The sequence below is a fragment of the Flavobacterium sp. MMLR14_040 genome (genome assembly GCF_033657265.1).
Taxonomy (GTDB): domain Bacteria; phylum Bacteroidota; class Bacteroidia; order Flavobacteriales; family Flavobacteriaceae; genus Flavobacterium.
This window is the reverse complement of the sequence record NZ_JAWVWO010000014.1, coordinates 1-57671: the sequence shown is the minus strand read 5'-3', so window position 1 is coordinate 57671 and position 57671 is coordinate 1. Positions and strand designations below refer to the sequence as shown.

Annotated in this window: 37 protein-coding genes and 1 tRNA gene (1 of these 38 running past the window's edge); 28 read left to right on the top strand and 10 right to left on the bottom strand. The window is 35.1% G+C overall.

Going from position 1 to position 57671, the window contains the following annotated elements:
* From SD960_RS17255 to SD960_RS17235, 5 genes are all read left to right on the top strand, one after another.
* On the top strand, positions 1–1161 hold the 3' portion of the coding sequence (locus tag SD960_RS17255; protein ID WP_318804998.1) for a sodium/sugar symporter. It extends 477 nt beyond the left edge of the window; the window shows 1161 of its 1638 coding nt (coding positions 478–1638); its start codon lies beyond the left edge, outside the window; the stop codon is at positions 1159–1161.
* A gap of 160 nt (positions 1162–1321) precedes the next feature.
* Positions 1322–2851: a glycoside hydrolase family 28 protein gene (locus tag SD960_RS17250; protein WP_318804997.1), complete on the top strand. Its 1530-nt coding sequence runs from the start codon at positions 1322–1324 to the stop codon at positions 2849–2851.
* Positions 2852–3106: 255 nt separating this feature from the next.
* Complete coding sequence (locus SD960_RS17245) at positions 3107–4546, top strand: glycoside hydrolase family 28 protein (RefSeq protein WP_318804996.1); 1440 nt, start codon at positions 3107–3109, stop codon at positions 4544–4546.
* Between the two features lie 21 nt (positions 4547–4567).
* Positions 4568–6544, top strand: a complete 1977-nt coding sequence (locus SD960_RS17240; RefSeq protein ID WP_318804995.1) for an alpha-L-arabinofuranosidase C-terminal domain-containing protein — start codon at positions 4568–4570, stop codon at positions 6542–6544.
* A 39-nt stretch (positions 6545–6583) separates the two neighbouring features.
* Entirely contained in the window at positions 6584–9052 is a 2469-nt protein-coding gene (locus SD960_RS17235) for a glycoside hydrolase family 95 protein (RefSeq protein ID WP_318804994.1), read from the top strand.
* A 319-nt stretch (positions 9053–9371) separates the two neighbouring features.
* Here the strand turns inward: SD960_RS17235 and SD960_RS17230 are convergent, their stop codons facing one another.
* Positions 9372–13442 (bottom strand): two-component regulator propeller domain-containing protein, encoded by a 4071-nt coding sequence (locus SD960_RS17230; RefSeq protein ID WP_318804993.1) that lies wholly within the window; start codon positions 13440–13442, stop codon positions 9372–9374.
* Positions 13443–14532: 1090 nt separating this feature from the next.
* Here SD960_RS17230 and SD960_RS17225 point away from each other — a divergent pair.
* The 6 genes from SD960_RS17225 (at position 14533) to SD960_RS17200 (ending at position 25148) form a co-directional block, all read left to right on the top strand.
* Positions 14533–17475, top strand: coding sequence for a SusC/RagA family TonB-linked outer membrane protein (locus tag SD960_RS17225; protein WP_318804992.1), 2943 nt, complete (start codon positions 14533–14535; stop codon positions 17473–17475).
* A 5-nt stretch (positions 17476–17480) separates the two neighbouring features.
* Complete coding sequence (locus tag SD960_RS17220; RefSeq protein WP_318804991.1) at positions 17481–19088, top strand: RagB/SusD family nutrient uptake outer membrane protein; 1608 nt, start codon at positions 17481–17483, stop codon at positions 19086–19088.
* A 31-nt stretch (positions 19089–19119) separates the two neighbouring features.
* A complete protein-coding gene (locus tag SD960_RS17215) occupies positions 19120–20187 on the top strand; it encodes a SusE domain-containing protein (protein WP_318804990.1) in 1068 nt (355 codons plus the stop codon).
* 107 nt (positions 20188–20294) lie between these two features.
* Positions 20295–21392: an arabinogalactan endo-beta-1,4-galactanase gene (locus SD960_RS17210; RefSeq protein WP_318804989.1), complete on the top strand. Its 1098-nt coding sequence runs from the start codon at positions 20295–20297 to the stop codon at positions 21390–21392.
* Between the two features lie 3 nt (positions 21393–21395).
* Positions 21396–22427, top strand: coding sequence for an arabinogalactan endo-beta-1,4-galactanase (locus SD960_RS17205; RefSeq protein WP_318804988.1), 1032 nt, complete (start codon positions 21396–21398; stop codon positions 22425–22427).
* Between the two features lie 282 nt (positions 22428–22709).
* Positions 22710–25148, top strand: a complete 2439-nt coding sequence (locus tag SD960_RS17200; RefSeq protein WP_318804987.1) for a DUF4982 domain-containing protein — start codon at positions 22710–22712, stop codon at positions 25146–25148.
* A gap of 339 nt (positions 25149–25487) precedes the next feature.
* On the opposite strand, the gene SD960_RS17195 is transcribed toward SD960_RS17200, so the two are convergent.
* Complete coding sequence (locus tag SD960_RS17195; protein WP_318804986.1) at positions 25488–26009, bottom strand: hypothetical protein; 522 nt, start codon at positions 26007–26009, stop codon at positions 25488–25490.
* 360 nt (positions 26010–26369) lie between these two features.
* On the opposite strand from SD960_RS17195, the gene SD960_RS17190 reads away from it, so the two are divergent.
* The 9 genes from SD960_RS17190 (at position 26370) to SD960_RS17150 (ending at position 46863) form a co-directional block, all read left to right on the top strand.
* A complete protein-coding gene (locus tag SD960_RS17190; protein ID WP_318804985.1) occupies positions 26370–26846 on the top strand; it encodes a GNAT family N-acetyltransferase in 477 nt (158 codons plus the stop codon).
* A gap of 266 nt (positions 26847–27112) precedes the next feature.
* On the top strand, positions 27113–31162 hold the full coding sequence (locus SD960_RS17185; RefSeq protein WP_318804984.1) for a two-component regulator propeller domain-containing protein: 4050 nt from the start codon (positions 27113–27115) through the stop codon (positions 31160–31162).
* 461 nt (positions 31163–31623) lie between these two features.
* On the top strand, positions 31624–33021 hold the full coding sequence (locus tag SD960_RS17180) for a hypothetical protein (RefSeq protein WP_318804983.1): 1398 nt from the start codon (positions 31624–31626) through the stop codon (positions 33019–33021).
* A gap of 45 nt (positions 33022–33066) precedes the next feature.
* Complete coding sequence (locus tag SD960_RS17175; RefSeq protein WP_318804982.1) at positions 33067–36099, top strand: TonB-dependent receptor; 3033 nt, start codon at positions 33067–33069, stop codon at positions 36097–36099.
* Between the two features lie 11 nt (positions 36100–36110).
* Complete coding sequence (locus tag SD960_RS17170) at positions 36111–37712, top strand: RagB/SusD family nutrient uptake outer membrane protein (protein WP_318804981.1); 1602 nt, start codon at positions 36111–36113, stop codon at positions 37710–37712.
* Positions 37712–39349, top strand: a complete 1638-nt coding sequence (locus tag SD960_RS17165; RefSeq protein WP_318804980.1) for a glycoside hydrolase — start codon at positions 37712–37714, stop codon at positions 39347–39349. Before SD960_RS17170 ends, SD960_RS17165 begins: the two co-directional genes overlap by 1 nt.
* 362 nt (positions 39350–39711) lie before the next feature.
* Positions 39712–42135: a sugar-binding domain-containing protein gene (locus tag SD960_RS17160; protein WP_318804979.1), complete on the top strand. Its 2424-nt coding sequence runs from the start codon at positions 39712–39714 to the stop codon at positions 42133–42135.
* A 1420-nt stretch (positions 42136–43555) separates the two neighbouring features.
* Positions 43556–44926, top strand: coding sequence for a glycoside hydrolase family 27 protein (locus SD960_RS17155; protein WP_318804978.1), 1371 nt, complete (start codon positions 43556–43558; stop codon positions 44924–44926).
* Positions 44926–46863: a family 43 glycosylhydrolase gene (locus tag SD960_RS17150; protein WP_318804977.1), complete on the top strand. Its 1938-nt coding sequence runs from the start codon at positions 44926–44928 to the stop codon at positions 46861–46863. Before SD960_RS17155 ends, SD960_RS17150 begins: the two co-directional genes overlap by 1 nt.
* Positions 46864–46943: 80 nt before the next feature.
* Here the strand turns inward: SD960_RS17150 and SD960_RS17145 are convergent, their stop codons facing one another.
* The gene (locus SD960_RS17145; RefSeq protein WP_318804976.1) at positions 46944–47537 is read right to left on the bottom strand and encodes a hypothetical protein; all 594 of its coding nucleotides are present in this window, start codon (positions 47535–47537) and stop codon (positions 46944–46946) included.
* 274 nt (positions 47538–47811) lie between these two features.
* On the opposite strand from SD960_RS17145, the gene SD960_RS17140 reads away from it, so the two are divergent.
* A complete protein-coding gene (locus tag SD960_RS17140; RefSeq protein WP_318804975.1) occupies positions 47812–48189 on the top strand; it encodes a nuclear transport factor 2 family protein in 378 nt (125 codons plus the stop codon).
* A 121-nt stretch (positions 48190–48310) separates the two neighbouring features.
* Here SD960_RS17140 and SD960_RS17135 read toward each other — a convergent pair whose 3' ends face one another.
* The 7 genes from SD960_RS17135 to SD960_RS17105 all read right to left on the bottom strand — a co-directional run bounded on the left by SD960_RS17135 (position 48311) and on the right by SD960_RS17105 (position 52927).
* Positions 48311–48877 (bottom strand): DUF417 family protein, encoded by a 567-nt coding sequence (locus SD960_RS17135; RefSeq protein WP_318804974.1) that lies wholly within the window; start codon positions 48875–48877, stop codon positions 48311–48313.
* Between the two features lie 84 nt (positions 48878–48961).
* Positions 48962–49813, bottom strand: a complete 852-nt coding sequence (locus SD960_RS17130; RefSeq protein WP_318804973.1) for an AraC family transcriptional regulator — start codon at positions 49811–49813, stop codon at positions 48962–48964.
* A 370-nt stretch (positions 49814–50183) separates the two neighbouring features.
* Positions 50184–50267 (bottom strand) — tRNA-Tyr (locus SD960_RS17125).
* A gap of 185 nt (positions 50268–50452) precedes the next feature.
* Positions 50453–50818, bottom strand: a complete 366-nt coding sequence (locus SD960_RS23715) for a TlpA family protein disulfide reductase (RefSeq protein WP_082036966.1) — start codon at positions 50816–50818, stop codon at positions 50453–50455.
* A gap of 39 nt (positions 50819–50857) precedes the next feature.
* Positions 50858–51619: a DUF4369 domain-containing protein gene (locus SD960_RS17115; RefSeq protein WP_042565396.1), complete on the bottom strand. Its 762-nt coding sequence runs from the start codon at positions 51617–51619 to the stop codon at positions 50858–50860.
* 259 nt (positions 51620–51878) lie between these two features.
* Complete coding sequence (locus tag SD960_RS17110) at positions 51879–52319, bottom strand: KTSC domain-containing protein (RefSeq protein WP_115845979.1); 441 nt, start codon at positions 52317–52319, stop codon at positions 51879–51881.
* Positions 52320–52675: 356 nt separating this feature from the next.
* The gene (locus SD960_RS17105) at positions 52676–52927 is read right to left on the bottom strand and encodes a hypothetical protein (RefSeq protein ID WP_318804971.1); all 252 of its coding nucleotides are present in this window, start codon (positions 52925–52927) and stop codon (positions 52676–52678) included.
* Between the two features lie 86 nt (positions 52928–53013).
* Between SD960_RS17105 and SD960_RS17100 the strand changes: the two genes are divergently transcribed.
* From SD960_RS17100 to SD960_RS17070, 7 genes are all read left to right on the top strand, one after another.
* Complete coding sequence (locus SD960_RS17100; RefSeq protein WP_318804970.1) at positions 53014–53556, top strand: hypothetical protein; 543 nt, start codon at positions 53014–53016, stop codon at positions 53554–53556.
* The gene (locus SD960_RS17095) at positions 53556–53702 is read left to right on the top strand and encodes a hypothetical protein (protein ID WP_089069566.1); all 147 of its coding nucleotides are present in this window, start codon (positions 53556–53558) and stop codon (positions 53700–53702) included. Before SD960_RS17100 ends, SD960_RS17095 begins: the two co-directional genes overlap by 1 nt.
* 93 nt (positions 53703–53795) lie before the next feature.
* Positions 53796–54026 carry a hypothetical protein gene (locus tag SD960_RS17090; RefSeq protein ID WP_318804969.1) on the top strand — a complete coding sequence of 77 codons (231 nt, stop codon included), beginning with the start codon at positions 53796–53798 and terminating at the stop codon, positions 54024–54026.
* Positions 54016–54393 (top strand): YchJ family protein, encoded by a 378-nt coding sequence (locus SD960_RS17085; protein ID WP_318804968.1) that lies wholly within the window; start codon positions 54016–54018, stop codon positions 54391–54393. Before SD960_RS17090 ends, SD960_RS17085 begins: the two co-directional genes overlap by 11 nt.
* Positions 54394–54499: 106 nt before the next feature.
* Positions 54500–55618, top strand: coding sequence for a vWA domain-containing protein (locus SD960_RS17080; RefSeq protein ID WP_042565401.1), 1119 nt, complete (start codon positions 54500–54502; stop codon positions 55616–55618).
* Positions 55619–55771: 153 nt separating this feature from the next.
* Positions 55772–57235 carry an AAA family ATPase gene (locus tag SD960_RS17075; protein WP_318804967.1) on the top strand — a complete coding sequence of 488 codons (1464 nt, stop codon included), beginning with the start codon at positions 55772–55774 and terminating at the stop codon, positions 57233–57235.
* Between the two features lie 125 nt (positions 57236–57360).
* On the top strand, positions 57361–57671 hold a 311-nt coding region (locus SD960_RS17070; protein ID WP_413230383.1), incomplete at its 3' end, for a transposase.

The window sequence follows — 57671 nt, the reverse complement described above, 5'->3', positions numbered from 1 at the left end:
TTTTGTGTTATTGCGCTGAGTTTATTTTCGGTTATTGTTACTTTAGGCGGAATGAAAGTAATCGGATACACCGATATGTTTCAGGTTATAGTATTAATTCTGGGCGGATTAGTAACAACTTATTTGGCATTGACCTTACTTTCAGATCAGTTTGGTTTTGGAAAAGATATTTTAAAAGGACTAGCAATTATTGCTGATGAAGCGCCCGGACATTTGCATATGATCTTAGAAAAATCAAATCCGCATTATACTGAACTGCCGGGAATGTCAGTTTTAATCGGAGGTATGTTAATCAATAATCTGGCGTATTGGGGATGCAACCAATATATTGTTCAGAGAGCTTTAGGAGCCGATTTAAAAACAGCCCGTAAAGGAATTTTATTTGCCGCTTTTCTAAAATTATTGGTTCCAATTATTGCCGTTTTACCGGGTATCGCGATGTTTGTAATGCATTCGAACGGAATGTTTCAACAGGAAATGGTTGATGCTTCAGGAGTTTTAAAACCGGATCAGGCGTATCCAACTTTAATGAATTTACTTCCTGCGGGATTAAAAGGCGTGGCTTTAGCCGCTTTGACTGCGGCAATCGTAGCTTCTTTGGCAGGAAAAGCCAATAGTATTTCGACTATTTTTTCTTTAGATATTTATAAAAAATATTTCAATTCGCAGGCATCAGAAAAAAAACTGGTACGTACCGGAAGATGGTGTGTGGTTGTTTGTATGATCATTGCTGCCATTGTAGCGCCTGCATTAAAATCATTAGATCAGGCTTATCAGTTTATACAAGAATATGTGGGCTTCTTTTCACCTGGTGTTTTAGCGGTTTTTTTATTGGGAATGTTCTGGAAAAAAACAACGCCATCAGCAGGACTTGCGGGTGCATTGTTAACAGTGCCGCTTGCTGCTATATTGAAATTTCTGCCAATGTGGACAGATGGGGCTTTTCCTGATTATCCTTTCTTAGACCGAATGACTATTGTTTTCTTTTTAATTGTGTTTATAATGGTAGGTATAAGTCTGGCAAATCCGGCGTCTGAAGAAGAAGCTGAAATACATAAAATTGAAGTCGATAATTCAATGTTTAAAGTGTCTTCAGAGTTTATTGTAGGATCCTTTATTATCTGCGGAATATTGGTGGCTTTGTACACAGTTTTCTGGTAATTTGTATTTGGCCACAAAGACACAAAGGCTCAAAGTTTATTTAAAAAGAATAAATTGAAAATTGCTTGCAAAGAATTGAAGGCGCAAAGTTTATTGAAAGAAACTGTAGAGAAAAAAGCTTAGCGACTTAGTGTCTTTGTGGCATAAAAAACAAAAAGAAATGAAAAAGAAATCTATAATCGCGATCCTAATTTTTTGTCTTTCCTTAACCGTTTCGGCGCAAAAGATATTTGACATAAAAAAATATGGCGCTGTCGGAGATGGTAAAACTTTAAATACAAAAGCAATTCAAAAAGCGATTGATGCGGCGAACAAAAATAAAGGCGGAAAAGTTGTTTTTTCTAAAGGTGAATATTTATCAGGAAGTATAGTCTTGAAAAGCAGCGTGGAATTGTTTTTTGAAGAAGGAGCAATTTTATTAGGAAGTACCAATCCGGATGATTACCCGAAATATGAAGGAATAAGAGCTTTGATTGTAGCGAATCAATCAAAAAATATTGCGGTAAACGGAAAAGGAATTATAGACGGACAAGGAAGAGAATTGGCATTAGCAATTGATAGTCTGCATCATACAGGAGTTCGAATTGATCCAAAATACAATTACAGAAGAATGCGCCCTGAAGACGGAAGAGGAAAGCTGATTTCATTTGTAAAATGCGATTCTATAACGATGATTAACATCACATTAAAAGATAGTCCAGGTTGGGTGCAATGTTTTACCGAATGCAAAAATATTGTAATTGATGCTATGAAAGTCAATAGTACCGCGTATTGGAACAATGACGGAATTGATGTTAACGGATGTGAAAATGTTCGAATAACAAACTGCAATGTAAATGCAGCAGATGATGGAATTTGTATAAAATCGGAGTCGCCAGGATTGCAGAATAATAATATTTACATTGCCAACTGCAGAATTAGATCAAGTGCCAATGCAGTTAAATTTGGTACAGGATCTTATGGCAGTTTCAAAAACGTAACCGTTGAAAACATCGAGGTTTATGATACTTTTAGATCGGCAATCGCGATTGAATCTGTAGATGGAGCTGAAATTGAGAATATTAAGGTTTCAAATATTACGGCCGTAAATACAGGAAATGCCATATTGATTCGTCTAGGTCACAGAAATGGAGACAAGCCGGGTTATATTAAAAATGTATCTATTAAAAATGTAAAAGTACAAGTTCCTTTTGGTCGCCCTGATATTGATTATGATTTGCGCGGCCCAGAAGTTGATTATTTTCATAATCCGTTTCCGGCTTCTATTGCGGGAATTCCGGGGCATTTGATAGAAAATGTAACTTTAGAAAATATTGAAATTACCTATCCGGGAAGAGCTTCAAAAGGAATGGCTTATCATCCTTTAAGCCGATTAAAAGATGTAAAAGAAAACATAAACGGTTATCCCGAATTTAGCATGTTTGGAGAATTGCCTTCCTGGGGATTTTATGTGCGTCATGTAAACGGAATCGAAATGAAGAATATAAAATTGATTTTAGAGAAAGAAGATTTTCGTCCAGCTTTTGTTTTTGATGATGTAAAAAATCTTACGATGAAAGCTATTGATATCCCTTCAGATAAAATCAATCAAATTATTTTTAAAGATGTTTCATCCAGCAATTTAGACAGTGAATCTTTAAAAAGAAAAATAGAGCCAGAACAAAATAAGTTTGAATTGCCTGTGCATTGAAATTTTGCCACAAAGACGCAAAGGCGCAAAGTTTTTTTGCCACAGATTGTAAATTTTGTTTCACGCAGATTAAAAAAAGATTTAAGCAGATTCTAATGATATTTCAAAAAAAAATCTAACTAAATCTGCCAAAATCTGCAATATCTGCGTGAAACAAAAAAAACTTAGCGACTCTGCGACTTTGCGAGATTAAAAAAATAAACCAAAAACTTTGCGTAGACTATCTTAAACAAGGTTTTTAATAAATTAAATGAAATGAAAAAGAAATCTATAATCGCGATCCTAATTTTTTGTCTTTCGTTAACCGTTTCGGCGCAGAATATTTATGACGTTAAAAAATACGGAGCCAAAGGAGACGGAAAAACAAACGATGCAGCCGCTATTCAAAAAGCAATTGACGCCTGTACGAAAACAGGCGGAAGAGTTTTAATTCCCGCACCGTTTACATTTTTGGCGGGACCAATTGATGTAAAATCCAAAGTGGATCTTCATATCGAAGCCGGAGCGAAATTATTGGCAAGTCCAGATGAGAAATTATACACAAAAAGCGCTTTCAGAACCAATCCGGGCGAAGGAACCATCTGGATTGGAGGAGAAAATGTAGAGGATTTTACCATTAGCGGAAGCGGAAAAATAGATGGAAACGGAATTTCTTTTATGGGTGATGAACTGGAGGATTCTTATGTTTTAAAACCTTTTAATGTTTTAGATCCAAGACCGCATGTGTTGACCATTATTGGAGGAAAAAATATCAGAATCAAAGATGTTCATATCGGAAATTCGGCGTATTGGACGATTCATTTGGTTGGCTGTAATGATGTTGTAATCAGCGGTATCACATTGTTAAACAGCTTAAAAGTGCGTAATAGTGACGGTATCGATTTGGATCATTCAAAGAATGTGAGAATCAGCGATTGTTATATCGAAAGCGGCGATGATTGCATTTGTTTAAAAAACAGAAGAGAATTTGAAGAATTTGGCGCTTGCGAAAATATTACGGTGACCAATTGCACGATGACGAGCAGCAGCTGCGCCATCAAAATTGGTTCAGAAAATATGGATGCCATCCGACAAGTGGTTTTCAATAATTGTATCATTAAAAACAGCAATCGTGCTTTGGGAATCCAAAATCGAGATGAAGGAACGGTAAGCGATGTTATTTTTTCTAATATCATTATCGAAGGTAAATTGACGACAGATACGTGGTGGGGAAAAGCAGAACCCATTTATGTAACGGCTTTTAGCAGGGCAAAAGGAAATCATAAAGATGCCAACTGGCGTTTTCCAAAAGGCGCTACAGAAGGAAAAGTAGGCGAAATAAAGAATATTTATTTCTCTAATATTCAGTGTACAGGAGAAAACGGTGTGTTTGTAAGTGGCGAATCAAAAGATAAAATCAAGAACATTGTTTTTGATAATGTGAGTGTTTTTATTGATAAAACAACTGCTTTTCCTGGCGGAGTTTATGACAGACGTCCTTCTAATCTAGAAGGTTTTGTAAAAGGAAGTACTTCGGGATTCTATTTTGATTCGGCAGAACGCATCAAAGTGCAGAATTGTGCGGTACAATGGGGAAAAAACAAACCGGAATATTTTAAATATGCGATCGAAAGTAAAAATGTAGATGATTTAATTGTAACAAATTTAGACGGACAATCAGCTTTTCCTGCTAAATTAGAGGCAGTAAAAAAATAATTCCTTCCATTCCAAAAAACTATGAAAAATAATATCCTTAGAACATTCACCATTGGTATGCTTTTAAGCAGTTTTTATGTAAATGCTCAAAAAACAATTTTAGAAGTTGATGCCGCAGAAACCATCACCAAAATTCAGCCTACAATGTTCGGTTTGTTTTTTGAAGACATTAATTTTGCTGCAGATGGAGGATTATATGCCGAATTGATTAAAAACAGGTCTTTTGAATTTGATAAACCTTTGATGGGATGGGAGCAGCCCAATACAAAAAGATCTTCTTTGAATAAGGAATCCGGAAGTGCAGCGCCAATTAAACTTGAGGCAAGCAATACAGTTTTTTGCAGAGTCGAAATTAATAATGCAAAAGGTTATGCTTTAATAAATGAAGGCTTCAGAGGAATGGGAGTCAAAAAGGATGCAAAATACAACCTTTCATTAAAAGCAGCCAATCATAATTCGGCAATTCAAAAAATTATCATTCAGCTTATTGACAAAGACCAAAAAGTGATTGGAGAAACGAGCATTGTTCCAAAATCAGAGCAATGGACGAATTATAAATCGCAAATTACAGCAACTCAAACTGAGGCAAAAGCAAAGCTCAAAATAACTTTTGAAGGAACAGGAACGATAGATTTAGATATGATTTCGCTTTTTCCGGAAGATACCTGGAAGAACAGAAAAAACGGACTTCGTAAAGATTTGGTACAGCTTTTATATGATATGAAACCTGGATTTTTACGTTTTCCCGGAGGTTGTATTGTTGAGGGAAGAACATTGTCTGATCGTTATCAATGGAAAAAATCGGTTGGAAATGTAGACAATAGAGAGACAAAGATGAACCGCTGGAATGTAGAATTCAACCACAAACAAACTCCCGATTATTTTCAAAGTTTTGGTTTAGGTTTTTTTGAATATTTTCAGCTTTCAGAAGATATTGGAGCAGAACCGCTTCCAATTTTAAGCTGTGGAATGGCTTGTCAGTACAATACAGGCGAGTTGGCTCCCATAAACGAACTCGATCCTTATGTACAGGACGCTTTAGATTTAATCGAATTTGCCAATGGTGCTGTTACTACAACTTGGGGAAAAATCCGTTCCGATATGGGACATCCAAAACCATTTAATCTAAAATATATTGGAGTTGGAAACGAGCAATGGGGACCAGATTACATTGACAGATACAAAGTTTTTGAAAAAGCAATTAAGGCAAAATATCCAAATATCATAATTGTATCGGGAAGCGGTCCTTCGCCTGCAGGCGAACATTTTGATTTTGCTATGCAGGAACTTAAAAAACTCAATGCAGAATTGGTAGACGAACATTATTACGAAAGCCCGAAATGGTTTAGGGAAAACGCAGGTCGTTATGATAAATACGATAGAAAAGGTCCTAAAATATTTGCAGGAGAATATGCCGCGCAAAGTGTTTCGGGCGCGAATCCGAATAACAGAAATAATTGGGAATGTGCTTTTTCTGAAGCCGCTTTTATGACTGGGTTAGAAAGAAATGCAGAAGTAGTTCATTTAACATCTTACGCACCTTTGATGGCGCACGAAGATGCATGGCAATGGACTCCTGATATGATTTGGTTCAATAATTTAGAATCTTACGGTTCAGCCAATTATTATGTACAGCAATTATTTTCAACCAATAAAGGCACAGATTTGTTAAGTATTACCAAAGAAGGAAAAGCTTTAACGGGGCAAAATAATTTATACGCATCGGCAGTAAAAGATGCAAACAGCAAAGAAATAATTGTGAAATTGGTCAATACAGCTACATCAGCACAAGATATCAGCATCGATTTAAAAGGAGCAAAATTAGGATCAAAAGGCACGATTATAAGACTTGCAAGTGCAAATACACAAGATGAAAATACTTTTGCTGATCCCAAAAAAATCACTCCGAAACAAGCTGAGTACAAAATAACAAAAGGAAACCAGCAATTAAGTCTTCCTGCTTACTCTGTAACCGTTTTAAAACTGAAAATCAATTAATTGTGAATTGTTAATTATAAATTATTAATTAAAAGTACCATGCTTCATCATTTTTTTAAAAAGTCTTTTGTACTTATTGCTGTAATTACTGGGTTTTCCGGATATGCGCAGGATTTAAAATTGCAATACAAACAACCCGCTGTTGAATGGACAGAAGCGTTGCCAATTGGCAATGGTACTTTGGGAGCAATGGTTTTTGGAAGGGTAGATTCTGAATTAATTCAGTTGAATGAAGCCACTTTATGGAGCGGCGGTCCTGTGCAGAAAAATGTGAATCCGGATGCTTTTAAGAATCTGGCGTCGGTTAGAGAAGCACTTGCAAATGAAGATTTTGAAAAAGCATACAATTTGACTAAAAACATGCAGGGTGCTTACAGCGAAAGTTTTATGCCGTTGGGAGATCTAATTTTAACACAAGATTTTGGCGAACAAAAGCCTGATCTTTACCATAGAAGCCTTGATTTGCAAACCGGATTGGCAGTTACCAATTTTAGCGTTAGCGGAGTAAATTATAAAAGAGAAATATTTGCTTCGGCGCCAGCGCAATGCATCGTAATTAAACTTTCGGCAGATCAGTTGAAAAAACTTTCTCTTACCATTGATGCTTCAAGTCTTTTAAAAAATCAAAAATCTGTACAAAATCAGTCGTTGGTTTTAAACGGAAAAGCACCATCGCATTCAGACCCAAATTATATTGATTACAATAAAGAACCTGTTATTTACGATGATGTAACAGGCTGTAGAGGAATGCGTTTTGAATTAATTATAAAACCAATTATAAAAGATGGTGAGATAAGTTCTGATGGAAACAAATTGGTGATCAAAAATGCATCTGAAGTATTACTTTTCGTTTCAGCAGCAACCAGTTTCAACGGCTTTGATAAATGTCCGGATAGTCAGGGAAAAGACGAACATAAATGGGCAGAAAGTCCAATTAAAAAAGCTATTGCAAAGAAATATGATAGTTTGCTAAAAGAACATATTTCAGATTTTCAACATTTTTTTAATAGAGTTTCATTACAACTTAATCAAAAAGAAACCAATAAATCTAATTTGCCTACAGATACAAGATTAGAACAATATGCAAAAGGAGAAAAAGATGCCGGACTTGAAGCTTTATTTTTTCAATACGGTCGTTATCTATTAATTTCCTCTTCCCGCACGCACAATACGCCAGCCAATTTACAAGGCATTTGGAACAATAAACTCCGCGCGCCCTGGAGCAGTAATTACACAACAAACATTAATTTACAGATGAATTACTGGCCAGTAGAATCAGGAAGTTTGTCTGAATTGTTTTTTCCGCTTGACGAATTCATTAAAAACGTTTCTGTAACCGGAGCTGAAACCGCCAAAAGTTATTATCATGCTTACGGATGGGTATTGCATCATAACTCGGATATATGGGCAACAACAAATCCTGTGGGTGATTTTGGCAAAGGAGATCCGATGTGGGCGAATTGGTACATGGGAGCCAATTGGTTAAGCAGACATTTATGGGAACATTACCAGTATACAGGCGATGTAGTCTATCTTAAAAAAGTATATCCAATAATAAAAGGTGCGGCAGAATTTAGTTTAGACTGGCTTCAAAAAGACAAAAATGGTTATCTGGTAACAATGCCCTCGACATCACCGGAAAACAAATATTTTTATGATGGAAAAAAAGGAGGTGTTGTCACAACTGCTTCGACTATGGATATTGGAATCATAAAAGATGTATTTGAAAATACTATCGAAGCCTCTAAAGTGCTCAATACCGATTTAGAATTCAGACAAACGGTAAGCCAGGCGGCAGACAAATTACTTCCTTTTCAAATTGGCAGCAAAGGACAGCTTCAGGAATGGTATAAAGATTTTGAAGATGAAGATCCGCATCACAGACATACTTCTCATTTATATGCTTTACATCCTGCTAATTTAATTTCGCCGTTAAAAACTCCGGAATTGGCTGCTGCTGCAAAGAAGACACTAGAACTTCGCGGCGATGATGGTACTGGCTGGAGTCTGGCGTGGAAAGTAAATATGTGGGCAAGACTTTTAGACGGGAATCATGCTTATAAATTATTCAAAAACCAATTGAGGTTAACAAAAGACAATGATCCAAAGTACAGCAGACATGGAGGTTGTTATCCGAATCTTTTTGATGCTCATCCACCTTTTCAGATAGATGGAAATTTTGCCGGAACCGCAGGCGTTATAGAGATGTTAATGCAAAGTCAGAATAAAGAAATTCATCTGTTACCCGCTCTTCCTGATGAATGGACAGACGGCGAAATAAAAGGCATTACGGCAAAAGGTAATTTTACCGTAGCTATAAAATGGAATGATGGTAAAATGACCCAGGCAAACATATTATCCAATAATGGTAGTACATGCTCTGTAAGAGCTGCAGATCCATTTGTAGTTGAAAAGCTTAATATCAAAAGCGAGAAATCGTCTATAGGTTATGCTGCAGTATTTGAAACTAAAAAGGGAATTTCATATAGTATAGTACCTTCCAAATAGACTTTCTAGGAAAAGTATATATAGTATTATTGTGAATAAATCTCTCGCAAAGACGCAAAATCGTAAAGATTTTGTCATTTCGACGGAGGAGAAATCTCCACAAGTAACTCCGCAAAGAAAATCCAATCTTTGTCGAGCTTCTCACGGAGATTTCTCCTTCGTCAAAATGACAATATTGTGTTTAAATTTTACCAATATTTAACTCCTAACGGAGTACTAAAAAATATCTCGGAGAGATTACATATTGGTAGAAATCAATTTATTTGTGCCATTTTTTGTCCCGTAGGGACTACACTTATTAAATAGCAACCTGAATTAATTATGTAATATCTCTCTTCTGAATGATATTCAATTCCTTATTAAAAGAATTTCTATATTTTTTGATATATTCTGAAGGTTTCATACCAAACAATTTCACAAACTGTTGGCGGAAATAACGCTGATCTTCGATACCAACCTGAGGACCAACCTGAGCAATATTAATATTTTCAGTAAGCATAATTACTGCCGCCCTGCGGATTCTGATCGATCTGATAAAAACATTTACAGTTTGCCCGGAAATGGCTTTGATCTTTTTGTAAAGACTGGAATGACTCATGCCCATTGCGGCAGAAAAACTCTTTAAATTAAACTCGCTGTTTTCAAGATTGGCCTCGACGATTTCGATACATTTATCAAGAAATTCTTTGTATTCAACGGGAACTTTATTGACATTTTCACGAAGTGTAATGCTGTCTAAGAAATACTTGCGCAATTGCCCTCTGTTTCGGAGGACAGCATCTACGCGAGCCAAAAGTATCTCACTGTCAAAAGGTTTGGTTACATAATCGTCTGCGCCTTCGGTAATACTTTGTAAATGAATATCATTGCTGGTTGTAGCGGTAAGAAGAATTACGGGAATATGGCTAAAATCATCATTTTGTTTGATTTTTTTACACAAATCCAAACCATTCATGCCTTCCATAGAAATATCGCTCAGTACAATATCAGGCATATGTTTTTCGACAAGTTTCAGTCCTTCGAGTCCATTTGCTGCCGAATAAACAATATAGTTTTTGGTAAAAAGCTGTACCAGATAATGATTCATCTCAGGATTGTCTTCCACAATTAGCAATACTTTTTTGGTACTGATTAATTCCTCCTGTATACTTTCAGGATTTGAAGGTTGATTTTTTCTTTCAGATGTGTTTGGATTTTCTGCCGGCATTCCTTCCAAAAGTTCACCTACAAGAGGAGACATTTGCGGATAATTTTCATTGATGTTTATTTCTGCAAAATGACTTTTTCCTTTTGGAAGTGAAATAGTAAACGTAGTACCTTTTCCAACTTTACTTTCACATTTTATTTCGCCATGATGTTTGGTCACAAAATATTTGGCAACATAAAGACCTATTCCAAAACCATTGCTGGCTTTAGACTTAATTTGCCTGAATTCTTCAAAAATAGTATCAATATCATTCTCATTAATTCCGCTTCCTGTATCCGATATAATGATCGAAACATCAGCCGTTTTCTCGATAATTTCAATACTTATTGACCCTTTATTCGGTGTAAATTTGAAAGCATTTGAGATTAAATTAAAAAGCGTAATCTCTATTTTTTCGTAATCGCCATATATTTCAACGGGTGTTTTTTCTTCAATAAAATGATAATTTAGGCTTTTAACGGCTGCCATTTGCGTAAAGCTGTCGTAGATTTCGCGGCATAAGCTGTTTAAATTAATTTTTGAAATTTTGAGCTCATCAAGATCTGTTTCGGCTTTTCTAAACAGAAGCAATTGATCCGTAAGACTCAATAATCTTTTGGCATTTTTATAGGCGAGATTAAGGTCAAGATCATCTTCAGAACGGTTTTTTCTATCAATAGCACTTTTTAGCGGATTTATAATTAAAGAAAGGGGAGTGCGCAATTCATGCGCCATATAAGTAAACATAGAAAACTGTTTTTCAGCATGTTCCTTGTCTTTTTTATGCTCCATTCGCGCCAATTTTATTTCGTAGCGAAGTCTTTCCTTATTTTTATGATACCCTACGTAGGCATAAATGGCACCGGCAGCAGCAATAAGGTAAAAAGTATAAGCCCACCATGTTCTATACCAGGGCGGAAGGATTTTTACTGTTGCGAGGGTTACTTCATTGGTCCAATTTCCAAAAACATCGGTTGTTTTAACTTTAAAAAGATAAGTTCCTTCCGTTAATCTGGAATAATTTGCCCGGTTATTTTTTGAAGTATAATTCCAGTCTTTGTCCCAGCCTTCGAGAAAGTAAGCGGTATTAATTTTTTCAGAATTGACATAATCAAGATAAACATAATCAAAACTCAATGCCGATTTTTCATAAGGAAGTTCGGCGCCGCTTATCATTTCGAGTTTCTTTTCTGTAATATAAGGACTGTCTAATTTTAAAGACTGATTGTTGACCAGCAGATCATTCAATAAAAATTTGCCCGTATTTTTTTTGTCTTTTATATTATCGGGATCAAAAACATTGAATCCGTTTATACCGCCAAAAATAAATTCTCCTGTCGAAAGTTTTGTGCCTGCATTCCAGCTAAATTGATTCCCCTGAAGTCCATCAGAAACCCCAAAATTCCTGAACGTATTGTTTTTCGGATTTAATCTTGAAATTCCATGATACGTAGTCATCCATAAATTTCCTTTTTTGTCTTCTAAAAGGCGAAGTATGGTATTGCTCGAAAGACCGTTTTGTGTGGTATATTTTTTGAAAGTGCCTGTTTTTCGGTTGAATAAAAGCAAGCCTCCTTCAACAGTACCAATCCAAAGGTTTTTGTTTTGATCTTCGGTTATGCATCTAATAGTATAATCAGAATGATAGTTTTTTACTTTTTTTGTTTTGGGTTCTATTTCAAAAAAAGAATTAAAAGTTCCTCCCCAGATCTTTCCGTCTTTGGTTTCGTACAGGCAAGTAACATCGCGTAAAGTAGTACTGTAGCAAACGAATTTGTTTTGCTTTTTATCAAATTGATATAGCGCTCCGCCGTTGGTAATGGCAAGCCACAACGTTTTTTTCGAATCTAAAAACAGCAGCCACGATTCCTGTTCTGCTTTTTTAGTGAATTGATTGTAAATGGAGAAATTCTGAATGGCTTTTGATTTCGGATCAATACGGCAAACACCGCCTTTCCACATCGCAACCCAAATCGCATTATCAGAATCCCTGACGATGCTTGTAACAAAATTGCTTTGAATTTTTCTGCCGGCAGATGAAGTTGTCGAGTAAACGTCGTAGGTATTTTGTTTTCTGTTCCAGTATCGCATTCCGGCGCCATCAGTACCAATCCAGATATTTTTCTTTTCATCTTCGCAAAAAGAAAGCATGAAGTTTGCGGCAGGATCTTCGTCTTCTTTATTCGTTAATGGATCCTTGCTTTTAAAATGATTAAAATCGAGTGGATTTTTTCCCATCATACTTACGCCGCCACGCAGGGTTCCAAACCACATTTCGCCGGTTTTGCTTTGAAATATATCATACAATGATTTACTGTTAAGCAATGAAACCGGACCGCTGGCGTGATACAAAACAGGAGCAGATTGATTTTTGGTAATCGTATAAAGTCCTGCACCGTCAGTAGCTATCCAAAGTCTGTTTTCCTGTTGAAAAAAATCACGTACAACTGTTTTTTCCAGAAAGTAATTTTTAGAATAAGTATTTAGATTGTCATTATATAAGTATGCGCCTTCGTCTGATCCAATCCAGAGCCCGTCCTTTGTGAGTTTAATACAATTTGCGCCTGTGATTGCATTGTTGAGAAGCGTTAGTTTATTGGATTTAATATCGTACTGGCAAAGACCGGTTCCGGTTATAAAAACATAAAAGACTTGCTTTTTCGCATTATAAGCTATTGATCTTGCGATATAATTTAGTTTTCCGTTGAAGGGTATTGCCGTTCCAATTTTCTCACCTTCTTTATACACTACGATAGCTTCTTTTGCAGCGACAAGAATAATGTGCTGAGAATGTACAGCAATGATTTCGTAGGCGGTAACGTTTAAAGGTTTGATTTTTTTATTTGTATCATAATATTGCAGCGGACTAAAAGAAGATCGTTCTGCATTAAAAACTACAGGTCCGGCAGTTGTTCCTATCCATAAATTATTTTCAAAATCACCTTCAATACAGCTAATGGCATTTCCCTGAATCGAATTTGGATCAGTATGAATATGGCGGTAAATCTTAAAATCATTTCCGTCATATCGGTTCAGTCCATCAAATGTCCCAAACCACATATAACCATTTTGATCCTGATAGATAGAAGCAACAGAATTGTTTGAAAGTCCTACTGAAATATCAAGATGTCTTATCGGGTAATTCTGTCCGGATGCATTTATGTGCAGCAGACTTATAACAAGAAAGAACATTAACTTATTCATAGAATTTTTTTTAAAAAGCACCTTGCTCCTTGATATACGAAAAATAGAAGAATTGTGATCTAAAAACGGGATCAATTTTTATGTGAATATATTTGAATCTGTATGCTTTGCGAAATTAAAACAATTATTATGTAATGTTTAAAAAACACTACTGGTTTTTTAGAAAATGATTACTTGTTGGGCGCAATTTTTCTAACACATAGAAACATAGATTTTATGATTTTGAAAAAGAAAATAAAAAGAAACTCGTTTCTCACACATAGTTCTGTAGCGCAATGTAATTAGGCTAAGGGAAAATATATAAAATTAGTACAGTTTAATCGAGAACTTAATTAGAAAAGTCCGTTTATATCATCGTTTTCGCTTTAGCGAATCAGTAAAATCAGCGTCTAATTTTTGACGCGAATAAAACAGATTTACTTCGTAAAAAAGCGGATAAAAACGGATTTTATTTGCAATAATTTTATTTTCTAAAAGCTTAGTATTTTTTACCGCAGAGAACACAAAGATTTTTATTTAAGATTGCTTTAAAAAGCAGAGATCACAAAGCTAAATCAATACAAAGCTTTGCTTCCCGAGGCTTCGGGATGCCTTTTATAAAAGCTTAGATTAAAAAACTTAGCGTTCTTTGCGGTAAATTTTTTTCTAATCTCACATAAACTACTCAATTGTTAAATCTCTTATTTTACCTGTTAATTATTTACATTATCACTTTATTACAGTAAAAAAAATGCAGAATATGTTTTTATAAAGTGTCATGTGTACACTTTTTACGAAATTGTCCCCTTTTATAAATGAATTTTTCCCTGTCTTAAAACCTTGTTCTGTGCTTAATTTGCAGAGTGAGTTGATAAGCTATAACGTTTGAGTAATCTTATTTTATTTTTTGTTCAGAGTAAATCAACGAAAACAAACTAACCAATTATCTTAACCAAAAACACTTTAAACATGACCAACATTCCAAAGAAAATTCACTAGAAAAAAAACTTTTCTTAGTGTAAAAAAAAGAGTAAACTAATATCTCTGCAATCATTTTGTAACCACACTTAATTTAATAAAAACTAACTTAAACCAACCCAATTAAAAAAGTATGAAAATAATTAAAACCAAATTTTTACTTTTATTATTCTTGCTTCCTTTTTGTGTTTTGGCTCAGAACACAATTAGCGGTGTTGTCCTGGAAAAAGGAACAAAACAGCCCATACCAGGAGTAAACATAAAAGTATCTGGAACAAATAGCAGTACATCGACTGATTTTGATGGAAAATTTCAATTATCCGGAGTAAAAGCAGATAGTAAAATTACGTTTTCCTATACCGGTTATACCACTCAGACTATTGCAGTTGCCGGACAAAAAAATATAACTGTTTCTCTTGAAGAAGATAATAATCAACTAAAAGAAGTTGTTGTTCAGGTAGGTTACGGAAGCGTTAAAAAGAAAGACGCAACGGGATCTGTTACGGCGCTTTCTACAAAAGACTTCAACAAAGGAAATAATATTACAACAGAAAATCTTCTTAACGGAAGGGTAGCGGGTTTAACCGTAAATTCAACGGGTGCTCCGGGTTCTAGTTCTCAAATTAGAATTCGAGGAGGAAGTTCGCTTTTTGCAAGTAATGATCCTCTTATTGTCATCGACGGATTACCTCTTGATAATGCTACCAATACAGGTTCTTCTTCGTTTTTGGCCTCATTAAATCCTGCAACTGTAGAATCTATTACAGTTTTAAAAGATGCATCGGCGTCTGCAATTTATGGTTCGCGTGCTTCAAATGGTGTTATTATTATCACTACTAAAAAAGGAAGCAAAACATTATCTGTAGATTATAATGTACAATATGCTGCGGGAACGCTCATTAAAACGGTTGATGTTTTGAGTGCAGATGAATTTAGGAGTGTGATTGCAGACAGAAGAAGCGATGATCTTGATAAACTGGGAACTGCTAATACAGATTGGCAAAAAGCCATTTACAGAAACACAGGAACGGTAGATCAAAGTTTAGCCGTTAGAGGAAGTTTATTCAATATCATTCCTACTAGTTTAACACTTGGAAATACAGATCAGCAAGGATTGCGTTTAACCAATAATTTTAAAAGAAACACGGTGGGTTTAGTAATGAACCCAACTTTTCTTGACAATCATTTAAAATTGAGGCTTTCTGCCAATTATACAGACGAAATAAACCGATTTACAGATCCTGTTGAAGGTTCTGCCATTGGTTTTGACCCAACTCAGCCTATAAAAGTAGACGGTGCGCCTTACGGAGGTTATTTTGAATATACAACAGGAGTTGATGCCAACGGAAATTATCCGTTAGTCTCAACTGCAGCAAGAAATCCTGTTTCGCAATTGTTAAATACAAACGACAGAGGAACAAATGACAGGATTTTTGGAAATTTTGAAGTTGATTATAAATTTCATTTCTTACCTGCTTTAAGAGCGGTTGTAAATGTTGGTTATGATGAATCGAATGGAGACAGAAGAAGATTGGTTGGTGCCGATGCCGGTTCTGCTCCGTCAAACAATAATATTCCGTACGGAACAAATGAATATACAGAAGCAACCAGAAAAAATAAATTATTAGATACTTATTTAGTTTATAATAAAACTTTTAACGCATTGAATTTTGAAGCGACAGGTGGTTATTCGTATCAAAAATTTCAAAGCTCAAAATTTGAAACCGGTAATATTCTAAACCCGGATTTACCATCAACATATCCTGAAACTACTCTGGACACGGATGTTGTTTTATTAGGATTCTTTGCCAGAACAAATTTAAATTTTAGAGACAAATATTTATTAACGCTGTCTTATAGAAGAGATGGTTCTTCAAGATTTGAAGAAGCGAATCGTTGGGGGAATTTCCCATCCGTGGCTTTTGCATGGAAAATCAAAGAAGATTTCTTTAAAGATAATAACACATTATCTGACTTAAAATTAAGATTAAGTTATGGTATTACAGGACAACAGGATATTCCTGAGCCAAACGGATACTTGCAAAAATACCAGCTTGGCGGTGGAAATTCGGAGTACTACTTCGGCGAAAGCCCAATTCCGGTTGCACTTCCTTCAAAAAGAACAAACAATTTGAAATGGGAAGAAACCACTTCGTACAACGCAGGTCTTGATTTTGGTTTTTTAAACAATCGCTTATCTGCCGGACTTGATGTGTATTACAAAGAATCGAAAGATTTATTGGTAAATGCAGCAATATCTGATGGTAGTAATTTCTCTAACCGCGTGTATCAAAACGTAGGAAGCTTTACCACAAAAGGTGTTGAGTTTACGATTAATGCAAATGCGGTTAAAACAGAGAATTTCAATTGGAATATGAATTTTAATGTCTCCAAATTCGAAAGAAGAATCAAAAATCTGGTAAACGGAAGTGATATCTTTTTAGGAGATAACATTGCGGGAACAGGAACTCCGGGACAAATTTTCAGAGAAGGGTATACTCCGTATTCTTTCTATGTATACAAACAATTATACAACAACGAAGGAAAACCAATTGAAGGTGCTTTTGCAGATTTAAATGGAGATAATATCAGAAATGATGCTGATAAATACATTTATAATAATCCGGATCCGGATTTTACATTAGGATTTGCATCTAACATGAATTATAAAAAATTCGATTTTTCATTCAATTTAAGAGCGAGTATTGGGAACCGAATTTTTAATGCAGTAGACGCGAGCAGAGCACAATATGATGCTATGGAAAACGGTGGTGTTTTAAGTAACGTTCCGTCTCAGATAACAGAAACTAATTTTCAAACGACTTCAAATGTTGTGCTGTCAGATCTTTATATTGAGAATGCCTCTTTCTTAAAAATGGACAATGTTACGTTGGGATATACTTTGAACAATTGGTTAAACAGTAAAGCATCGTTAAGAATATCAACAGGAGTTCAGAACGTTTTTGTAATTACAAAATACAGCGGCTTAGATCCTGAAATTACCAATAACGGTGTAGACAAAACAATTTACCCGAGACAACGATCTGTTTTATTTGGTCTTAATCTTAAATTTTAATTACGATGAAAAAATATATTTTAATAACAATTTTAGCATTGACCAGCGTTTTTCAGTCTTGTACTGATGACCTAAATGTAGTTTCAGAAGATGATGACGTTCTTTCTTCGGATGTACTATTTTCTACGCCCGAAGGATATAAACAAGCTTTTGCAGGTGTGTACGGAAATTTAACCTTAACCGGAGTATTGGGCCCTGATAATTCTTCGCTTGAAGGTGTCGATGCCGGAACAAGCCAGTTTACAAGATGTTTATTATACATGCAGGAATTAACGACAGACGAATTGGTTTGGAGTTATGAAAATGACGGAGGAACGGCAGAATTACAACGTAATATCTGGACAGCTGCAAATCCGGTTATTTTAGGAATGTTTAGCAGAACGATGGTTTCTGTTTCTTATGCAAACGAATTTTTACGTCAGAGTACACCGGAAAAACTAAGCTCAAAAGGCATTACTAATGCTGCAACTTTGGCCGATATAGCACTTTACCGTCAAGAAGTTCGTGTTTTAAGAGCGTATGCGTATTATAACATGATGGATTTATTTGGAAAAGCGCCCATGTATACCGAAAATGATCCTGTAAATTTTACCGGGCCGGAGTTTAACAGAAAGCAATTATTTGATTTTATCGAAACAGAACTTAAAGCGGTTTTGCCAGATTTAAAAGCGGCCAGAACGAATGAATACGGAAGATTAGACCAATCTATGGCGCGTATGATTTTGGCAAAAATTTATTTGAATGCCGAAGTATATATTCAAGCCGATCGTTTTGATGATTGTATTGCAATGTGTAATGAAATTATAACAAGCGGTTATACTTTAAAACCAAAATATCTGGACAACTTTAAAGCAGATAACAACACGTCTGAAGAAATCATTTTTGGAATTCAGTCGGATGGAGCAGTTTCTCAAAACTGGGGAGCAACGACTGTTTTAACAAACGGACAAATTGGTGCGTGGGAAAACAATGGTGCTGATTTTGGAGTTGGAGGCTGGACAGGCGCACTTAGAATCAGAAAAGAATTTGCTCAAAAATTTGATGGGACAAAATTCAGTCAGGATACCAGAAACACAATCGGAAAAGGCGTTCAGGGCGATCCTGCAAAACAAAGATCAATTGATATTGACGATATTGGTGTAAAAACACAAGGTTATATTTTATCAAAATTTTCGAATAAAACAACCGCAGGAGTTAGCGGTGTAAGTTCTACTTATGCTGATACTGATTTTCCTTTATTCAGATTGGCCGATGTGTATTTAATGTATGCAGAAGCCACTTTAAGAGGCGGAAACGGAACAACCGCTCAGGCATTAGATTATGTAAATGCTTTAAGACAAAGAGCTAATAGTAATTCGACTGTTGGAAACATTACTTTAAGTGAATTAACGCTTGATTTTTTAATTGATGAAAGAGCGCGCGAATTACATTGGGAAGCACACCGAAGACAAGATTTAATCCGTTTTGGAAAATATACCGGAGGATCTTACAATTGGGCATGGAAAGGAAATTCTTCAAAAGGAATCTCTATTCCATCTTACATGAGCGTTTTTCCTATTCCGGAAGGATCATTGGGAGCCAATAGAAATTTGGTTCAAAACACGGGTTACTAGAACTTTTTTTAAAACATAAATGATACAAAAAATGAAACACATATATAAAATTTTTGCAGTTATTGCCTTAATTACCGGACTTTGGTCTTGTGAAAACGAAACAGATTTGATGATCGTAGAGCCTCAGGAAGCTGCTTTTTCAATCATTACACCAGATAATGGTTCTTCGACTATTTTAAATGAAGACACACCTAACAATACGGCCCTGACTTTTACCTGGGAAAAAGTAAGTTACGGAACACCTACTATTGTTACCTATACCGTACAATTTGCAGCCAGTAATACAGAGTTTGCAGCTCCGGTAGATATTACGTCTTCGACTTCTACTCACGCCGGTATTACAGTAGCAGAATTGAATGCAAAAGCACTTGAATTAGGTCTTACGCCTGAGGTTGAAGGAACAATCGATGTTAGAATTAAATCAACGGTTGGTACAACACTTTCAGAACCAAAATTCTCTACTCCAATCACGATTGTATTGACTCCTTACAGAGGTATATTTCCTAAAATTGATTTGTTTTTAGTAGGACCTGGTACCGCAGCAGGATGGAGTGTAACGAGCAACAATATGCCAATTTACAGAGATACAAAAGAAAACGCAAAGTTTTATTATACAGGATATTTTAATAAAGATGGTTTTAAATTAATCGAACAAATTGGTTTCTGGGCTCCGGCTTACGGAACAAATGGTGCAGCGGTACAATACAGAGCAACAGAAAGCGATACTGATCCGGGTGTGTTTCCAACAACAGCTTCAGGTTATTATAGTTTTGAAATTAATCTTGAAGAGCTAACGTATAAAATTGAGCCTTATACAGGACCAATGACAACGTATTCGACAATTACTTTGACAGGATCTGTACTAACAGGCGATGACGCCGGATGGAATATGGATGTTCCTTTAGTAAAATCTGATTTTGATGGACATATCTGGAAAGTTACTCAAACTTTACAAGCCGGAAAAATGAAATTCAAAGCAAATAATAGTTGGGATGTAAGCTGGGGAGATAATGGCGGCGATATTATTGTTGAAGCTGGAAAATATGAAATTTGGTTCAATGACTTAGATGGACGTTACACGTTCATACCAACTCCATAATTGAATTAAAAAATAAGAGAAGCCTCAATAAGCTTATTTTGAGGCTTCTTCTTTAACATTAAAGACTTATTTAAAATTCAAAATTTCAATCATTATAACTCATCTCAATGAAAAAATATATAAAAATTCTTGGGTTACTTGCTATAACTGCAATTCAGTTTTCTTGTTCATCTAATGATGCTACGGAGGCAGAAGCAGTTAACCCGCCAGATGCGAGTGATACTTTTATCAGAGCATCCGATGTTTCTTTTCTTCCTCAAATGGAATCATTAGGGACTAAATTTTACACAAATGGTAAAGCCGAAGAAATGCTTACAACACTTAAAAATGCAGGTTGTAATACAGTCAGAATTCGTTTATGGAAAAACCCTGTAAACGGTCGTTCCGGTTTAAGCGAAGTAAAACAATTAGCTCAAAAAGCAAGGCAAGCCGGTTTAAGAGTTTGGCTTACGGTTCATTATTCTGATAATTGGGCCGATCCTGCAATACAGACTACTCCAAAAGAATGGGAAAATTTATCTTTTGCAGATTTAAAAATAGCTGTTACCGATTATACATCAACAATAATTACAGAAATTAATCCGGATATTATTCAAATTGGTAATGAAATCAATAGTGGATTATTATGGCCGCAAGGAAACCTAATGAGTAACGAACAGCAATGTATCGCTTTATTGAGTGCAGCAAGTGCAACAATTCGCAGTAAAGCGCCAAACACAAAAATAATGATTCATTATGCAGGTGTAAACGGAGGAGATACAGATTGGTTTTTTAACAAAATGAAAAGTGTTGATTACGACTATATCGGGCTTTCTTATTATCCTGTTTGGCATGGTAAGGATTTAGCAGTAGTAAAAAATACCATTGATGCATTAGGAAATAAATTCGGTAAAAAAGTCCTGATTGCAGAAACCGCTTACCCTTTTACCTTATTACACAATGATCAAACTAACAATATTGTAGGAACAAACGATCAGTTGGTACCGGGATATCCGGCAACTCCGGCAGGACAAAGAACTTTTGTTATGGATATTAAAAACATAGTAAAAGCATCCCAATTTGGACAAGGATTTGCGTATTGGGGAGGCGAATGGGTTGCTTTTAAAGGACAACAATCAACAAGTGGTTCTACATTTGAAAATCAGGCTTTATATAGTTTTGATAACAATGCCTTATCCGTAATGCAAGCTTTCAGTAAAGATTAAAATATGAAAAAATTACTTAAAATTGTGTCTCTTTTAATGATAATTGCCGTTCTGTTTGCTTCCTGCAAATCTAAAATGGCAAGTGAAAAAAACTCTTTTTCGAAAGGAGCAGATGTAGGCTGGCTGCCACAAATGGAAGCAACAGGTTATAAATTTTATGATGCAGACGGTTTTGAAAAAGACTGTCTGCAATTATTAAAAGACCGGGGAATAAACACCATTCGTTTGCGCGTTTGGGTCAACCCCAACGATGATAAAGCCAGCGGACACTGCAGTCCCCAAGAAACAGTTGTTATGGCGGTTCGCGCGCAAAAAATGGGAATGCGTATCATGATCGATTTTCATTACAGCGATTCCTGGGCAGATCCTGGAAAACAAAATAAACCCGCAGCATGGGCAAAACATTCTTTTCCGGAATTGTTAACCGATGTTTACCAACATACGTATGATGTTTTGCAACTGTTGAAAAAAGCAGGAGTAACGCCGGAATGGGTTCAGGTTGGAAATGAAATTCCAAGTGGTATGCTTTGGCCGGAAGGACATACCGATAATTTTAATCAGCTGGCACAATTACTTAATAAAGGATACGAGGCGACAAAAGCCGTTGACCCAAAAATTAAAGTAATTGTTCATTTGGACGAAGGAAATAAAAGTGAAAAATTCAGATGGTTTTTTGATAAAGTCACTGAAAACAAAGTAAAATACGATGTAATTGGTTTATCGTATTATCCGTATTGGATCAAAACCGATTATCAAAGCACCATTTTAGATTTAGAAAATAACCTAAAAGACATGGCTTCGAGATACAATAAAGAGGTTATGGTGGTTGAAGTCGGAGGTGATTTTGAACAAGTACAAAACACTAAAGAAATGCTTGAGGCGACTATAAAAGCAGTAAAAAGCGTACCTAATCATAAAGGTTTAGGCGTTATTTATTGGGAACCTCAAGGTGAAAAAAGCTGGAGCGGTTATCAATTGAATGCTTGGCTTCCTGACGGAAAACCTTCACCAGCATTGGATGCTTTCAAAAATTAAAAATTAGAAATTAAATTTTACCATTAAGATATTAAGTTCATAAAGCTAAATGATCTTAACCCGTTGAGAGTAGTGTATAAAAAGAAATTAACACATAGAAACATAGATTTTATGTTTTTGAAAAAGATTATAGAAAGAAACTAGTTTCTCACACATAGCTATGTTTGTTAATGCAAGTGAAATGCCTTTCTTGAGTTCAATAATTCTATGTTTCTATGTGTTAAATATAATTGCGCTCTAACTGTTTATCTAATATCTTAATGGTGAAAAAATAAAACAAAAATGAAATTAATTTTTAAATCAATATTATCATTATTTCTGCTGATTTTTTCGTCTGGAAAAATAATGTCACAATCCAGTACAGTTATTTTAAAAGACAACTGGCGTTTTTCTGCAGCCGTAAAAGAAGATGCTTTTTCTGTAAATTTTGATGCTTCAAAGTGGGAAAAAGTGAGTGTACCGCACGATTGGGCCATTTACGGACCCTTTGATAAAGAATGGGACAAGCAGGTTTCGGCAATTGAACAAAATGGAGAAAAAGTTCCTACCGAAAAAACGGGCCGTACCGGAGCGCTTCCGCATATTGGTACAGGCTGGTATCGCAATACATTTTCGATTCCTGAGTTTAAAAAAGGTAAAAAAGCACTTCTTATTTTTGAAGGTGCCATGAGCGAACCTCAGGTTTTTTTAAACGGTAAAAAAATAGGAGAGTGGGGTTACGGATACAGTTATTTTTATATTGATATTTCTAAAGATTTAATAGCCGGATCAGAAAATGTGTTGGCAGTAAAATTGACGAATATGCCATTTTCTTCAAGATGGTATCCGGGAGCTGGTTTATACAGAAAAGTGAGTATTGTAATAAAAGAAGAAGAAAGTTTTGCGCAATGGGGAACTTTTATTACAACTCCAAACATCACAGAAAATACTGCTATTGTTGACATTAAAGCTGAAGTTAATGGCAATAATCTGTCAATGCAAACGCAAATAAAAGATGCAGAGAATAATATAGTGGCAACAGAGAAAGAGACTGAAATGAAAGATGGAAAGTTTCATCAAACCATTTCTGTTTCCAAGCCTCACTTGTGGAGTCCTGAAACGCCTTATTTGTATACAGCTGTTACCAAATTATACACAGCAGACGGAACTTTAAAAGACGAACAAAGTATAAAATTCGGAATCAGATCTATTAAATATGAAGCCAATAAAGGATTTAGCCTTAACGGAAAAGTGACAAAATTTAAAGGAGTCTGCCTTCATCATGACCTTGGACCTCTTGGTGCTGCGGTAAACAAAGCGGCGCTTCGAAGACAGCTTACGATTCTAAAAGATATGGGGTGCAATGCGATTCGCAGTTCTCATAATATGCCTTCTTTTGAACAGCTTGAATTGGCTGACGAAATGGGATTTATGTTTCTGGCCGAAAGTTTTGATGAATGGGCAAAGCCAAAAGTACAAAATGGTTATCATCGCTTTTTTGAAGAATATGCAGAAAAAGACATTGTAAATTTAGTAAGAGCCACACGCAATCATCCTTGTATTGTAATGTGGAGTTCAGGAAATGAAGTTCCGGATCAATACGGAGCTGAAGGTTTGACCAGAGCTAAATTTTTACAGGATATTTTTCATAGAGAAGATCCTACGCGCCCGGTAACGGTGGGAATGGATCAGGTAAAACAGACTATGGCGTCAGGTTTCGGGTCTTTATTAGATGTACCGGGACTGAATTACAGAGTTCATCTTTATGAAGAAGCTTATAAATCATTTCCACAAGGATTTATATTAGGTTCAGAAACAGCGTCAACAGTGAGTTCAAGAGGAATTTATAAATTTCCTGTTGTACAGCAAAAAGAAAAACAATACGATGATCTTCAATGTTCGTCTTATGATCTTGAAGCATGTAGTTGGTCGAATGTTCCGGATGAAGATTTTGTGCTTCAGGATGATAAACCATGGGTTATTGGCGAATTTGTCTGGACCGGTTTTGATTATTTAGGAGAACCAACGCCTTATGATGAAAAATGGCCGTCAAGAAGTTCTTATTTCGGAATCTCTGATTTGGCAGGACTTCCCAAAGACCGTTTTTATTTGTACAGAAGCAGATGGAATAATGAGGATAAAACACTTCATATTCTGCCACATTGGAACTGGAAAGGAAGAGAAGGAGAAATTACGCCGGTTTTTGTTTACACGAACTATGACAGTGCAGAACTTTTCGTAAATGGAAAAAGTATGGGCGTTCAGAAAAAAAACAATTCAACTCCTCAAAACCGCTATCGTTTGATGTGGAATGATATAAAGTATGAGCCTGGAACGGTAAAAGTCGTAGCATTTGATTCCAATGGAAAAATAGCTACCGAAAGCGAGGTTAAAACCGCCGGAGATCCTTATAAAATCATTCTCGAAGCAGATCGTAAAGTTATCAAAGCTGATGGCGATGATATTTCTTTTGTAACGGTTTCGGTTGTAGATAAAAACGGAATTCCATGTCCTACAGCAGTTAATGAATTGCAATTTAAGGTAACGGGCGCAGCAACATACAGAGCAGCATGTAATGGCGATGCTACATCTCTGGAAATATTTCATGAAAATAAAATGAAGCTTTTCAGCGGTAAATTGGTTGTTTTGGTTAAAGCAGTCAAAACTGCAGGTGCAATACAATTGGAAGTAACGGGTAAAGGGCTTCAGAAAGGTAAAATGAATTTAAAGTCAGAACTTTAAAAATTAAAATATTATTTGATAGTAAAAGAGACGATCCAGTGGGTCGTCTTTTTTGTTTCTTATTGGGTAGTGTTTCAGATTTAATTATATGAGATTTTATATTTTTAACATATTGAAATAAAAAAAAGCTGTTAAAAACGGAACAATTAAAAAACAAAAATAGCAATTGCATCCTTCTGTTTTTTTCTGTGAAGTTTAATTTTTTATGCTCTTTGTGGCTTATTGTTGCGGGTACGAAGTCAGGAGACTTCGCACAGCGTAAACCGACAAATTTATTCTTTTATAGAACTTTTCGTAGAGCTGGGGTAATCAGGGGAACTCTTCTTAGAGTTGGGTTTTTTAATTCTCAATATCTAATTTTATCACAAAATGATTATTGTTCTTAATCGTATAATTAGCATTTACCTCATTAAGAAAATCCACTAGAAAAATAATAGCTTTATCATTTTTTATTTTAATATCATATATTTCAGGAGGTTTCTTACTATAAATATCAAAGGAATCAAGAGACAAATTATTATGTTCCAATAATAATATAAAATCATCTACATTTATACGTTTTCTATTTCTGATATTTGATATTACTATATCCCAATCGATAAGAATATTACTTTGCTTTGGAAAAAATAATTTGTCATCTCCATATTCGGAATAGAAATCATAAATATTTGTAAATTCATATTCTTTTGTCTTTTTATTAATTCTCAAAGGACCCCGTCCTGAAACCAAATTTAGCATCTCATCACTAAAAGGGTTACTGTGTCCTTTTTCATGAAAAAAGATAAATATTGAATCACCTGATTCAACTTGCCTTATTATTTCAAAATCATTCCCTAAAATTTTATTAATCAAATCTTCCATAATTACTTTACTTCTAAAATTTTATATGATTTAAATGTTTTTTCCATCCCCCGCTATTCAAAGAGTTCTGATAACAAAGTTGTTCGTTGTGCGAATGTCTCCTGACTTCGCACCGGCAAAGCGAATCGACAAAACATAAAACAGAAAAAACTCGCAGTGTTTCAGATAAGGTGTTCTACATATTATCAAAGTAAGTACAAAGAAAAGAAGGATTTTTTTACCAAAAAAAAGATTTAGAAAAAAAGGTTAAATGTATACAATTGGAGATCAATATTAGAATAAAAGCCTAGTTCTAGCGAGAGCATCAATTTCGAGTATTTCTTAAATTTATTCAAAAATCATTTTTTGTATATTTGAAATATGGATGTAAATATTAAAGACATAGCTATCAGATGCGCCACGACTGCTGATTTACCCCAACTGGCAGAATTTCTACAATTTCTTGTTGCCGCAGAGCGACCATTTGACCCAACACTTAAAGAAGGGAAAATATTCTATTATAACATAGAAGAATTTATACCTGATGAGAAAACAGAACTTCTTGTTATTGACTATAATAATCAAATTATTGGTTGCGGATATGCCCAGATCCGAGCAGCAAAACCGTATCAAAACCATGAATTATTCGGATATCTTGGTTTCATGTATGTAAGCCCGGAATTTAGAGGAAAAGGCTTGAATAATCTATTACTTGATGATCTTAAAAAATGGGTTCTGTCTCATGGAATAACCGAGGTTAGACTGGAAGTTTACTCTGAGAACGAAGCAGCAATCAGAGCTTATGAAAAGGCTGGTTTTAAGCAAATATTGACAACAATGCGTTGTGATATATCATAGGAATTACAATTGGCAATTGATTTTGCCTGTGCCGTTAGTGTTTTAACTGCAAAAGCTTCTGGAGTAAATTAAAACATGATTAGAGAATTATAAATAATAACTAATCATAGATACTTTTTTGAAGGTATAATTTTATTAAAAATGTTAGATTAAGGATGAAATCATAAGTTAAAGAAGTATATTAATTTTTATATGCTCATTTTTATGAAATATCTATAAAATTCACTTATAATTGTACTTTTTACACCTGGCAAAAACATTTTATTTTGAAGTATTTTGTTTTACATCTTCTTTTTTTATTAGGTTTTTCTTCTGTAGGTTTTACACAAGATAATCCTATAAAATTTCTTGATATTTCTGATGGTCTGTCTAATAATTCTGTAACTACCATCTTTCAGGACAGTGATGGTTATCTTTGGTTTGGAACTTATGACGGATTGAACCGCTATGATGGCTATAATTTTAAAGTTTTCCGCAACAGAATCAACGATAAAAAATCATTACTCTTTAATACGATTTATAATATCGAAGGCGATTCCCGAAAAAACATTTGGGTTGGCGGTTCCAACGGGATTTGCATTTACAATAAAACGACAGCAACATTTCATCCTGTAGAATTTACCTCTTCAAACAAAAAAAACAAAGTTCTAAAAGATATTATTCACCAGATGCGATCCGTGTCTGATGATTTGGTTTTAGTCGCTTCTCAGAATTTAGGTTTAATCGCTTTTGAGAACGGTTCTTTCGTCGGAAAACAAATTCCGCTTAAAGTTTTAGGCAACAACATCAGTATTAATAATTATGATGCGATTGCGATTCAGGATGATAGAAAAAAGGGACGTTGCTGGATTCATGTGCGAAATATTGGCATCTGCAGTTACAATTACAAATCAAAAAGCTTAAAGGTAGTTTTTCCGTTTTCTAAAGAAGTGAAATCAATGAAACTGGCTTCTGATGGAAATCTTTGGCTGGGAACTGATGAAGGTATTTTTCTCTTTAATACCCAATCGGAAACACTTTCTGAGAATTATTTTTCGAATAAATGCAGCGTTACCGATATTCTTCTGGATAAAAAAAACGAGATCTGGATTTCTACAGACGGTTGTGGCATTTACAAAATCATCGGAACAAATAAAAAAGCAATTCCATATAATGCTATAAATGGTGTAGAGCTGGCCAAAAGCAACTCGGTTTGGAGTTTATATGAGGATAAAGCAGGAAATAAGTGGTTTGGTTCCTTGCGCGGCGGTATAAGTATGCTCAGCAGCACACCCAAATATTTTAAAAGCATTCGTTATAACGCCACAAATCCGGCAGAGAATTTTATTTTATCTTTTTGTGAAGACGAAAAGAAAAATTTATGGGTTGGAACAGATGGCGCAGGATTGAAATATTGGAATCGAAAAAACAATACTTACACGAATTACAGCAAAAAGCTTTCGAGTTCTTTTATTACAGGAATTGTGCGTGATACTAATAATGAAATTTGGCTATCGACATGGAATGGGGGAGTAAACAAAATCAACCCAAAAAATAATTCAGTTACGCAATATTCTTGTTTTAATCCGTATACCAAACAAATCGAGAAGAAAATTTGGCTGGTTTACAAAGATTCAAAAGCAAATATTTGGGCCAGCGCTACAAACGAAGGTTCATTATATCTTTTCGACAGACCAAAAAACACTTTTGTTCTTTTCGATAAATCAATTACAAATTTGCAAAGTTTGACCGAAACGAGCGACGGAAAACTTTGGGGCGGAAATTATACCAGTCTGTTTTCTTTTGAAAAAAATACCAGAAAAATCACTAAAACGAATATCGGGAATCCTATAAGATGTATTCATGAAGACAGAGACAAAAATCTGTGGTTAGGAACTCAGGAAGGCGGATTATTATTGTTCGACCGAAAAACAAACACTTTTAAAAGATTAACTACAGATGATGGTTTGCCTTCGAATACCATTTTAAGAATGCTCGAAGATAAGGAGGGCAATCTTTGGATGAGTACGTATAATGGCGTTTGCCGATTCGATAAAAAAAGAAAAACCTTCCGTAATTTCTCTGTAAATGATGGTTTACAAAGCAACCAATTCAGTTTTAATGCAGGACTTAAATTATCTACGGGTGAATTTTTATTTGGCGGAATTAACGGTTTTAATATCTTTTTTCCCGAAGCAATTAAAGGATTCAACCAGCAGAATAATTTATTGCTCACCGATTTTTACGTAAACAATCAGCCTATTGAAGAAAGCAAAAATGATTTGGTATCTAAATGGGAATCGGGCAAAATAAAAGAAGTAAGTCTGCCTTACGACCAAACCACTTTATCGCTGGAGTTTGTTGCCTTAGATTACAATAATGCCGACAAAATAAATTACGCCTATTATTTAGAAGGCTGGGATGCACAGTGGAATTATGTGGGTCAGGCCCGAAAAGCAAATTATGCCAGATTAACAGAAGGAAAATATACTTTTAAAGTAAAAACTACCAACTTTAAAGGAGGTTGGAACAAAGAAATAAGCCTTGTAACAATCGAAATCTTGCCGCCATGGTACAGAACCTGGTGGGCCTATACGTTGTATTTATTGGCTCTGGCAGGGATTCTTTTTGCTTATTTGGAATATCATAAAAATAAGGAAAAACTAAAATATAAAGTAAAAATAGCCGAGCTGGAAAGCAAGAAAGAAAAGGAAGTTGCCGAAAAACAATCGTCGATGTTTACGTATATCTCACATGAGTTTAGAACGCCGCTTTCGCTAATTATAAATCCGCTCAAAAAAGCAGTTCAGAAGGAAAGTGTTCAAAATGGTTCTTCCGGAAGCGATTTGGCCATTGCACATCGAAATGCCCGCAGGCTTTTAAGTTTGGTGGATCAGCTGCTTCTTTTTCGAAAAGCCGAAAATGACGCTGATTCGCTCCGATTATCCAATATAAATGTAAATAATCTTTGCAATGAAGTGTATCAATGTTTTGTGAATCAGGCAAAAGAGAAAAATATTACTTATAAATTTTATATTCCGGAACATGATATTGAAATTATTGGAGATTATGAAAAAATAGAAATCTCCTTATTTAATTTAATGTCAAATGCTTTTAAATACACACCAATTGGAGGGGAAATTAATCTGAAACTTTCTGAAAATAAAAAGGAAGTTATCCTGGAAATTTCAGATAGTGGCGATGGAATTGAAAAGAAAGATATTGACGTTATTTTTGAAAAATTCAAACAGATCAACTCAAAAGTGTCTGTTGGAACAGGTTTTGGAATTGGACTTTATATTGTGAAATATTTTGTAAACAAACATAAAGGAACAGTAAGCTGCAGCAGTGAACCAGGAAAAGGAAGCACTTTTACTTTGACGTTCCTTAAAGGAAACAGTCATTTTGAAGATATTGAAATTACGGATGTTGTGGCAACAAGAAGCCAGTTGTTTGATGAATTGATTATTGATGATTCAGAAGAAAATAAGCAGTCTTTAAATAATACGGTTTCAGAAAGTGATTTTCAGAAAATTATGCTTACTGATAAGCGTACCGTTTTAATAATCGATGATAATGCAGAAATTAGGGCCTATCTGATCAAATTATTTTCTAAAAACTACATCGTTTATAATGCTGAAAATGGAGAAGAGGGCTTGAAGATGACTAAAAAACAGATGCCTGATCTGGTTATCAGCGATATCACGATGGAACATATGGACGGTCTCGAATTATGCCGAAAAATAAAAGAAAGTGACAGTTTATCTCATATTCCTGTTATTTTATTAACGGCCTCTAAAAACCCGGAAACGCATTTACAGGGAATCACAGATGGTGCGGATGATTATATTACAAAACCGTTTGATGATGATATACTCGTAGCACGTGTGGAGTCATTATTGCGAAACAGAAGTAATCTCCGAACTTATTTCCTGAACAGCATAACACTTAGGGAAAACGCACAAAAAGTTCCGGTTGAATATCAGGAAATCCTGAAAAAGTGTATTGATATTGTCGAAGCCAATATTCATAAAAAAGATTTTACGATTAAGAATTTTGCACTCGAAATGGGAATGAGCCATAGGACACTTTATACCAAAATCAAGATCATTTCAGGACAGACTTTAAATGCTTTTATTCGTTCTCTACGAATTCGAAGAGCGGCGATGTTAATGTTGACAGAAGATATGAATATTGCGCAGGCAAGTGCAGAAGTTGGTTTTGAAGATCCAAAATATTTCAGACAGCAGTTCGTGAAACTCTTCGGAATGACACCTTCAGAATATATTAAAAAGTATAAAAATTCGTTTAATTCTGATTTGAATATCATCAAATAACAATCCTTTGTGTTTTTATTTTTTTGAATACTCTTTTGTTTTTTTGTACAGAAGAGTATAAATTTTTCAAAAAATCAAACGTTGTAGTTCTAGATTGAAGATTATTTATTAATTACGAATTATTGAAAAATAACTTGTTATTTTTTTGTACTTGTTAATTTTAAATCCAAAATAACGGTAAATTGCCATTTTGACCTCCTTTTTTTTCCATTTTACCCCTCCTTAGAAGTCTGTATTAAATATTTCTTTGCACTTATACGTTTTAGAAGAAAAAAATAAAAAAAAGAATATTAACCAAACTTTACTAGAATGACAAAAAACCACACCATTACTTTATTGTCTTATTTCTTTATCATTGAAAGACAATTTAGATGCTCTTCAAAAATGAGTTTATCTCATCTTCAACAAACAATTTTTTTAGCATAAAACAAACTAACTAACCTAACCTTAAAATCAAAGAAATGAAAAAAAATGTATTTTTATTTTTTCTTGCCCTTTTTGCCGTCCTTATTACCGGATGTCAAAATAACGAAACTGGTTATCCTTCTTCTGATGATCCTACGGTTGTAGTGACAACAAAGGAAATTTATGGAGCACCAAATAGAAAATTCGAAATTAAAGCTGCGCTTAATGACGATTTGGGACTAAAAAGTGTGAGAATTCAAATTCCTGAATTATCCTTAGATAAAATGATCACGTTTGCAAGTGACCCATTACTTGAATCATATGATTTAAGCTATTTTTTTGAAGTACCTTCAAACAGGGGAACTTCAGAATCTTTCAAAATTAAATTAACAATAACAGATGTTTCAGGAAATGCCATTGATGAAGATATCAATTTACGTCTGGATGGAGAATTTGCTGCACCGGCAATAACGATGATTACGCCAAAAGAAGGAGCTGTTATTTTATTGTCAACAAGCAATGAAATGCCAGTAAATTTTGTGGTAAACGATGATTCGGGAATAGATTATGTTCAGGTAAAATGTGAGGCTTTAGCTATTGATGAAACGATTCAGTTAACAGATTCGCCTCAATCTTATACTTTCAATAAAACGTATACTTTGCCTGTAACTGCAGCAAATTATGTATTGACAATTACAGCCAAAGATAAATTTGCGATTCCGAATACAGGATCTTTAAATATCAATATTGTGGCAACAAACGAATATCCTGCCCTTTATTTATGTGATCAGCCAAAAGGCACCAACCTGACTACTGATGCTGTGGGCGTACCGATGTATTTCCACGAGAAAAACGGACAGGATTTTGAATTCAAATATTATGCTGATAAAGACAATAAAGAAATTTATTTCTTAGGTCAGGAAGCCGACTTTGCCCCACATTGTTTCGGATTAAATGCAGCTGGCGGATTGGTAGATGACGTAGCTTCAACTCCAATTATTTTACCAACAAAAGGATATTACAACATAAAAGTAAATCCAAATACACTAGTTTATACCGCAACTAAATATACACCTTCAAGTAAAGTCTGGGCCGATGTTGCCAATGGATTATGGAGTGATGATGAAGCCTTAAGAAGACCGTTTGTGAGCGTATGCGGCGGCGGAATTCAGGGTGCAGACTGGGATACATGGACAGCCTGGATACAAACCGGATTGCATTTGACAAATAACCCAAATAATGCCTATCAATTAGTTGGAGAATACACTTTGACAGGACAAATGGAAGCCACTTTTACAGGTCAATGGTGGAGTCCGTCATGGAGATTAATCAAAAATGGTATTGCTACAATGTCACCGGGTGAAAATGGAAATGCAAAATATCCAGCTGCTCCGGGAGTATACAAAGTTGTACTGGATACAGAATTGGAAAGAGTCTTTATCACAAAAAAATAGTTTGCTCGAACTTAAGTTTTAGCATTAATAAAAAAATAGATTAATATGAAATATAAATTTATATGGTTATTTATCACCATGTTGTGCACCGCCGCGACATTTGGGCAAATAACGGTAAAAGGAACTGTTAAGGATAAAGGCAATGTGCCAATTCCCGGAGTTAATCTGGCAGTAAAAGGAACATCCACAACAACATCAACAGATTTTGATGGAAACTTTTCTATCAGTGTACCCAATAAAAATGCTCAAATTGAATTTTCATTTGTTGGTTTTTCTAACAAAACAATTCAGGTTGGCGATAAAACAACTTTTGATGTTGTGTTAGAGGAATCAAGCCAGACGCTTGATGAGATTGTCGTTGTAGGTTACGCCGCGGTAAAAAAGAGCGATGTAACGAGTTCTATTTCTTCTATTAAAGGAAAAGAACTCCAAACCATGACAGTAGGTAATGTGACCGAATCATTACAAGGAAAAGTTTCCGGAGTTCAGGTTACAGGGCAAGGAGGTCCTGGTGCACAGCCAAGAGTTTTGATCCGTGGTATTTCGACACTAAATCTGGATACTTCTCCTCTTTATGTAGTAGATGGTATTCCGATGGGAACCAGTATAAACTTTTTGAGCCCAAATGAAATTGAATCTATGGAGGTTTTAAAAGATGCTTCTGCAAGTGCTATTTACGGTTCACGTGCTTCTAACGGAGTTATTCTGATCACTACCAAAAAAGGAAAAGTGGGGCAAACGAGATTCAACTTTGATATAAGTTCTGGGATGCAGCTTATGAACAATCCATATCACATGGCTGATGCCGAAGGATATGCAACTATCATGAACAAAGCATACAACAATTCAGGTTATGCAGATTATTTGCCAAACCCTTCTCAATACCGAGGAAAAACGACAGATTGGTGGAAAGCCGGAATTAAAAGTGGATCTCCGGTTACAAATGCTTCTTTAGGTGTGAGCGGAGGTTCTGAAAAACATACTTATGCAATTAGTATGAACTACTATGATGCAGAATCTATTTATGAAGTAGGAGGCTGGGAGAGAATTACGTTAAGAATTGCTAATGATTTTAAATTCTCAGATAAATTCTCTGCCGGAATCACTTTAAATCCGCGTTATGAAACTTATGGTCAGCCTGGAAACTGGGCAGATTTTGATAAAATTGACCCGATTACGCCAATTTACAAACCAGCAGATCAGTTAACAGGAAGTGAAAACGAATACAGCATTTATGCACGTTCGCCTTCGTATGTATGGAATCCGGTTGCAGGTGTAAAGCGATATGATGACTATACAGATCAATATAACTTAAATACAAACGGATATTTACAATATACTCCAATTAAAGGTTTGGTATTTCGTACACAGGCTTCTATCGAAGTAGGAGATAAAGTTAGAAGCAGGTTCAGACCCGATTTTATCATTGATGCTGCACACGAAAAAGAAGAAATAAATAAAGTGGAAAGATGGGCTACAACCAATGCAGACTGGACCTGGCAAAATACAATTACTTATTCTAAAACATTCGCAGAAAAACATAATACTTCGCTGATGATTGGTAATACAATGGAAGAGTATAATGGCAATGATGTTTGGGGTTACGGAGAAGGTGTGCCTAATAATTCAGATTTAATGAGAGAGGTAAATGCAGCAACTAAAAACCGTGATAGTAAAGGTAACAGCTGGTCAAGTTCATTGATGTCTTATATTTCCCGTTTTTCTTATAACTACGACAATAAATATTATTTCACGGGAACTTTCAGACGTGACGGTTCTTCTAAATTTATGACGAACAATAAATGGGCAAATTTCCCTTCGGCATCTGTTTCATGGAGAATTTTGAACGAAGGATTTATGGAATCTACCAAAGATGTTTTAAGCGATCTTAGATTTAGAGCAGGTTGGGGTAAAGTAGGAAATCAGGGATTGCCAACGCAAGTGTATCAATCCAACATTGGGCAAGGATTTTATCCAATTGGTGATGTTGTAGGAGATACTTCATTTCCTTCTTCTATGGCCAATAAAGACATTAAATGGGAAACTGTTGAAGATATGAGTTTTGGAATCGATTTCGGATTATGGAAAAACAAGCTTTCAGGATCATTAGAATATTATCAGAAAAAAACAAATGATATGTTATTCTTAAAGCAATTTCCAGCCTATAGCGGATTTCCGGAAAATGCCACAATCTGGACAAACGTGGGTGCTATGCAATCCAGCGGTATCGATTTGCTGATTTCTTATAAAGATAAAAAAAGGGATTTCTCTTATGGTGCCGATGTAACTTTTACAACGGTTGATGTTGAAATGTTGTCTTTATCTTCTGATGGAGAAAAACTGTACGGAGCTAATAACAGAAGTGTGACGGTAAAAGGAGATGAACCAGGTTATTTCTACGGATACGTAGCTGATGGTTTATTTCAAAATCAAACAGAATTAAATTCCCATACAGACGAGCACGGAACTAAATTACAACCTTATGCAAAAGAAGGAGATATTCGTTTTAAAGATGTTAACGGAGACGGAAAACTAGACGATAAAGACCGTACTAAAATTGGTTCTCCATGGGCGGATTACAACATCGGACTGAATTTAAATTTTGCTTACAAACAATTTGATTTAGTTGCTAATTTCTATTCCAGTATCGGAAATGATATCGTCAATACAACAATTTCAGATTTATACAACGGTGCAAGCTTAACCAACAAAATAAGCGGATTAGACCAAAAAGCTTGGCATGGAGAAGGAACTTCTAATTCTATTCCTCGTTTGTCCAAAGATGATAATAATGAGAACTACACTAAATTTTCTTCTTTATACGTAGAAGATGGTTCTTATGTGCGTATGAAAAACTTACAGTTAGGATTTTCATTCTATAATAAATTCGGATTAGACAAACTTAGAATTTCTTTATCAGGCCAGAATTTATGGACCTGGACAAAATACACAGGAGTTGATCCTGAAGTTGCAGGAGGAGACCCGGATAAGGGCGACAGAGTAAAAGGAGCAGGTTTTGGAGAATGGAACTATCCTGTACAGCCAACAATTTTGATGGGTCTTAATGTAGCATTTTAATAAAAACGAACATGAAAAAAATAATTTTATCAATAATAGCTTTAGCTGCAGTTGCAGTTTCCTGCTCTGATTTTATTGAAAAAGACGAAAGAGGAAAGCAAACCCTGGAAAACTACTTTCAAACAGCACAGGAATGTGAAAATTATACCAACGAATTAACACGCAGGTTGTTAGTGACCAATGACTGGTGGGTTTTGGTTGCACCGAGAGTTACCAACGAAATGGCAACAGATGATGCCTGGATGGGTAATACAGGTCAGGACAACAGTGCACACAGACCAAGTTCTCAATACATTATTTCGCCGGATAATATGGGAGATATGAACAGTAGTTATACAGCGCATTTCTATACCATTCAGTCGGCAAATATTGGTTTGGAAAAAATGGCTGAAGCACCAATTACTGAGTTACAGAAGAATCAATATATGGGAGAATCTCTATTTGTTCGTGCCTATTGTTATTATGAACTGGTAAACCTTTTTGGAGGAGTTCCACTTTATACAACATCATTAGGAACCGGAGATTTAAAATTAGAGCGCAGTTCTGCTGCAGAAGTGTATGCTCAGATTGAAGCGGATCTTAAAGAGTCTGCTGCTAAACTGGAAACTATTCCGGTAAACAGAAACGGAAGAATAAACAAATGGGCTGCTTATGCTTTATTGGCGCGCGTTTCTTTATTTCAGGAAAAATGGGCAGAGGCCAAACAATATTCAAACAAAGTAATAACAGAAGGTCCTTTTGCATTAGAAGCTGATTTCCTGAACATTTGGAGTGTAAACAATCACAATGGTGTAGAATCTATTTTAGAAGCACAATCTTCTGATGTACAGAATAAAACTTTAGGTTCTGCATTGCCAACATTGGCAGGTGCCAGAGGTGAAGACAAGAAAAACTTCCCAAGCAATGATGCTGCAGATGTTTTGGATGGCTGGGGATGGTGTATGCCAACCAGTGATTTAGAAAATGCTTATCTTTCTGAAAATGATGTAATTCGTCGCAGAAGTACTATTACAAAATGGGGAGAAGCCGCTTATGGAGATGAGGTTTTAAATCCAACGCATAAATTCAGTTTAAATGACAATAAATCAGGGCGTATCTGTCGTAAATATTATATTCCGATAGCAACACGTCGTGCTTTAGATAATAAAGACGGGCATTTGCCTTTGAATGTTCCATTGATTCGTCTGGCAGAAATGTATCTGACAAGAGCAGAGGCAAATTACCATACAGGAGGAGATGCATTGGCAGATATCAATATCATCAGAGCACGTGTAAAATTAGATCCAAAAACAGGTTTATCTGGTCCGACACTACTGAACCAAATTTACAAAGAGCGTCGTTTAGAATTGGCTTTTGAAGGATTGCGTTTGTATGATATCCGTCGTGAAAAAGACCCAACTACCGGAAAACCGGTTATCGAATCTTTGATGGGACCAAACGGAACTTTTGTTCAATACAATTTAAATTCTACAGACCCGTACGAAACTACCAATTTGAGAGAACCTCAGGATAAAGGAATCAATTTTAATCCTGCCAAAAATTTATTGTGGCCAATACCTCAAATGGAAATTGATTTAAGTGGAGGATTAATCAAACAAAACCCAGGTTACTAATGAAATTTATAAATAACAAAAAAGTAAGTCTGTTATGTGCAGGCTTGCTTTTCGCTAACTTTTTTATGATTAGTTGCGATTCTGAAAAATCAGATGATTCAGTTACTGAAAACACCATTGCAGAATTAAGTGTAAATCTGGATATGAATCTCCAAACCATGGAAAGTTTTGGTGCCTCTGATGCCTGGCAATGTAATTTCATTGGAAAAAACTGGCCTTCTGATAAAAGAAACAAAATGGCCGATTTGCTTTTCAGCAGAGAATTAGATGCTGACGGAAATCCAAAAGGAATTGGACTATCACTTTGGCGTTTTAATCTTGGATCAGGAAGTACAGAACAAGGCGATGCCAGCGATATTTCAGATGAATGGCGACGTACAGAATGTTTTACAACAGATGGAGTTTCGTATGATATGAGCAAACAAGCCGGACAGGTTTGGTTTATGAAAGCTGCAAAAGAACGTGGAGTGGATAAATTATTGGCTTTTACCAACAGTGCACCGGTTTATTTAACTCAAAACGGAAAAGCACATGCCACCATAAAAGAATTTTATAATTTGCAAGATGGAAAAATGCCGGAGTTGGCTGATTTCTGGGTTACTGCATTAGATAAATTAAAAACAGAACAAGGTTTAACAATCGATTATGTGAGCCCGTTTAATGAGCCGCAGTACGAGTGGGATGGAACGGCACAAGAAGGATCTCCTGCTACCAATGCTAACATCTACAGTTTTGTAAATATATTATCTCCTAAATTGCAGTCAAAAGGGCTTACGGCTCAAATTGTTGTGGGAGAAGCAGGTGCTTACGAATCTTTATATAAAACCGTTTCAGGCAAAGAAAGCAGATCCAACCAGATTGATTATTTCTTTGCAGCAAATTCTGCTAAAAAAATAACAGGATTATCTAACGTAAAGAAAACCATTTCCGGACACAGTTACTGGCAGGCCTGGCCTTTAAACGAACTGGTTTCTTCAAGACAACAAGCAGCTTCAAGAATTCAGTCAGTTGGTGCAGTTAGTTTATGGTCTTCAGAATATTGTGTTTTAGAAAGTCCCGGAACATCAGAATTGTCAGGAGGCGGAGGTCCGGGAAGAGATTTAGGAATTCAGCTGGCACTTTGGACAGCCCGTATTATCAGTACTGATATTGCTGTTGGAAATGTTACTTCCTGGCAATGGTGGACAGCAATTAGTCGTGGCGATTACAAAGACGGATTAATTCATGTGGATGACAATGCAAGCAACGGCGCGGGAGATTCAAATTACTGCAAAAACGATGGATACATTAGAGATTCCAAAACACTTTGGGCTTTAGGAAACTTCTCTTTCTTCGTAAAACCTGGAATGGTTAGAGTTCAGATTCCTAGTGTAGATAATGCCACTTCCGTGAATGATGTAATGGTAACGGCATATAAAGATGTGGCCACAAAGAAATTGGTTGTTGTTGCGGTTAACATTAGCAAATCGGCGAAAGCCTACAAATTAAATCTTACAGGAGGAGCTTTAACAGATAATAAATTTACGCCATACACAACTTCTGAAACGTTAAGTTTGAAAAAAGGTACTGCTGTAGATGTTTCTAATTTTGAAATTCCGGCCAAGTCAGTTGTGACTTATGTGGGAACGTATAAATAATTAAGGTTCAGAGGTTCAAAGTCGCAAAGGTTCAAAGGTTTTAGAATCGATGCGCAAATTTTTGTCAAAGTTTTAAACTTTTACAAAGATAAATAACCACAATGTTTGTCATTGGGTTTAAATAATCAATAGATTGCATAAAACTTTGAGGGGAAAGTGATTAATCGTAAAGGATGCCATCCCGAGTAACGAGGGATCTCCGCGAGAAGTTCTACAAAGATTAGCAAACCCGATAGGTTTTAAAACCTATCGGGTTTATATAAAGACTTAAAGAATAAAAGAAAACCTGAAACAAAGAAATAATAAATTAATTAGAAAGCTTAGAACCTTAGAATCTTAGCTACTTAGCAACTTAGAAAAAAATGTTTACAAAAAAGATCTTATTACCTGTTTTACTCTTTTCGTTTGTCTCGGCGTTCAGCCAGATTTCGTTTGGAGATTCGAAAAAAATCAATGACAACTGGAAATTCAATCTTCAGGATATTTCAGATGCAAAAAACACCACTTTTGACGACAGCAAATGGCAGTCGGTAAATGTACCTCACGACTGGAGCGTAAAAGGACAGCTAAGCCCAACACTGGCAAGTTGTACAGGTTATTTGCCGGGCGGAATTGCATGGTACAGAAAATCAATCAATATTCCGCAGAGCAAAGCCGGAGAAAAAGTGTATTTGTATTTTGAAGGGGTTTACAACAGAAGCGAAGTTTTTATCAACGGACATTCGCTAGGAAAACGTCCAAATGGATATATTTCTTTTGCTTATGATGCCACTCAGTTCGTAAAATACGGAGGAGAAAACACGATTTCAGTTCGTGTAGACCACAGTCAAAGTGCTGATTCCAGATGGTATACAGGTTCTGGAATTTACAGAGATGTCTGGGTAGTTTACGCAAATCCGGTTCATATTGCACAATGGGGCGTTTATGCGTATCCTGAAGTGACAAAAGGAAACGGAACTTTGAATGTTGAGGTTGAGGTAGAGAATGGATCTTCTGCAAAATCAAATTTAACTGTGGTGAACGAATTGATTTCAAAAGATGGAAAATCTGTTGCAAAAGCTTCTAATAAGATTGAAGTTGCGGCCAATCAAAGCGGTAAAATAGCATCTAAACTAAATGTCACAAATCCACAATTGTGGGACATCAATAATCCAAATTTATATCAGCTTAAAACAACTGTCCTAAAAGATGGAAAACAAATCGATCAAACGGTTACAAAAACTGGTTTTAGAACGTTCACTTTCGATCCAAATAATGGTTTTGCCCTAAATGGAAACTGGATGAAAATGAAAGGCGTTTGCTTGCATCACGATGCCGGAGTTTTAGGTTCTGCAGTACCTCGTGAAGTTTGGGAAACCAGATTGAAAACATTAAAAGAAATTGGCGTAAATGCCATTCGTACAAGTCATAATCCACAAGCACCTGTTTTTTATGAATTGTGTGATGAATTAGGTTTACTAGTATTGAACGAAGCGTATGACGAATGGGAATTCCCAAAACGTAAATGGTTAGAAGGCTGGAATTACGGAACACCGGGATTCGAGGGTTCGTTTGACATTTTTGCAGATTATGGAGAAAAAGATCTGGAAGATTTTGTGCGTCGTGACAGAAATCATCTTTCGGTTTTTGCGTGGAGTATTGGTAACGAGGTAGATTATCCAAATGATCCTTATTCGCACCCAGTTTTAGACAAAGGAAAAGACGGTTTTGGACAAGCTGCCTATGGAGGTTATAAAAAAGATGCACCAGATGCCATGCGTCTTGGAGTAATTGCAAAACGCTTGGTTGCAGCCGTAAAAAAATATGACAAATCCCGTCCAACAACGGCTGGTTTAGCTGGTGTTGCGATGTCTAACGAAACAGAATATCCGGGAGCTTTGGATATTACAGGATATAATTATACAGAAAGTAAATATAAATCGGATCACGAAAAATATCCAAACAGAGTTATTTTCGGAAGCGAGAATGTGCATGATATGGAGCCTTGGCTTGCCGTAAAAAACAACAAACATATTTTTGGACAATTCCTTTGGACCGGTATTGATTATTTAGGAGAATCAGGAAGATGGCCTTCAAGAGGATTTTACTCTGGTTTGGTTGATTTTGCAGGAATTATCAAACCGAGAGGGTATTTCCGTCAGTCATTATGGTCTGATAAACCAATGGCTTACATCGGAACTTATCCTTTAAAAAATGAAAAAGATATTTCGAAAGATGCATGGGCAATCTGGAATTACACTCCGGGTGAAAAAATTCGCGTTGTGTGCTATACAAATGCTGCAAAAGCTCGTCTAGAGTTAAACGGAAAAGTGGTTGGCGAAGCAAAAGCATATGATGAAAAAACAGGAATTATTTATTGGGATATTCCTTTTGCTGCCGGAAAATTAGAAACAGTTGGTCTAAACAAAGACGACAAGGAAGTAAGCAGATACGCTATTAATTCGACACAACAACCTGTTGAATTAACAATTGCTGATACCAATTTTACAATTGCAAAAGACAAAGGTGTAGCTAAAATTATGGTGCAGCTAAAAGATCAAAACGGTTTTCCGGTAATGCTTTCTGATAATGAAGTTACCTGCACAATTACTGGTCCGGGAACTTTATTAGGCCTTGAAGCAGGAAACAACAGCGACATGACAGATTATACAGATAATGTACAGCGCGTATATCACGGTCATATTGCAGCTTATGTTCAGGCAACGGGAGAATCGTCTCAGCCGATAAAAGTTACATTTACAAGTCAATGGTTAAAGCCGGTTGAGGTTAGTGTGAATGTGAAGTAATAAGGAAAAAGTTAGAAGCAAGAAGTTAGAAGTAAGATTAGCAATACAGATAAAATCATTTTTAATCATTTAATCTAAAGACAAAGTACTTCGTCAAAGAGACCTGACAGGTTTTTAAAACCTGTCAGGTCTATAAAAGAATGCTAGTTCCATCGGAACAACATGTTTATAGAAAAATTAGAATCGATATGAAAGAACCCCATCGGGGTGAAATATTGAGATCGTTTTATATATCGCTCCGCTGGAGCTTTATCCGAGACCGATTATTTATTTGCTATAAATATGTTGCTCCTCCGGAGCTTAATTAAAAATGCAGATAAAATCCTTTTTAATCAGTTAATCAGTGGTTAAAAAAAAAGACAAAGTATGTCGTCAAAGAGACCTGACAGGTTTTTAAAACCTGTCAGGTCTATAAAAGAGTGCTAGTTCCAGCGGAACGATATGTTTATAGCAAATAACCCGATTGAAACGAAAGAACCCCATCGGGGTGAAATCTTGAGATTGTTTTACATATCGCTCCGCTGGAGCTTTATCCGCGACCGATTATTATTTGCTATAAATATGTTGCTCTTCCGGAGCTTAATTAAAAATGCAGATAAAATCATTTTTAATCAGTTAATCAGTGGCTAAAAAAATAAAGTATGTCAAAGAATGCTAGTTCCAGCGGAACGATATGTTTATTGCAAATTAGAAATCGATACAAAAGAACCCCATCGGGGTGAAATATTGAGATCGTTTTATATATCGCTCCGATGGAGCTTTATCCGCGACCGATTATTATTTGCTATAAATATGTTGCTCCTCTGGAGCTTGATTAAAAATGCAGATAAAATCATTTTTAATCAGTTAATCAGTGGCTAAAAAAATAATAAAGTATGTCATAGAATGCTAGTTCCAGCGGAACAACATGTTTATAGCAAATAACCCGATTGAAACGAAAGAAAACCATCAGGGTAAAATCTTAGGATCGTTTACATATCGCTCCGCTGGAGCTTTATCCGCGACGGGTTATTTATTTGCTATAAATATGTTGCTCCTCCAGAGCTTAATTAAAAATGCAGATAAAATCCTTTTTAATCAGTTAATCTGTAGCTAAAAAAAATAATAAAGTATATCAAAGAATGCTAGTTCCAGCGGAACGACATGTTTATAGCAAATAACCCGATTGAAACGAAAGAACCCCATCGGGGTGAAATCTTGAGATTGTTTTACATGTCGCTCCGCTGGAGCTTTATCCGTGACCGGTTATTATTTGCTATAAATATGTTGCTCTTCCGGAGCTAATTAGCACAAATTAGTAGTTCGTTTTTAAATTACCAATTAACCTGTCAGCGTTTTGGTTAGCAGACGGGTTAATTGTATTTAATGACGAAAAGTTTAGTATATTCGAAGTGTATTATTAACACTTATTAAAATCATAATGAAAATAAAAAATATAGTTCCGTTGATTTTGGGGTTGGTTTTCGTATCGTTTTCTTCTACTGCCCAGACTAAAGTTTTTAAAAAAGGGGAATTCAAACAATGGGCTCAAACGCCGCCGATGGGTTGGAATAGCTGGGATTGTTATGGCCCGACTGTAGAAGAACACGAAGTAAAAGCCAATGCCGATTATATGGCAAAAAACTTGAAAAAATTCGGTTGGGAATATATCGTGGTTGATATCAGATGGTTTGTTGAAAATGATAAGGCAGGAGGATATAACCAAACAGATCCACGATATGTAATCGATCAATACGGAAGATATTTGCCAGCTGTAAATCGCTTTCCATCAGCAAAAGATGGGCAAGGATTTAAGCCTTTAGCAGATTATATTCATAAGAAAGGATTAAAATTCGGAATCCATATTATGCGCGGAATTCCGAAAAAAGCGGTGGAAGACAAAATGCCAGTTAAAGGCGCAAACGGAATCACGGCAGATCAAATTTATACTACAGCCTTGCAGTGTGAGTGGCTAAAAGACAATTATACAATTGTTGCAGACAAGCCGGGAGCACAGGAATATTATGATTCTATATTTGAACTGTATGCAAGCTGGGGAGTTGATTTTATCAAAATTGATGATTTGTCAAGACCGTATCACGAAGGTGAAATTAACCTGATTAGAAACGCGATCGACAAATGCGGACGCAAAATCGTATTGAGTACTTCGCCAGGTGAAACCCCTATAACTGCAGCTCCTCACGTAAAAGAACATGCCAATATGTGGCGCATGGTTGATGATGTTTGGGACACGTGGCCTCATATTACACATCTAATGAAAGTAAGCGAGCAATGGTACCCACATATTGCACCGGGAACATGGCCAGACTGCGATATGATTCCGTTAGGACGCATTTCTGTTAGGGGAGAACGTGGCGAAGACCGAATGACACGCTTAACAAAAGACGAGCAATATACCTTAATTACTTTCTTCAATATTTTTAAATCGCCATTGTTTTTTGGTGGAGATTTACCAAGTAACGATACTTTTACTTTATCCTTATTAACCAACGAAGAAGTTGTGAAAATGCACAATGAAAGTACTGATGTAAACCAGCTTTTCCAAAAAGACGGAAAAATTGCGGTGACTTCAAAAAATCCTAAAGACGGAAGTATTTATCTGGCTTTGTTTAATATCTCCGATAAAGCTTCGGAAACTATTTCGGTAAATTTTACTGATTTAGGAATTTCAGGAAATATAGAAGCTTTGAATATTTGGACTGGTGAGAAATCAAAAGTGGCTTCAACAGCAATTTCAGCAGAATTAAAACCTCACAGTTCGGTTTTGTATCAATTAAAAGAAAAAAAATAATGAAGAAAACACATTTTAGTATTGTATTATTTTTATTGCTCTTTACTTTTTCACAAGCACAAAACAACAATACAAAAGGAACTCCACCCGTAATTGCAGAAAAGGATTTAACGGCTTATTTGTTTGTTTACTTCACTGGAAATAAAGTTGAAGATGAGGCTGTTCGATATGCCATTAGCGCAGATGGTTATCATTATTATCATTTAAATAATAATAAACCAGTCATAGACAGCAAAATAATCAGTTCAACTGGCGGCGTTCGGGATCCGCATATTTTGCGCGGAGACGATGGCAAAACTTTTTATATGGTTTTGACAGATATGACGTCTTCAAAAGGCTGGGACAGCAATCGTGCCATGGTCTTGTTAAAAAGCACAGATCTTGTAAATTGGAAAAGCAGTATTGTAAATATTCAAACTACTTTTCCGGGAAATGAAAATTTAAAAAGAGTTTGGGCGCCACAGACAATTTACGATGCAAAAACAGGAAAGTATTTAATTTACTTTAGTTTACAATATGCAGGAGGCCCCGATAAAATTTATTACGCTTATGCCAATAAAGATTTTACAGGTTTAGAAGGTCCTCCAAAATTATTATTTGTTCCAAAATCGGAGAGAGCTTGTATCGACGGTGATATTATTGAAAAAGACGGAATTTACCATCTTTTTTATAAAACAGAAACTGAAAAAGCAGGAATTAAAGTAGCCACAACAAAGGATCTGACTTCTGGAAATTGGACAGAAAATGACAATTATCTGCAACAAACAAAGGATGGTGTCGAAGGTTCCAGCGTCTTCAAAATAAATAATTCAGATGATTATATCCTGATGTATGATGTTTACACCAAAGGAAGATATCAGTTTACGAAAAGTAAGGATTTGGAGAACTTCACTGTTATTGATAATGATATTTCAATGGATTTTAATCCGCGTCACGGAACTATTTTACCTATCACACGTTCTGAATTGAAGAAACTGATTGCAAAATGGGGAATCCCGGATAAATTCCCAAAAATAAATAATAACCCTGTTTTAGAAGGGTATTACGCTGATCCGGAAATCTTATATTCTAACAAAACAAAAAAATACTATATCTACCCAACAAGCGATGGTTTTGATGGATGGTCGGGAAATTATTTCAAGACTTTCTCTTCAGATAATTTGATTGACTGGAAAGACGAAGGGATTATTGTAGATCTCAGAAAAGATGTGACATGGGCCAACAGAAATGCCTGGGCGCCTTGTATTGTTGAGAAAAAGGTCAAGGGAAAATACAAATATTTTTATTATTTCACGGCGGCTCAAAAAATTGGTGTAGCCTCTTCGGATAATCCAACAGGGCCTTTTACAGACAGCGGAAAAGCTTTGATCAATAAAAGACCCGATGGAGTAAAGGGCGGTCAGGAAATTGATCCGGATGTATTTACAGATCCGAAAACAGGAAAAACTTATTTGTATTGGGGGAATGGTTATATGGCTGTAGCCGAATTAAATGCTGATATGCTTTCGATTAAAGAGGGAAGTACAAAATTAATTCAGGTTGATAAAACTTTCAGAGAAGGAACTTATATCATTTTCAGAAATGGAACCTACTATTTTTTATGGAGTGAAGATGATACAAGAAGTCCAAATTATAAAGTTAGATACGGAACGTCAAAATCGCCTTTAGGGCCAATTGAAATTCCGGTAAATAATATTGTAATTCTGGGAATTCCGGATCAGGGAATCTATGCTACGGGTCATAATTCGGTTTTACAAATTCCGAACAAAGACGAATGGTACATTACGTATCACCGTTTTTCTTATCCAACAGGAATAAAAATGGGAGATGCCGGTGGTTTTCACCGTGAAGTTTGTATCGATAAACTAGAGTTTAATCCTGATGGAAGCATCAAACAGGTAATTCCAACACATAGTGGGATTGATGCAATAAAATAATATAGATTTTTAGTTTTTAAAAAGCCGTTTCTTTATATAGAAACGGTTTTTTGAATTCTGGAAATGCGGGCAAACGTAATTTATAAGTTCTTTAAATGTAATAAATCTAAAACTTTTGGTGAAACTTCCAAATCAGATCGGAACTTTAAAATACCCTTTATGAAATGTCTTTTTAATTCTTTTCCATTGCGTATTGAAAAGGGAGTTTTAAATATAATAGCTTTATAAATTATTGTATTCGTAGAGCTATCCAAATAATATACACAAATGTCGTTAGCTACATCTTCACCCTCTGATAAAACTACATCATAATTTTTTAGGTCGGGATTTGGGTATAAAGACTCAAAAGTTAGGGATTCAATAATTGTTTCATTTTTATAATGATGTAAACCATTTTGATCCACTATTACTTTGGTAATTTTGTTATTTCGGGTAATAATTATATCCTTTAATACGAAATATACCAAAAAAGAAAGAAGCACTACGGATAGTATTACAGAAGAAATTTTAAATTCAGCAGATAATTTTCCAGATTCAATAATGATTATCTCTAAATTAATTATTCCTAAAATTGTACTCACAAAAAGAAATACTCCTATAGCCTTTGCTATAAAAGTTATTTTTTTTGATTTTAATGATTCTATTTTTGAAAATTCATTATTCTGAAAATCCATTTTGTTAGAAGTTAGAAATTAAAACATTACAATTACCGGAGTAAATTTAGGAAAGATAAAATTTATTATTCAGATTTTTGGTGCTGTTGTAGAAATTTAAAAGAAATCATATCGTTCTACTCCTCATATTGCTTCTTATGAAAAGCAAGAGAAGACCACTAAGAAGAAACGGCTTACTTTCTTTCATGCCTTAATTAAATCTATGTTAAAAATGTTCCTGCCTTTTAATATTAATTTGAACTTTGTATAACTGTTTAATTAATAAAAGAGGATTATGGAAACGCAAATTATTGAACTGGAAAAAAAATATTGGCAGGGAATGGAAAATCACGACTATGAAACGGTAAAAAAACTGACTCGTTTTCCTTGTATAATCGCCGGCAAAAATGGAGTGCATAGGGTAGATGAAGCTAATTTTAAAAAGATGTTTGATTCAGGAGATGGTGATAAAATAAAAGTATTGAATTTTTCTGATGTCAAAACACAATTAGTTGCTGAAAATACCGCTGTAATAGCGTACTTGATAGAATTGGCAATAACGGATGATGAACAAAAAGAACCTGCGAAATGTGCCTGCACTTCTACCTGGATAAAAGAAAATAACAATTGGACTTGTCTATTGCATACCGAAGCCGAATTATCTCAGCAGTAATTATAATTCTAAATTATTAATAGAAACAAATTATTGCTGTTACGTGTTTTGCATGGATAATAAGATCCTAAAAAAGCCCTGAGATTACTCATAATTTCAGGGCTTTCTTAGGTTGTTAATATTAATTATTTTTTCTTTGGAGATAAAGTGTTGCTGACTGGCTCATTGTAATCAGGGATGCTCCAAGAATAACAACATCCTTAAGAACCAATCGCCCACGTCCGGATAAATAAGGAACACCATATTGATGATCTGTCAAATGCGGCACCCAACTTTCGGGTGTTGTAACTAAAAATGAAAGTGTACCAATGGTGAGGATAAATACCAGTATACTTCCTATCATACTTGCCAAAGGAGCCCAATTATGAATAGCCACCAAAAAAGCAATACCAATTAGTAAAATTCCTAAACCATTTGCAAAACCATAAGTATTGTTTTGAATATTCCACTGGTGATTTTCAGCAATTAATTCACCTTCCTTATTGCTGTATTTTTTATATTCAGATGGATTATCATAAAAAAAAGACATAAAAGGACTGTTTGCTACAAAAGGCACTATACCGTCAGCTTCATAAGTAAAAAATTTAAGTCCGCCAATCCATAAAAAAACAATTACGATACTAGCACGTACTGCATTTTTTCCAAGGCTATCAAGATTTGCTATTGTGTTTAAAAGAGAATTTTTCATTGTTTTGATTTTTAAGTTTTTGTTATCATTAACAATGCAAAGTTATCTCCTCGATGAGAGTTAAGGAATGGATAAAAAATGCTATTACTTAGACAAATCTGCCACAATAGAGATGCCGGTTGTTTTCCTGAAGGTTTGAGGAGAGACTTTGGTCATTTTTTTAAATACACGACTAAAATAATATTCATCCTGAAATTGTAAGGCATAAGCAATTTCCTTGATACTTAATCGGGTGAGATGAAGTTGTTTTTTTGCTTCCAAAATTAATCTTTCCTGAATCATTTGAGTAGGCGTTTTATTGAAACGCTTGCTGCATTGTTTCGTCAAATTATTTGCTGTGATAGAAAGTAAGGAGGCATAATCACTTGCTTTATGCAGTGTTAAGAAATTTTCTTCTAATAGTGCTTTAAACTGTTCCATTTTTTCATCTTTTTGGAAATTTTGTCTTTCACTGGTTATTTTCAAACTGCTGGATTTGGCAAGTAAAAGCTGAAGATAAGCTCGTAAGACAATTTCTGACGGAGTTTGCTGTTTAATCTCATCAATAATCTGATCGACTAACTGGCAATATAATTGATGCTGCTCAACAGTTAATTTTATAGAAGGCTCAACATAAATATTGTTAAACAATAAACCATTGCACGCAACCTCTTTTCTATGGTATTCAATACAATAAAAGTCGCCGTGAAATTGTAATGTGGTGTAGGTTAACGGTGTAATTTCCTTAATAGATATGGATTGTTGAGGTGTTGAAAACAATATCGCAGGAGCCTTAAATGGAAAAGAGGCAAAATCAGCCTGATAAATTCCTTCTCCTTTGCTTATTAGCAAAACAGTATACTCGCTAAATTGTACAGGTATATCTAAAAATGAATTATTTTCAGATTTTTCTATACCTAAAAGTAAAGTTTTATTTTCTGAAAATACTTTGTTCATGTTGTAGTAGAGTTGGATTATATAGGATTGTAAATTTAGAGAATGAATTCTTCTTATTCAATATTATTTAGAGTATAATTATTCAACTATAAAATATTGATGTTCATCTGATCTGTAATATAATTATTAAGATTAGAGAGTATATTTACAACTTTGTGTGGGTATAAATAAAAAGACTCTAGCTATTAAGAAATTCTGCCTGGAAATCCCCAACTTTTGCACCTGATCCAAATTTTACGCACCTTTAAAAAAAATGAAAAGTGTCTTAAAAGCAAAAAACCTGCGAATCCTAGGATTTGCAGGTTTTACCACGTTTTTTATGGGTTTTTGAAAAGATTGAAAAAGCTGCCTTTTTATTTCTTTACCCTTTTGGTGGGGAGAGCAGGATTCGAACCTGCGAAGTTCACACAGCAGATTTACAGTCTGCCCTCGTTGGCCGCTTGAGTATCTCCCCGATCTCAGCATTGATGCGCTTTGTTGTTCTAAGCGGTTGCAAATATAGGAACGTTTTTCATGTTTACAAACAAAAAACGAACTTAATTTTAAGTTATTTTGAAAGTATTTTTTAATTCATTGGAATTGAATAAAATAAAAAAATCTCCACTAGGGAGATTTTTTAATATTTTTTAAAAAGTAGGATTATTTTGCTAATAGTTCTACGATTTTTGCTTTCAATTCTGGGCCTCTTAAGTCCTGAGCAACCACTTTTCCTGACGCATCAAGGATAAAAGTTGCCGGAATAGATTGAACTCCGTATTGAGCTGCAATTGGTTCATCCCAAAATTTAAGGTTTGAAACATGTGTCCATGTTAAGCCATCTTTTGCGATAGCTTCTGTCCATTTGCTCTTTTCTTTATCTAACGAAACACCAATAATATTTAAGCCTTTAGAATGTAATTCTTTGTAAATGGCTACAACATTTGGATTTTCTTTTCTGCATGGTCCGCACCATGAAGCCCAAAAGTCAACAATTGTAACTTTTCCTAAGCTTTCTTTAAGCGAAATTACTTTCCCTTCAGGATTTGGTGCAGAAAAATCTGATCTTCATTTAGCGTCACCAACAGGAGGAGCTGTTGCACCAACTGCAGGCATTTTTGCTTGACCAAGTTTTGTTTTAATTTCTTTACCAGGAGCTGTATTTTTCAAAGACTCATCTAAAGAGTTGTATAAAGCTTCTGCTTTTTTAACATCTGTAGAAGGATCTCCTAACATACCTTGAATAATCAATGCAGAAATATAAGATTTTGGGTGACCTTCAGCGTAAGCTAAATATTTCTTTTTAGAATCTGCCTGAACTTCAGTTTGAATTTTCATGTATTGTTTCATCAAACCGTTGATAGTTGCTGTATCTTGAGCTTGTTGAGCAGCCTGCATTTTTTGAGTGTTGTTTTTTTGAAAATCAACTAATGCTTTTTGAGTTTTAGTAAGCTCTTCGTTGAATTTTACGTACTCATCATTATTGTAAGTTCCAGAAATTTTAGATTTGTGGATGCTGTCTTTATCGATTGCAATTTTAATTTCTCCTGTTTCTAAGATAAAAGGAATTGGCCCGTTTGCACCTTGAAGAATTAAAGTATGAAATGCTGGTTCAGTTACTTTTCCTTTAATTTCAAATTTTCCATTTTCTACTTTTACTGTATCAAGAGCTAATGGCATTTTAGTTGTTGGGTCCTGACCTTGAAGAATGATCGTTTTTCCGTTTTCAATTCCAGTTGCAGTTCCTGTAATTAGGTATTCTCCGTCTTTAACTTTGCTGCAAGAAATTATCGCTACAGAAGCGGTAAGTAAAAAAAGTATTTTTTTCATTATAAAAAATTAATTAGTTAATTGATTTGTGCAACAAAAGTATCTAAAAATATAAAACTTAAAGAATTTTGTAACCTAAAATTTTGTTATAGTTTTTTCATGCTTAATTCTCATGTTTTCAGTATGTTTACTGACTAAATTTGACTTAAAACTTTTAATTATATTATTATTTGGAAATAAAACATACAATTTTCTGATTTTTAAGCATAAAAAAAGCATCCTGTTGTCAGAATGCTTTTATAAATATTTGGGTATAAATCTATTCCTGATTTGTTTTCTTTCTCCAGGTAAAAGAGTTTAAAATGTGTCTTTTTGCGAATCTTCCAGGAGAATCAGCGTTTACCATTTTCACGTAAGTTGCTTTAGGAACACTAATGTATTCGTAAACACTTCCGTTAGAAAAATCGATAATTAAACGACCGTCAACAAATTTATAATCAGTAATTGAACAAGTTGAAATCGTTTCAGTATACTCAGGTAAATTTGCTTTAATTGTCTCAGGATTAATACTAACCAAAAAGTGGTAAGCCTCAATAATTGCTTTACTTTTCTCTTCTGCAGCTTTTAAACCAGCATCATCACCTTGAAATTTATCCGGATGAGATTCTTTCATCGCATTACGATAAATGGTTTTTAAATCTTTTAACTCTGCAGTTTTATCAACGTTTAGTAACTTGCGGTATTCAACTATTTTTTTCATAAATAAAAGGTAACTTATTGTCTATTAGATTGAAATGAGTGTTTTTTACTTCAAAACGACAAATTTTTTGCAAAGGTACACTTTTTTTTAACTTTTTACTTTTGAAGGAAAAAATATTGTAAAAAATTAAGAGTTAAGGGGTAAGAGTTTGATGTTAAACCGAAAGCAAGGTGATTTTTACCGCAAACCAACGCAAAGTTTTAATATACTTTGCTTATAAAACTTATTCCCAAGCCTTGGGACGCAAAGCTTAGTGTTATATACTTTTGCGAACTTTGCGAAACCTTTGTGGACTTTGCGGTTAAATTCTCATTTCAAAACCTGAAACCTGAAACAAAGAAAACCTGAAACAAAAATTACTTATTTTCCGGCTTATGATTAGCCTTGTCAAAGTTTTTAGATTTCTTTGGATATTTATCATAACTGATGTCGCTTGGATTTTCGATAACCGATTTAATGGTAATCCAGTCGCCAATATTAAAATTCGAATGAGCAATTTTGTAATCTAAAAGATATTCACCACAAAAATAATTGTTGTTTTCATCTTTTTCGATGATACCGGTGTAAACTCCTTTTTGAGGCATTTTTTCTTGTGAATCTTTAGACATGACTTTTAAATTTAAATTTGAAGATGCAAAGTTAATGATTTATTGTTTGATTTAGGGAGTTCGCAACAATCTCAGTATATTTGCATATGCAAAAAAACTTTAAACCACATCCTAATTCGTTTAAAAATACCTTTTGTGTTTTTTACGAAGTACTTGCAGATGAAATTGAAGGATTAAAAAAACAGTTCGAAAGCAAAGCTGGAAGCATCTATTATTATACTGAAGCGGGAATGTATCGCGTTTCCAATCATTGGGGAAGATTGGCCAACAGCAAATGGCGCTTAATTGCAATGGAACCCGAAACGCCATCAAAAACTAAAATAGGTTTTGCGGCATGGAGCGAATTTCATCCTGATAATGCCGAAGAAAAACTGTATTATATTGATGCTGATTTTGATAAAAATACCGTGACCTATCAGCATAAAAACAATCCGGATTATGATAAAAAAGCAATATTAAGAACGAGCTTCGAAACAACAAAACGCATCAAACAAATCCGAAATTTGCAGCAATTAACGTCATGGGCAAAACATTTTGATTACGATGATATTGCCGACTTACGAAAGCAAATCATAACCAAATTGATTTACACCGAGAGAACTTTAGAAGAAATTAAAAGAGAAATATAATGGGACGCAACAACGAAAGGAATATCAAAAAACACAACGACAAATTGCACAAAGCCCAAAATAAAGTAAAACAGGCTGAAATTGCACGTAAAGAAAAATTAAAAGAAATAATCAAAAAGTTCAACGAAGATAAAGCACAAGAATAAATAAGTTTCAGGTTTTCTTTGTTTCAAGTTTCAAGTTGTATAACGCACGTAACCTGAAACTTGAAACATGAAACAATTATAACAACAAAGTATATGAGTAAATTCGAAGATTTAAAAGTAAGAGTGCAGGAAATCATTGATTTGATAGCTGCAAAACAAGAGAGAGAAGCCAATAATAAATTGCTTGAAGTAAGTGATGATTTAGACGAAATGCTGGATCACGCTGAAGAAGATGAAGATTTGAGAGAAATCAGCCGTTATCAGGTTTTATTGAATCAGTTGCACGTAAAAATTAACGGCGAAGAACAGGTTGATGGAGAATAAATGTTTTTGCGATACAGGTTTATTGTTTAAAGATTGCTGCGGATTGTATCTGGAAAACAATCAAAAAGCACCGACAGCTTTATCATTAATGCGTTCAAGATATTCGGCGTATGCGACTCATAATGCTGATTATCTATTGGAAACTACCTATATTTCTGAAAGAAAATATTATTCGAAAGCCGAAATTTTGAAATGGGCAACGAGCAATAAATGGCAAAAATTAGAGATTTTGAGTTTTTCTGAGAATACCGTTGAGTTCAAAGCTTATTTTTTGGATGCAAATAATAAGCCTCAGACGCATTATGAATTTTCGACTTTTAAATTCGAAAACAAGGCTTGGTTTTACCTTGACGGAAAGTTTGAATAATTAGTATACTTCTGCTCAATTTCGGTTCATTTTCTGCAAATATTTTAACTAAAAATTAATAAACGTTTCTTTTTTCGTAATTCTAAAATAGTGTAATTTTAGAATTATGAAAAACGAATTTAAAAAAGGTTTTTATTTTAAGACGTACGAAGCCCCATTTCAGTCTCCGTTTGAAAAACTTTTTGGCATTTTCAAAGAGCTAATCACCCATACTTCGGGCGATTTTGATGAAGCTATAGACTGGCTTCGCGAGTTGGATAAAGAATATAAACTGACCGACGAAAACTACACAATCGATGATTTTATCGAAGATTTAAAAAAGAAAGGTTACATAAAAGACGAGGTTAAGGAAGATGGAACAGGCGGTTTTGGAATCACTGCTAAAACAGAACGCGCCATAAGACAACAAGCCTTAGATCAGATTTTCGGAAATTTAAAACGATCAGGAACCGGAAATCACAAAACCAAGCATGCCGGAAATGGCGACGAACATACAGGAGAATTCCGCGAATTTAATTTTGGCGATGGTTTAGAACGCATTTCGTTGACTGAAAGTTTGAGAAATGCACAAGTCAATAATGGTGTTGAAAGTTTCATGCTAACCGAAAATGATTTGGTTGTAGAAGAAACGCAATACAAAGCCCAAATGAGTACGGTTTTGATGATCGACATCAGTCACAGTATGATTTTGTATGGTGAAGACCGAATTACGCCTGCAAAAAAAGTAGCGATGGCTTTGGCTGAATTAATCACAACACGTTATCCAAAAGATACGCTTGATATTTTGGTTTTTGGAAACGATGCGTGGACGATTCCCATAAAAGATTTGCCGTATTTGCAAGTTGGTCCGTATCACACAAATACCGTTGCAGGATTACAATTGGCGATGGATATTTTGCGAAGAAAGCGAAATACCAACAAGCAAATTTTCATGATTACCGACGGAAAGCCAAGCTGCGTGCGCGAACGCGATGGTTCTTATTATATGAATAGTAACGGTCTTGACGAATATATTGTAGATAAATGCTACACGCAGGCACAACAAGCCAGAAAACTCCATATACCGATTACGACTTTTATGATTGCAAACGATCCGTATTTACAGCGTTTTGTGAATCATTTTACAGAAGCCAATCAGGGAAAAGCATTTTATACCGGATTAAAAGGTTTGGGAGAAATGATTTTTGAAGATTATGAAACGAATAGGAAGAAGAGAGTTCGTTAGTTAGGTTCAAAGTTGCAGAGGTTCAAAGGGACAAAGGTTTTATATTGGCAACGCATATCGTAGAGGCGCACAGCATTGCGTCTCCCGCAAAGTAATGACACAATCTTTTGGTCATTAAAACAAATAAAACAACAAAACAGATATTTCATAAAGATGAAAATAGAAAACATAAATACATTAGGTCAATTAAAAGCCGCAGGATATAAAACAATAAGTATTAAAGACGAATTGCGAAATAATCTGCGTGAGAAGATAAAATCCGGGGCTCCTGTTTTTGAGGGTGTTCACGGTTTTGAAAATACTGTAATTCCAGAACTGGAGCGTGCTATTTTATCTCGTCATAATATCAATTTACTAGGACTTCGCGGTCAGGCAAAAACGCGTTTGGCTCGCAAAATGGTCGAATTGTTAGATGAATATATCCCGTTTGTTTCTGGTTCTGAGATTAATGACGATCCATTGAATCCGATTTCTCGATTTTCAAAAGATTTAATTGCAGAAAAAGGAGATGAAACGCCAATTTCATGGCTGCACAGAAGCGAACGTTTTTTCGAAAAACTTGCAACGCCGGATGTTACCGTTGCCGATTTAATTGGAGATGTTGACCCGATAAAAGCTGCCAATTTAAAATTATCTTATGCAGATGATCGCGTAATTCACTTCGGAATGATTCCGAGAGCGAACCGTTGCATTTTTGTAATCAACGAGTTACCAGATTTACAAGCCAGAATTCAGGTAGCATTATTTAATATTTTACAGGAAGGCGATATTCAAATTAGAGGTTTTAAGTTAAGAATGCCGCTTGATATGCAGTTTATTTTCACAGCTAATCCCGAAGATTATACCAATCGTGGAAGTATTGTAACGCCTTTAAAAGATAGAATTGGATCTCAAATTCTAACGCATTATCCTGAAAGTGTTGCGATTGCAAGAACGATTACAGAACAGGAATCAAAATTAGATCAAAACCAAAGCGACATTGTTTATGTGCCAGGATTAGCAAGAGACATTTTAGAGCAAATAAGTTTTGAAGCCCGTGAAAGCGAATATATCGACAATAAAAGCGGTGTAAGTGCCAGAATGAGTATTACGGCTTTCGAAAACTTAATGAGTACAGCAGAACGCCGTGCTTTAAAAGCCGGAGTTGATAAAACAAATTTACGTTTGTCTGATTTTATCGGAATTATTCCTGCCATTACCGGAAAAGTAGAATTGGTTTACGAAGGAGAGCAGGAGGGAGCAGCCTACGTGGCGCAAAGTTTAATTGGTTCTGCAATTCGAACATTATTCCCGACACTTTTACCAAAAATTGAAAAGCTCGAAAAACCGGGAGAGAAAACGCCATATTCTGATTTGATCGAATGGTTTTTTGCCGAAAGTGGTTTCGAATTATTAGATGATGCTTCGGATGCTGAATATCAGGGAATTTTGGATGAAGTAACTCCGTTAAATATTTTGGTGAAAAAATACCAGCCAGAATTAGATAAAGAAGATATTTATTTCTTCAAAGAATTTATTTTATGGGGATTGGTTGAATATAAAAAATTAAGCAAAGACCGTTTTGCACAAGGACATCAGTTTAAGGATATGTACGGAAGTTATATTAGTAAATTGTAAATTAAAAATTAAAATTAAATTTTCGTCTTAGACATCAAACCCGACAGGTTTTTAAAACCTGTCGGGTTTTTATTTATTCTGTCTTGTCCTGAAAAAAGTTGACTATAATTAAGTTAATTATGTCAATGTCAAGAGAAGAATTAAAAGATGTAGTGCCTGTAAAAATTTACAGCGAGGCATTCAAAAAACAAGTTGTAAAAGAATTCGAGCAGGGATTATTATGTAAAGCTGATCTTCGTCGGCGTTATCAAATTAGAAGTCATAGTTGTATTGATAGTTGGTTAAGAAAATATGGTAAATTTACATATTTGGAGAAACTAACCCGTGGAAGACCTATGAAAGATCCTCAATCTCAACGTATCAAAGAGCTAGAAGCTCAATTAGCCAAGAAAGAACAAGAACTATTGGTTTTTAAAAAGATAATTGAAATAGCCGA

Excerpts from the sequence above, each read along its gene's own strand:
- SD960_RS17250 (WP_318804997.1), top strand. The coding sequence starts at position 1,322 with ATGAAAAAGAAATCTATAATCGCGATCCTAATTTTTTGTCTTTCCTTA.
- SD960_RS17245 (WP_318804996.1), top strand. The coding sequence starts at position 3,107 with ATGAAAAAGAAATCTATAATCGCGATCCTAATTTTTTGTCTTTCGTTA.
- SD960_RS17240 (WP_318804995.1), top strand. The coding sequence starts at position 4,568 with ATGAAAAATAATATCCTTAGAACATTCACCATTGGTATGCTTTTAAGC.
- SD960_RS17235 (WP_318804994.1), top strand. The coding sequence starts at position 6,584 with ATGCTTCATCATTTTTTTAAAAAGTCTTTTGTACTTATTGCTGTAATT.
- SD960_RS17230 (WP_318804993.1), bottom strand. The coding sequence starts at position 13,442 with ATGAATAAGTTAATGTTCTTTCTTGTTATAAGTCTGCTGCACATAAAT.
- SD960_RS17225 (WP_318804992.1), top strand. The coding sequence starts at position 14,533 with ATGAAAATAATTAAAACCAAATTTTTACTTTTATTATTCTTGCTTCCT.
- SD960_RS17220 (WP_318804991.1), top strand. The coding sequence starts at position 17,481 with ATGAAAAAATATATTTTAATAACAATTTTAGCATTGACCAGCGTTTTT.
- SD960_RS17215 (WP_318804990.1), top strand. The coding sequence starts at position 19,120 with ATGAAACACATATATAAAATTTTTGCAGTTATTGCCTTAATTACCGGA.
- SD960_RS17210 (WP_318804989.1), top strand. The coding sequence starts at position 20,295 with ATGAAAAAATATATAAAAATTCTTGGGTTACTTGCTATAACTGCAATT.
- SD960_RS17205 (WP_318804988.1), top strand. The coding sequence starts at position 21,396 with ATGAAAAAATTACTTAAAATTGTGTCTCTTTTAATGATAATTGCCGTT.
- SD960_RS17200 (WP_318804987.1), top strand. The coding sequence starts at position 22,710 with ATGAAATTAATTTTTAAATCAATATTATCATTATTTCTGCTGATTTTT.
- SD960_RS17195 (WP_318804986.1), bottom strand. The coding sequence starts at position 26,009 with ATGGAAGATTTGATTAATAAAATTTTAGGGAATGATTTTGAAATAATA.
- SD960_RS17190 (WP_318804985.1), top strand. The coding sequence starts at position 26,370 with ATGGATGTAAATATTAAAGACATAGCTATCAGATGCGCCACGACTGCT.
- SD960_RS17180 (WP_318804983.1), top strand. The coding sequence starts at position 31,624 with ATGAAAAAAAATGTATTTTTATTTTTTCTTGCCCTTTTTGCCGTCCTT.
- SD960_RS17175 (WP_318804982.1), top strand. The coding sequence starts at position 33,067 with ATGAAATATAAATTTATATGGTTATTTATCACCATGTTGTGCACCGCC.
- SD960_RS17170 (WP_318804981.1), top strand. The coding sequence starts at position 36,111 with ATGAAAAAAATAATTTTATCAATAATAGCTTTAGCTGCAGTTGCAGTT.
- SD960_RS17165 (WP_318804980.1), top strand. The coding sequence starts at position 37,712 with ATGAAATTTATAAATAACAAAAAAGTAAGTCTGTTATGTGCAGGCTTG.
- SD960_RS17160 (WP_318804979.1), top strand. The coding sequence starts at position 39,712 with ATGTTTACAAAAAAGATCTTATTACCTGTTTTACTCTTTTCGTTTGTC.
- SD960_RS17155 (WP_318804978.1), top strand. The coding sequence starts at position 43,556 with ATGAAAATAAAAAATATAGTTCCGTTGATTTTGGGGTTGGTTTTCGTA.
- SD960_RS17150 (WP_318804977.1), top strand. The coding sequence starts at position 44,926 with ATGAAGAAAACACATTTTAGTATTGTATTATTTTTATTGCTCTTTACT.
- SD960_RS17145 (WP_318804976.1), bottom strand. The coding sequence starts at position 47,537 with ATGGATTTTCAGAATAATGAATTTTCAAAAATAGAATCATTAAAATCA.
- SD960_RS17140 (WP_318804975.1), top strand. The coding sequence starts at position 47,812 with ATGGAAACGCAAATTATTGAACTGGAAAAAAAATATTGGCAGGGAATG.
- SD960_RS17135 (WP_318804974.1), bottom strand. The coding sequence starts at position 48,877 with ATGAAAAATTCTCTTTTAAACACAATAGCAAATCTTGATAGCCTTGGA.
- SD960_RS17130 (WP_318804973.1), bottom strand. The coding sequence starts at position 49,813 with ATGAACAAAGTATTTTCAGAAAATAAAACTTTACTTTTAGGTATAGAA.
- SD960_RS17115 (WP_042565396.1), bottom strand. The coding sequence starts at position 51,619 with ATGAAAAAAATACTTTTTTTACTTACCGCTTCTGTAGCGATAATTTCT.
- SD960_RS17110 (WP_115845979.1), bottom strand. The coding sequence starts at position 52,319 with ATGAAAAAAATAGTTGAATACCGCAAGTTACTAAACGTTGATAAAACT.
- SD960_RS17105 (WP_318804971.1), bottom strand. The coding sequence starts at position 52,927 with ATGTCTAAAGATTCACAAGAAAAAATGCCTCAAAAAGGAGTTTACACC.
- SD960_RS17100 (WP_318804970.1), top strand. The coding sequence starts at position 53,014 with ATGCAAAAAAACTTTAAACCACATCCTAATTCGTTTAAAAATACCTTT.
- SD960_RS17095 (WP_089069566.1), top strand. The coding sequence starts at position 53,556 with ATGGGACGCAACAACGAAAGGAATATCAAAAAACACAACGACAAATTG.
- SD960_RS17090 (WP_318804969.1), top strand. The coding sequence starts at position 53,796 with ATGAGTAAATTCGAAGATTTAAAAGTAAGAGTGCAGGAAATCATTGAT.
- SD960_RS17085 (WP_318804968.1), top strand. The coding sequence starts at position 54,016 with ATGGAGAATAAATGTTTTTGCGATACAGGTTTATTGTTTAAAGATTGC.
- SD960_RS17080 (WP_042565401.1), top strand. The coding sequence starts at position 54,500 with ATGAAAAACGAATTTAAAAAAGGTTTTTATTTTAAGACGTACGAAGCC.
- SD960_RS17075 (WP_318804967.1), top strand. The coding sequence starts at position 55,772 with ATGAAAATAGAAAACATAAATACATTAGGTCAATTAAAAGCCGCAGGA.